The sequence below is a fragment of the Antrihabitans spumae genome, assembly GCF_043944905.1.
GTDB lineage: Bacteria > Actinomycetota > Actinomycetes > Mycobacteriales > Mycobacteriaceae > Antrihabitans > Antrihabitans spumae.
The window spans coordinates 56,185-102,854 of the sequence record NZ_JBIMSN010000003.1; the positions used below are offsets into that span (position 1 = coordinate 56,185).

The 46,670-nt window shown below is 64.1% G+C and carries 55 protein-coding genes and 4 tRNA genes (1 of these 59 running past the window's edge); 33 read left to right on the top strand and 26 right to left on the bottom strand.

All coding sequences use genetic code 11. The features are described 5' to 3' along the window. On the top strand, nt 1–822 hold the 3' portion of the coding sequence (locus tag ACHIRB_RS00920) for a lactate 2-monooxygenase (protein WP_395118365.1). Its footprint begins 345 nt before the window's first position; 822 of the gene's 1,167 nt are visible here — the last part of the coding sequence; its start codon lies beyond the left edge, outside the window; it ends in the stop codon at nt 820–822. Nucleotides 823–863: 41 nt separating this feature from the next. Here the strand turns inward: ACHIRB_RS00920 and ACHIRB_RS00925 are convergent, their stop codons facing one another. Together ACHIRB_RS00925 and ACHIRB_RS00930 are read right to left on the bottom strand one after the other, a co-directional pair. Beyond that, a complete protein-coding gene (locus ACHIRB_RS00925; RefSeq protein ID WP_199704514.1) occupies nt 864–1,067 on the bottom strand; it encodes a hypothetical protein in 204 nt (67 codons plus the stop codon). 76 nt (nt 1,068–1,143) lie between these two features. Beyond that, nucleotides 1,144–1,356 carry a BldC family transcriptional regulator gene (locus ACHIRB_RS00930; protein ID WP_199704515.1) on the bottom strand — a complete coding sequence of 71 codons (213 nt, stop codon included), beginning with the start codon at nt 1,354–1,356 and terminating at the stop codon, nt 1,144–1,146. Nucleotides 1,357–1,519: 163 nt separating this feature from the next. Between ACHIRB_RS00930 and ACHIRB_RS00935 the strand changes: the two genes are divergently transcribed. Together ACHIRB_RS00935 and cds1 are read left to right on the top strand one after the other, a co-directional pair. After that, a complete protein-coding gene (locus tag ACHIRB_RS00935; protein ID WP_395118368.1) occupies nt 1,520–1,864 on the top strand; it encodes a DUF4229 domain-containing protein in 345 nt (114 codons plus the stop codon). Beyond that, nucleotides 1,861–2,943: an L-cysteine desulfhydrase Cds1 gene (gene cds1, locus ACHIRB_RS00940; protein ID WP_395118369.1), complete on the top strand. Its 1,083-nt coding sequence runs from the start codon at nt 1,861–1,863 to the stop codon at nt 2,941–2,943. The genes ACHIRB_RS00935 and cds1 overlap by 4 nt, the downstream gene beginning before the upstream one ends. A 69-nt stretch (nt 2,944–3,012) precedes the next feature. Here cds1 and ACHIRB_RS00945 read toward each other — a convergent pair whose 3' ends face one another. After that, nucleotides 3,013–4,167, bottom strand: coding sequence for a fatty acid desaturase family protein (locus ACHIRB_RS00945; RefSeq protein WP_199703556.1), 1,155 nt, complete (start codon nt 4,165–4,167; stop codon nt 3,013–3,015). A gap of 45 nt (nt 4,168–4,212) precedes the next feature. Beyond that, entirely contained in the window at nt 4,213–5,331 is a 1,119-nt protein-coding gene (locus ACHIRB_RS00950; protein WP_395123228.1) for a ferredoxin reductase, read from the bottom strand. Nucleotides 5,332–5,468: 137 nt separating this feature from the next. Between ACHIRB_RS00950 and ACHIRB_RS00955 the strand changes: the two genes are divergently transcribed. The 3 genes from ACHIRB_RS00955 to ACHIRB_RS00965 all read left to right on the top strand — a co-directional run bounded on the left by ACHIRB_RS00955 (nt 5,469) and on the right by ACHIRB_RS00965 (nt 6,707). Continuing rightward, nucleotides 5,469–5,684 carry an HTH domain-containing protein gene (locus ACHIRB_RS00955; RefSeq protein WP_199703554.1) on the top strand — a complete coding sequence of 72 codons (216 nt, stop codon included), beginning with the start codon at nt 5,469–5,471 and terminating at the stop codon, nt 5,682–5,684. After that, nucleotides 5,684–6,256: a Clp protease N-terminal domain-containing protein gene (locus ACHIRB_RS00960; RefSeq protein WP_395118376.1), complete on the top strand. Its 573-nt coding sequence runs from the start codon at nt 5,684–5,686 to the stop codon at nt 6,254–6,256. Before ACHIRB_RS00955 ends, ACHIRB_RS00960 begins: the two co-directional genes overlap by 1 nt. A 67-nt stretch (nt 6,257–6,323) precedes the next feature. Continuing rightward, entirely contained in the window at nt 6,324–6,707 is a 384-nt protein-coding gene (locus tag ACHIRB_RS00965) for a phage holin family protein (protein WP_395118378.1), read from the top strand. Nucleotides 6,708–6,768: 61 nt separating this feature from the next. Here ACHIRB_RS00965 and ACHIRB_RS00970 read toward each other — a convergent pair whose 3' ends face one another. After that, nucleotides 6,769–7,635 (bottom strand): 1,4-dihydroxy-2-naphthoate polyprenyltransferase, encoded by an 867-nt coding sequence (locus ACHIRB_RS00970; RefSeq protein WP_395123229.1) that lies wholly within the window; start codon nt 7,633–7,635, stop codon nt 6,769–6,771. A 69-nt stretch (nt 7,636–7,704) separates the two neighbouring features. On the opposite strand from ACHIRB_RS00970, the gene ACHIRB_RS00975 reads away from it, so the two are divergent. After that, complete coding sequence (locus ACHIRB_RS00975) at nt 7,705–11,016, top strand: BTAD domain-containing putative transcriptional regulator (RefSeq protein ID WP_395123230.1); 3,312 nt, start codon at nt 7,705–7,707, stop codon at nt 11,014–11,016. Nucleotides 11,017–11,025: 9 nt separating this feature from the next. On the opposite strand, the gene ACHIRB_RS00980 is transcribed toward ACHIRB_RS00975, so the two are convergent. Both ACHIRB_RS00980 and ACHIRB_RS00985 read right to left on the bottom strand, forming a co-directional pair. Further along, nucleotides 11,026–11,868, bottom strand: a complete 843-nt coding sequence (locus ACHIRB_RS00980) for an ABC transporter permease (protein WP_395113545.1) — start codon at nt 11,866–11,868, stop codon at nt 11,026–11,028. Continuing rightward, nucleotides 11,865–12,839, bottom strand: a complete 975-nt coding sequence (locus ACHIRB_RS00985) for an ATP-binding cassette domain-containing protein (protein ID WP_395123231.1) — start codon at nt 12,837–12,839, stop codon at nt 11,865–11,867. Before ACHIRB_RS00985 ends, ACHIRB_RS00980 begins: the two co-directional genes overlap by 4 nt. 78 nt (nt 12,840–12,917) lie before the next feature. Here ACHIRB_RS00985 and ACHIRB_RS00990 point away from each other — a divergent pair, with 78 nt between their 5' ends. The 3 genes from ACHIRB_RS00990 (at nt 12,918) to ACHIRB_RS01000 (ending at nt 14,246) form a co-directional block, all read left to right on the top strand. Then, on the top strand, nt 12,918–13,208 hold the full coding sequence (locus ACHIRB_RS00990; protein ID WP_395123232.1) for a maleylpyruvate isomerase N-terminal domain-containing protein: 291 nt from the start codon (nt 12,918–12,920) through the stop codon (nt 13,206–13,208). 81 nt (nt 13,209–13,289) lie between these two features. Beyond that, the gene (locus tag ACHIRB_RS00995; protein ID WP_395123233.1) at nt 13,290–13,706 is read left to right on the top strand and encodes a hypothetical protein; all 417 of its coding nucleotides are present in this window, start codon (nt 13,290–13,292) and stop codon (nt 13,704–13,706) included. Nucleotides 13,707–13,838: 132 nt separating this feature from the next. Further along, entirely contained in the window at nt 13,839–14,246 is a 408-nt protein-coding gene (locus ACHIRB_RS01000) for a winged helix-turn-helix transcriptional regulator (protein ID WP_395113548.1), read from the top strand. A gap of 16 nt (nt 14,247–14,262) precedes the next feature. Here the strand turns inward: ACHIRB_RS01000 and ACHIRB_RS01005 are convergent, their stop codons facing one another. Then, nucleotides 14,263–15,786, bottom strand: coding sequence for a flavin-containing monooxygenase (locus tag ACHIRB_RS01005; RefSeq protein ID WP_395123291.1), 1,524 nt, complete (start codon nt 15,784–15,786; stop codon nt 14,263–14,265). A gap of 52 nt (nt 15,787–15,838) precedes the next feature. Continuing rightward, nucleotides 15,839–16,792: a class A beta-lactamase gene (bla, locus tag ACHIRB_RS01010; protein WP_395113549.1), complete on the bottom strand. Its 954-nt coding sequence runs from the start codon at nt 16,790–16,792 to the stop codon at nt 15,839–15,841. 137 nt (nt 16,793–16,929) lie between these two features. On the opposite strand from bla, the gene ACHIRB_RS01015 reads away from it, so the two are divergent. Beyond that, a complete protein-coding gene (locus tag ACHIRB_RS01015) occupies nt 16,930–17,823 on the top strand; it encodes a LysR family transcriptional regulator (RefSeq protein ID WP_395113550.1) in 894 nt (297 codons plus the stop codon). Between the two features lie 14 nt (nt 17,824–17,837). Beyond that, a complete protein-coding gene (locus tag ACHIRB_RS01020; RefSeq protein ID WP_395113592.1) occupies nt 17,838–18,740 on the top strand; it encodes a serine hydrolase in 903 nt (300 codons plus the stop codon). A gap of 68 nt (nt 18,741–18,808) precedes the next feature. Here ACHIRB_RS01020 and menE read toward each other — a convergent pair whose 3' ends face one another. From menE to ACHIRB_RS01060, 8 genes are all read right to left on the bottom strand, one after another. Further along, on the bottom strand, nt 18,809–19,957 hold the full coding sequence (gene menE / locus ACHIRB_RS01025; protein WP_395113551.1) for an o-succinylbenzoate--CoA ligase: 1,149 nt from the start codon (nt 19,955–19,957) through the stop codon (nt 18,809–18,811). Between the two features lie 53 nt (nt 19,958–20,010). Continuing rightward, on the bottom strand, nt 20,011–20,325 hold the full coding sequence (locus ACHIRB_RS01030) for a DUF3349 domain-containing protein (RefSeq protein ID WP_395123234.1): 315 nt from the start codon (nt 20,323–20,325) through the stop codon (nt 20,011–20,013). 10 nt (nt 20,326–20,335) lie between these two features. Then, complete coding sequence (locus ACHIRB_RS01035; protein ID WP_395113552.1) at nt 20,336–20,665, bottom strand: DUF3349 domain-containing protein; 330 nt, start codon at nt 20,663–20,665, stop codon at nt 20,336–20,338. A gap of 4 nt (nt 20,666–20,669) precedes the next feature. Continuing rightward, complete coding sequence (locus tag ACHIRB_RS01040) at nt 20,670–20,960, bottom strand: hypothetical protein (RefSeq protein WP_395113553.1); 291 nt, start codon at nt 20,958–20,960, stop codon at nt 20,670–20,672. An 18-nt stretch (nt 20,961–20,978) separates the two neighbouring features. Next, the gene (locus ACHIRB_RS01045) at nt 20,979–22,178 is read right to left on the bottom strand and encodes an inorganic phosphate transporter (protein WP_395113554.1); all 1,200 of its coding nucleotides are present in this window, start codon (nt 22,176–22,178) and stop codon (nt 20,979–20,981) included. 105 nt (nt 22,179–22,283) lie between these two features. Then, nucleotides 22,284–22,676 carry a VOC family protein gene (locus ACHIRB_RS01050; protein WP_395113555.1) on the bottom strand — a complete coding sequence of 131 codons (393 nt, stop codon included), beginning with the start codon at nt 22,674–22,676 and terminating at the stop codon, nt 22,284–22,286. 4 nt (nt 22,677–22,680) lie between these two features. Further along, nucleotides 22,681–23,124 carry a hypothetical protein gene (locus tag ACHIRB_RS01055; protein ID WP_395113556.1) on the bottom strand — a complete coding sequence of 148 codons (444 nt, stop codon included), beginning with the start codon at nt 23,122–23,124 and terminating at the stop codon, nt 22,681–22,683. A 15-nt stretch (nt 23,125–23,139) separates the two neighbouring features. After that, complete coding sequence (locus ACHIRB_RS01060; protein ID WP_199703534.1) at nt 23,140–24,033, bottom strand: 1,4-dihydroxy-2-naphthoyl-CoA synthase; 894 nt, start codon at nt 24,031–24,033, stop codon at nt 23,140–23,142. Between the two features lie 133 nt (nt 24,034–24,166). Here ACHIRB_RS01060 and ACHIRB_RS01065 point away from each other — a divergent pair, with 133 nt between their 5' ends. Together ACHIRB_RS01065 and ACHIRB_RS01070 are read left to right on the top strand one after the other, a co-directional pair. Then, nucleotides 24,167–24,814 (top strand): PaaI family thioesterase, encoded by a 648-nt coding sequence (locus ACHIRB_RS01065; RefSeq protein WP_395123235.1) that lies wholly within the window; start codon nt 24,167–24,169, stop codon nt 24,812–24,814. Between the two features lie 65 nt (nt 24,815–24,879). Next, entirely contained in the window at nt 24,880–25,104 is a 225-nt protein-coding gene (locus ACHIRB_RS01070; RefSeq protein WP_395123236.1) for a hypothetical protein, read from the top strand. On the opposite strand, the gene ACHIRB_RS01075 is transcribed toward ACHIRB_RS01070, so the two are convergent. After that, entirely contained in the window at nt 25,101–26,417 is a 1,317-nt protein-coding gene (locus ACHIRB_RS01075) for an alpha/beta hydrolase-fold protein (RefSeq protein WP_395123292.1), read from the bottom strand. The genes ACHIRB_RS01070 and ACHIRB_RS01075 overlap by 4 nt on opposite strands. A 184-nt stretch (nt 26,418–26,601) precedes the next feature. Here ACHIRB_RS01075 and fxlM point away from each other — a divergent pair, with 184 nt between their 5' ends. The 3 genes from fxlM to ACHIRB_RS01090 are packed head-to-tail and all read left to right on the top strand — an operon-like array spanning nt 26,602 to nt 29,380. Continuing rightward, complete coding sequence (gene fxlM, locus ACHIRB_RS01080; protein WP_395123237.1) at nt 26,602–27,831, top strand: methyltransferase, FxLD system; 1,230 nt, start codon at nt 26,602–26,604, stop codon at nt 27,829–27,831. Between the two features lie 58 nt (nt 27,832–27,889). Then, on the top strand, nt 27,890–28,882 hold the full coding sequence (locus ACHIRB_RS01085; protein WP_395123238.1) for an o-succinylbenzoate synthase: 993 nt from the start codon (nt 27,890–27,892) through the stop codon (nt 28,880–28,882). 51 nt (nt 28,883–28,933) lie between these two features. Beyond that, nucleotides 28,934–29,380 carry a DUF6918 family protein gene (locus tag ACHIRB_RS01090; RefSeq protein WP_199703529.1) on the top strand — a complete coding sequence of 149 codons (447 nt, stop codon included), beginning with the start codon at nt 28,934–28,936 and terminating at the stop codon, nt 29,378–29,380. 69 nt (nt 29,381–29,449) lie between these two features. Here ACHIRB_RS01090 and ACHIRB_RS01095 read toward each other — a convergent pair whose 3' ends face one another. Continuing rightward, on the bottom strand, nt 29,450–30,286 hold the full coding sequence (locus ACHIRB_RS01095) for a siderophore-interacting protein (protein WP_395123239.1): 837 nt from the start codon (nt 30,284–30,286) through the stop codon (nt 29,450–29,452). Between the two features lie 91 nt (nt 30,287–30,377). On the opposite strand from ACHIRB_RS01095, the gene menD reads away from it, so the two are divergent. Beyond that, entirely contained in the window at nt 30,378–31,988 is a 1,611-nt protein-coding gene (gene menD, locus ACHIRB_RS01100; protein WP_395123240.1) for a 2-succinyl-5-enolpyruvyl-6-hydroxy-3-cyclohexene-1-carboxylic-acid synthase, read from the top strand. A 1-nt stretch (nt 31,989) separates the two neighbouring features. On the opposite strand, the gene ACHIRB_RS01105 is transcribed toward menD, so the two are convergent. After that, entirely contained in the window at nt 31,990–32,487 is a 498-nt protein-coding gene (locus tag ACHIRB_RS01105; RefSeq protein WP_395113563.1) for a DUF2505 domain-containing protein, read from the bottom strand. A gap of 61 nt (nt 32,488–32,548) precedes the next feature. Here ACHIRB_RS01105 and ACHIRB_RS01110 point away from each other — a divergent pair, with 61 nt between their 5' ends. The 3 genes from ACHIRB_RS01110 (at nt 32,549) to ACHIRB_RS01120 (ending at nt 34,939) form a co-directional block, all read left to right on the top strand. Then, nucleotides 32,549–32,986 carry a DUF3592 domain-containing protein gene (locus ACHIRB_RS01110; RefSeq protein WP_395113564.1) on the top strand — a complete coding sequence of 146 codons (438 nt, stop codon included), beginning with the start codon at nt 32,549–32,551 and terminating at the stop codon, nt 32,984–32,986. 62 nt (nt 32,987–33,048) lie between these two features. Then, nucleotides 33,049–34,197, top strand: a complete 1,149-nt coding sequence (locus ACHIRB_RS01115; protein WP_395123241.1) for a glycosyltransferase family 4 protein — start codon at nt 33,049–33,051, stop codon at nt 34,195–34,197. A gap of 34 nt (nt 34,198–34,231) precedes the next feature. Then, the gene (locus tag ACHIRB_RS01120) at nt 34,232–34,939 is read left to right on the top strand and encodes a demethylmenaquinone methyltransferase (protein ID WP_199703524.1); all 708 of its coding nucleotides are present in this window, start codon (nt 34,232–34,234) and stop codon (nt 34,937–34,939) included. A 2-nt stretch (nt 34,940–34,941) separates the two neighbouring features. On the opposite strand, the gene ACHIRB_RS01125 is transcribed toward ACHIRB_RS01120, so the two are convergent. The 5 genes from ACHIRB_RS01125 to ACHIRB_RS01145 form a co-directional block, all read right to left on the bottom strand. Next, nucleotides 34,942–35,304: a YciI family protein gene (locus ACHIRB_RS01125; protein WP_199703523.1), complete on the bottom strand. Its 363-nt coding sequence runs from the start codon at nt 35,302–35,304 to the stop codon at nt 34,942–34,944. An 81-nt stretch (nt 35,305–35,385) separates the two neighbouring features. Next, the gene (locus tag ACHIRB_RS01130) at nt 35,386–35,823 is read right to left on the bottom strand and encodes a DoxX family protein (protein ID WP_395113566.1); all 438 of its coding nucleotides are present in this window, start codon (nt 35,821–35,823) and stop codon (nt 35,386–35,388) included. A gap of 144 nt (nt 35,824–35,967) precedes the next feature. Beyond that, complete coding sequence (locus ACHIRB_RS01135; RefSeq protein WP_395123242.1) at nt 35,968–36,414, bottom strand: VOC family protein; 447 nt, start codon at nt 36,412–36,414, stop codon at nt 35,968–35,970. Nucleotides 36,415–36,423: 9 nt separating this feature from the next. Then, complete coding sequence (locus ACHIRB_RS01140) at nt 36,424–36,900, bottom strand: helix-turn-helix transcriptional regulator (protein WP_395123243.1); 477 nt, start codon at nt 36,898–36,900, stop codon at nt 36,424–36,426. After that, nucleotides 36,900–38,147: a geranylgeranyl reductase family protein gene (locus tag ACHIRB_RS01145; protein WP_395123244.1), complete on the bottom strand. Its 1,248-nt coding sequence runs from the start codon at nt 38,145–38,147 to the stop codon at nt 36,900–36,902. The genes ACHIRB_RS01140 and ACHIRB_RS01145 overlap by 1 nt, the downstream gene beginning before the upstream one ends. 183 nt (nt 38,148–38,330) lie before the next feature. On the opposite strand from ACHIRB_RS01145, the gene ACHIRB_RS01150 reads away from it, so the two are divergent. Together ACHIRB_RS01150 and htpX are read left to right on the top strand one after the other, a co-directional pair. Further along, entirely contained in the window at nt 38,331–39,341 is a 1,011-nt protein-coding gene (locus ACHIRB_RS01150; protein ID WP_443623742.1) for a polyprenyl synthetase family protein, read from the top strand. Between the two features lie 91 nt (nt 39,342–39,432). Further along, nucleotides 39,433–40,299, top strand: coding sequence for a zinc metalloprotease HtpX (gene htpX / locus ACHIRB_RS01155; RefSeq protein WP_199703517.1), 867 nt, complete (start codon nt 39,433–39,435; stop codon nt 40,297–40,299). A 749-nt stretch (nt 40,300–41,048) separates the two neighbouring features. Here htpX and ACHIRB_RS01160 read toward each other — a convergent pair. Beyond that, nucleotides 41,049–41,540: a YajQ family cyclic di-GMP-binding protein gene (locus tag ACHIRB_RS01160; protein ID WP_199703516.1), complete on the bottom strand. Its 492-nt coding sequence runs from the start codon at nt 41,538–41,540 to the stop codon at nt 41,049–41,051. 154 nt (nt 41,541–41,694) lie between these two features. Between ACHIRB_RS01160 and ACHIRB_RS01165 the strand changes: the two genes are divergently transcribed. From ACHIRB_RS01165 to rplA, 10 genes are all read left to right on the top strand, one after another. Next, nucleotides 41,695–41,777, top strand: a tRNA-Tyr gene (locus tag ACHIRB_RS01165). A gap of 199 nt (nt 41,778–41,976) precedes the next feature. Next, nucleotides 41,977–42,049 (top strand) — tRNA-Thr (locus ACHIRB_RS01170). 46 nt (nt 42,050–42,095) lie between these two features. Beyond that, nucleotides 42,096–42,168: transfer RNA gene (locus ACHIRB_RS01175), tRNA-Met, on the top strand. Between the two features lie 78 nt (nt 42,169–42,246). Next, nucleotides 42,247–42,411 carry a 50S ribosomal protein L33 gene (gene rpmG, locus ACHIRB_RS01180; protein WP_199703515.1) on the top strand — a complete coding sequence of 55 codons (165 nt, stop codon included), beginning with the start codon at nt 42,247–42,249 and terminating at the stop codon, nt 42,409–42,411. A gap of 150 nt (nt 42,412–42,561) precedes the next feature. Continuing rightward, complete coding sequence (locus ACHIRB_RS01185) at nt 42,562–43,563, top strand: fused (3R)-hydroxyacyl-ACP dehydratase subunits HadA/HadB (RefSeq protein ID WP_395113594.1); 1,002 nt, start codon at nt 42,562–42,564, stop codon at nt 43,561–43,563. 189 nt (nt 43,564–43,752) lie between these two features. Continuing rightward, nucleotides 43,753–43,825 (top strand) — tRNA-Trp (locus ACHIRB_RS01190). A 31-nt stretch (nt 43,826–43,856) separates the two neighbouring features. Continuing rightward, nucleotides 43,857–44,300: a preprotein translocase subunit SecE gene (gene secE, locus ACHIRB_RS01195; protein WP_395113572.1), complete on the top strand. Its 444-nt coding sequence runs from the start codon at nt 43,857–43,859 to the stop codon at nt 44,298–44,300. A gap of 83 nt (nt 44,301–44,383) precedes the next feature. Continuing rightward, on the top strand, nt 44,384–45,193 hold the full coding sequence (gene nusG, locus ACHIRB_RS01200; protein ID WP_395123245.1) for a transcription termination/antitermination protein NusG: 810 nt from the start codon (nt 44,384–44,386) through the stop codon (nt 45,191–45,193). An 83-nt stretch (nt 45,194–45,276) separates the two neighbouring features. Next, complete coding sequence (rplK, locus tag ACHIRB_RS01205; protein ID WP_199703512.1) at nt 45,277–45,714, top strand: 50S ribosomal protein L11; 438 nt, start codon at nt 45,277–45,279, stop codon at nt 45,712–45,714. A gap of 216 nt (nt 45,715–45,930) precedes the next feature. Further along, nucleotides 45,931–46,644, top strand: coding sequence for a 50S ribosomal protein L1 (gene rplA / locus ACHIRB_RS01210; RefSeq protein WP_395123246.1), 714 nt, complete (start codon nt 45,931–45,933; stop codon nt 46,642–46,644). Nucleotides 46,645–46,670 lie beyond the last annotated feature (26 nt).

Below are 46,670 nucleotides of genomic sequence, written 5' to 3' on the forward strand. Positions count from 1 at the left end.
GCAACCGCTGGGGTCGGCGTGCCGATGGTGCTGAGTACCGCCGCGTCGAACAACATGGAGGACGTCGCCGCCAACAACGGCGAGGGTGGTCTGCGCTGGTATCAGCTGTACTGGCCGAAGGACCGTGAGCTCGCCGCGAGCTTCCTGCAACGCGCAAAGACCGCCGGCTACACAGCTCTTGTCGTCACCCTCGATACCGTCACCCTCGCCTGGCGGCCGCGCGACCTCGACGGCGCCTACCTGCCGTTCCTGCGCGGCATCGGCGTCGCGAACTACTTCAGCGATCCGGTCTTCCAGAAGTCGGTCGGTGGTCCGATCACCGACGAGAACCGGATGCAGGCGATCCTGCACTGGGTCGCAAACTTCAGCGACCCGACGATCACCTGGGACGACCTCGCGTTTCTGCGCGAGCACTGGGACGGTCCGATCGTGCTCAAAGGGATTCAGCATGCCGACGACGCGCGTCGGGCAGTCGACACCGGCATGGACGGCGTCATCGTCTCCAACCATGGTGGTCGCCAGGTCGATGGTGCGATCGGCGCAATCGAAGCATTGCCGGAGGTCGTCGACGCCGTCGGCGATCAGATCACCGTGCTGTTCGACAGCGGAATTCGGACCGGGGCCGACATCGCGAAGGCGCTCGCGATCGGCGCGAAGTCTGTGCTCGTCGCGCGCCCGTATGTGTACGGTCTAGCGCTCGGTGGGGAGGCAGGGGTCAGGCACGTAATTCGGTGCCTGCTGGCCGAGTTGGAACTGACGATGGCTCTTTCGGGCATCACGACGATCGACGAGTTGACGCCGGATGTCCTCCGCCACAAATGATCGTGTGCGGCCGGACTGATCAGCCGAACGAGGTCGGCTGATCACTCGACGGGTTCGCTAGGACCGTCCTTGTTGTCCGTACCGCCGGACCGCTTGGCGTCCCGATTGAGCCGCCAGAGAAATTCCGGATCGTCATCGGGTCCGACCGATCGCGGCTGGTCGCGAGAATTCAGATCGGGTCCGAACGCTTTCCAGAACAGCACCGCAACAGTAACCAGTCCGATGACGGCCAATAGATAGATCACAGCCCTCACCTCCTTGACTAGAGGGTAGCCGCGTGTGGGCCGTTCGGCATCTGTCGAGGTAAGGGTTCTTGAACGATCAGTGACGCGATGCCTCCGTTGTCAGTGAATCGAGGAGTTGCAGGACTTCGGATTCGCGGAATCGGCGATGACCACCCGGCGTGCGGAGTGAACCGAGACGTCCGGCGTGGGCCCACCGCGTCACAGTTTTGGGGTCAACATGAAACATCGCGGCGACCTGGCCGGGGGTCAAGAGGGAATCCTGAGTTCTGCTGACTGTGGGTGCGCTCATCTCGCATGCCTCCGTGCTCGGCTGTTCGGTCGGGACTTGGCCATGGTGTCACCGATACCCCTAGGTACTCGAACGATCTAATGTTGGTAAAGGGGAGGTAATAGACAAATCGGACCAGTCGGGCAAGCGTTCGACGCGGTTCGGGGGTCGGTACCCTGGGCTGGTGAGCGAGACAAAAGGTGACGATTCCACTCCATCGAAGCGGCCCGCTGCCGGCGGCAAGTTGGCCCGCGACCTTGCGCTCTACACCGTCGCGAGGCTGGGTCTGGTCGCAGTCATCGCTGCCGTCATCTACGGCGGCGGCAAGGTCGCCGGTATCGAGGTCCCGATCCTCGTCATCCTGATCTTCGCAATCCTGATCGCGCTGCCGTTGTCGCTTGTGCTGTTCGCGTCGTTGCGTAGGCGCGTGAACGAGAGCATCGCCGCCGTCGACGAACGACGTCGTCGAGACAAGGCGGAACTGCGATCCAAACTGCGCGGCGATCGCCCGGCGGGCTCACGAGAGTGACGATCTGTGACCGCAGCGCCCCACGCGAGTGGGTGGACAACGCAGTCAGATTGATCGATGCGGATGCACAACGCAGCGCCGACACGCACTTGATTCGCTATCCGCTCCCCAACGCGTGGGGTGTTTCGCTCTATCTCAAAGACGAATCGACCCACATCACCGGCAGCCTCAAGCATCGCCTCGCGCGGTCGCTGTTTCTGTACGCAATCTGCAACGGGTGGGTGGTCGAGGGAACGACGGTCGTCGAGGCGTCCTCCGGCTCGACGGCGGTCAGCGAGGCCTATTTCGCGAAGTTGCTCGGTCTGCCGTTCGTTGCGGTGATGCCGGCAAGCACAAGCCCGGAGAAGATCAGGCTGATCGAATCGCACGGCGGGCGTTGCCATTTCGTTCAGCAGTCGTCGGAGATCTACACCGAGGCAGCGCGTCTTGCAGCCGAGGTCGACGGGCACTACATGGATCAGTTCACCCACGCCGAACGCGCAACCGATTGGCGTGGCAACAACAACATCGCAGAGTCGATCTTTGTGCAGATGTCGATGGAACGGCACCCGATACCGGATTGGGTCGTCGTGGGCGCAGGGACGGGCGGCACGAGCGCGACCATCGGCCGCTACATCCGCTACCGGCGTCATCACACTCGTCTGGCAGTCGTCGACCCCGAGAACTCGGCGTTCTACGGTGGCTACGAATCGGGTTCCGCCGACTTCGAGACCGGGATGGCGTCGCGCATCGAAGGGATCGGTCGGCCGCGAGTCGAGCCGTCGTTCGTCGGGCAGGTCGTCGATCGGATGATCGCGGTGCCGGACGCAGCGTCGGTTGCGACCGCGCGCCACGCGAGCGAGATGCTCGGTCGACGGGTCGGCGGCTCCACCGGTACGAACCTATGGGGAGCGTTCGGAATCATCGCGCAGATGCTCGCGGCAGGCCGTGGCGGCAGCGTCGTCACGCTGCTCTGCGACGGTGGAGATCGTTATACCGGAACGTATTTCGATGACGACTGGGTCCGCGGTCAGGGCATGGATCTTGCCGGTCCGACGGCGGTGCTGCACGAATTCGAGACGAGCGGAATCTGGCGGTAGGCCGCAAGCGGCTCGTGAGTCCTTTCGGAGGGCGGGCCCACCGAAAGGACTCACGACCGACGTAGTCGCCTAGACGCTCGCGAGGCTGCGATCGTCGACGGTCACCTTCGGCTGATCCTCGTCGACGACAACACTCTCGACCTGCTCGGCCGGCTTGGACTTCCCCGGAAGTGCGAGCTTGAAGATCTTCTTCCAGACGCTGCCGAGCTGCTTGTACATGGCCTGGTTGTGGTACGGCACGCCGTAGCGCTCGCAGATCTCCTTGACCTCGACCGACATCTCCTCGTAGCGATGAGCGGGCAGGTCGGGGAAGAGGTGGTGCTCGATCTGGAAGCTCAGGTTGCCCGACAGAATCTGCAGCCAGCGGCCACCGGTGAAGTTGGCCGAACCACACACCTGGCGGTAGTACCAGCCTGCCTTGCTCTCGTCCTGGGTCTCTTCGATCGAGAACGTCTGCACGCCCTCGGGGAAGTGGCCACAGAAGATCACCGACGATGCCCACCAGTTGCGGACGAAGTTGGCGGTCGCGTTGCCCGCGAAGGTGATGGGCGCGAACGGACCGGACAGCGCCGGGAAGATCACGTAGTCCTTGAGTGCCTGCGGGCCGGCTTTGCGGAGGAATCGACCGAAGGCTTCCTGAGCTTCCGCCCAGGTCTTCTCGCCGCGGATCATCTTTTCCGATTCGAGTTCCTGCAGCGCGGTGCCCCACTGGAACAGCGACTGCAGCAGGAATGCGTAGACCGGGTTGCCCAGCCACACCGGGTGCCACGGGGTCTCCTCGGTGAGGCGCATGACGCCGTAACCGGTGGCGTCGTGGTCCTTGCCGATGATGTTGGTGAACGTGTGGTGCACGTAGTTGTGGGTGTAGCGCCAGCTGTCGCCTGCGATCGTGTTGTCCCACTCGAAGCTGCCGGAGGTCAGCGCCGGGTCCTGCATCCAGTCGTACTGGCCGTGCATGACGTTGTGGCCGATCTCCATGTTGTCGATGATCTTCGACAGCGACAGAGCGGTTACGCCCGCAATCCATGCCGGGGGGAGGACACCGAAGAACAGCAGGCCGCGGCCGGCGACTTCGAGGCGACGCTGCACCGAGATGATGTTGCGGATGTATTCGGCATCGCGCTCGCCTAGGTCGTCGACGACGCGCTTGCGAAGAGCATCCATTTCTTTGCCGAACGCTTCGATCTGGTCCGACGTGAGCTTGGTGTGTGCGGTGGTAGTCATGGCGTTCCTCCTAAGTTTTGGTTGTTGCTCAGAGATTTTGGGTGCTCAGAGATCTACGGATACGTCGCCGACGGGCACAGAGACGCAGAGCTTGATGGACGTTTCGTTGTCGCTGCACAGGTCGCCGGTCATGACGTTCCGTGTCACACCGGTGTCCTTGCGACGGACGCAGGAGAAGCAGATGCCCATGCGGCAGCCGTACTCCGGGGTGAGCCCGGCGTCCTCGGCTTGCTCCAGCAAGGTGCGACCCGAGTTCGCGACCGTGGTTCCGGTCGCCGAGAAACTGATTTCGCCGTCGGCGTCGTCGCTGCTGACGGTTCGTACCGGTGCCGTGAACTGTTCGACGGTCAGTTGGTCGTCGAGCCCTTCCTCGGTCCACAGTGCGCGCACCGAGTCCATCAGCGGAAGGGGTCCGCAGACGTAGGTGTCTGCCTCGGCGTAGTGCTTGTCTGCGGCGAGCAGATGGTCACGGCTGAAGAAGCCGTGCAGGTCGCCACCTAGTTCCTGGTCGGTGTACGCGCGAACGATTTTGATCGACTCGTACTTCTCTGCGATCGCGTCGAGTTCCTTGCGGTAGATCACGTCGTCTTCGGTGAAGGCGTAGTGCAGGAAGGTGATGCGGCCGTTGTAGGCCTTGTCGCACAGGGTCCGCAGGATCGACATCACGGGGGTGATGCCCGAGCCGCCACTGATCAGGAGGATCCGGCGCGGATGCGGCAGGGGCAGGACGAACTCGCCCTGGGCCTGCGATAGGTGAACAACTGTACCGGGGGTGGCATTGGCACGCAGATGCCGCGACACCAAGCCTTTCGGATCTGTCTTGATCGTCAGTTCGATGCGGCCGTCGCGACGAAATTCGGAGTTCGCGGGTGAGTAGCAGCGCGTGCGACGAACTCCGTCGATTTCGACGGAAACGCGGACGAACTGACCGGCCCGGAAGCCTTTCCAGTTCGCGTTGGGGCGCAACGTCAATGTCACGCTGTCGTCGGTCTTACGTGCGACATCGGTGATCTCGGCCCGAACGTCGGTCTCGGCCCACAGTGGATCGATCATTTCGAGGTACCGGTCGACGCCGTGTGGCGTGAAGGCTGCCTTCACAGCTGACGAGCCAAGGGCGCGGCGAGCCAGTCGTGAAGAGGTCAACACTTGGGTGCTCACAGACATGATCGGTCTCCTTTCAGTGAACGGGTGTACACCCAATGTAACGGCATTGCGGTGTGGCGGCAATTCGAAGCGACGTGCGTCACTATTGGTGTCAATTTTGGTTGACAGCCCGATGTGTGTCAACGTAGATTGACGTCATGACCGAAGCAACCACTCTGGCTGCCGCAGCCGGAAGCCCCGATCCCAAGGTCGGACTGCGGGCCGTGCTTGCCCTACGCCGGCTACTCGAACGGCTAGAGGCGATCCAGGTCGCCAACGCCCGCGAGCAAGGCTGGTCGTGGCAGGCGATCGCCCAGGCTCTCGAAGTCAGTAGGCAAGCGGTACATCAGAAACACAACAGGAGGACCCGCTGATGTTCGAACGATTCACGAAGACGGCACGGATCGCGATCGTCACGGCGCAGGAAGAGGCGCGGATGGCGAACTCGGACCACATCGACGTCGAACACGTCCTGCTCGGCGTCATCGACTCCGCGGACAGCGCACTGGCAGCAGTGCTCGCCAAGAACGGACTAACCGCCGATACCGTCGGCACCGCGGTCGCCGAGTTGGGCAAGCAGTCGCCGCTCGGTCCGGAAGACGCGGAAGCCCTGCGTTCGATCGGGATCGATCTCGATGCCATCCGCGAGAGCCTGGACGCCAACTTCGGCGAGGATGCGCTGAATCGTGCTGTGCCTGCGGAACGACGCGGCTTCTTCAACCCACGCAGGTTCGGGCACATCCCCTTCACCGCAGGTGCGAAGAAGGTAGTCGAACTGTCGTTGCGGGAGGCGTTGGCGCACAAAGACGATCACATCGGATCCGAACATGTGCTGCTCGGGGTCCTCCGTGCCCCGAGTCCAGCGGCGCGGGCGATCATCGAGGCCAACGTCGGCATCGACGAACTGCGACGACAGGTAATCGAGCTACTCGATCGAGCGGCGTGATCCGACGCATACAACGGCTGTCCGAAGGGTCGCGTAAAAGGTTCGATGTTGTGTCAACATTGACCTCATGATCACCGCGATTCGTCTCGCTATCACCGCATTTGCAATCTGGCTCGCCGCGTATCTGCTGGACGGCATCAACATCGAAGTGCCGACGGGCAAGGGAACCGGCTGGGAAATCGTCGTCGTCGTCGGCATTGCGATCGTCTTCACGTTGGTGAATGCGGTCGTCAAACCGGTGCTGAAGTTCCTGTCACTGCCGCTGATCGTCTTGAGTCTCGGCCTGTTTCTGCTCGTGATCAACGCGTTGATGTTGCTGCTCACGGCATGGATCACCGAGGCCACCGATTACGGCCTGCGAGTCGACGGATTCTGGACCGCGCTCTGGGGTGCTCTCGTCATCGCGATCGTGAACTGGCTACTCGGAGTGTTGGTTCCGGACGAGGACTAGGCGGCTACGCCGCTCGTGAGTCCTTTTGGTGGTCGGGCCCTCCGAAAGGACTCACGAGCAGCTAGCTGGCCAACGTTATTGCCGTTGCCACCGACCACACCAGCATCGCCAGACCCGAGTCGCGCAGCGCGGGAACAAGATCGAGACCCTTGTTACCGCTGCGGACCGGACCGTTCGCCTTGATGGCCAACGGCAGGGCCAGCAACCCGGCGAGCACCCACAGCGTGCGGAACGTAAGAGCAAGGGTCGCAACGAACGGCACGAGCAGGAGCGCGAGATGCAGTGTGCGAGTGCGGGCATCGCCGAGTCGCACCGCGAGAGTCTGTTTGCCCGACTCGGTGTCGGTCGGAATATCGCGCAGGTTGTTGGCGACGAGGACCGCGGACGAGAAACATCCGACAGCCACCGCGCATACCAGTCCGACCCAATCGACACGTTCGGCCTGCACGAACTGCGTGCCACACACCGCGATCAAACCGAAGAACACGAAGACGGCGATCTCACCGAAACCGCTGTAGCCGTACGGATTGCGGCCGCCGGTATAGAACCAGGCGCCCGCGATGCAGACCGCCCCGACCAGCAGCAGCCACCACGCGGACGTCAACGAGACCACAATCCCAGCGACGGCAGCGATGGCCAAGCTCACCATCGCGGCGTTGCGAACGGCCGTCGGTGTTGCAAGCTTGGAGCCGACCAGCCGTAGTGGACCGACCCGGTCGTCGTCGGTACCGCGAATGCCGTCGGAGTAGTCGTTCGCGTAGTTCACCCCGACGATCAGTGCCAGCGCTACGACGAGTGCGAGCAGGGCCTTCCACCACACCGTGCCATCGATCGATGCAGCCGCGCCGGTGCCGGCGACAACGGGCGCGATCGCGTTCGGCAGGGTCCGTGGGCGAGCGCCTTCCAACCATTGAGCAGCTGATGCCATGGGCTGATCTTCGCAGCCGGACGAAATGAACTGGCCGGGTGCCCCCGGCTCAAATACGATTGGACATCGGTGCATCCAGACTCGAGCGTCCCACTTACGCCGCCGGTATCGGCAACTGAGCCCGCAGGCGTCGTCGTGGCCCTGCTGGGTGAGGTATCGACGCGCCGCGACGGTTGTCTGGTTCCGCTTCCGGGTGCCCGGGCGCGCTGTTTGCTCGTGGCGCTGGCCGCTCGGCCCGGCAGAAGTCGCAGCGCCCAGGCCCTGATCGACGAGGTCTGGGCTGATCAGCCACCGCGCTCGCCCATGAATGCGCTGCACACCCAGGTATCGCGGTTACGCGCGGCGTTGCCCGACGGTGCCGTCGAAATGGGTCCCGCCGGCTACCGGTTGGCCCTTGGCAAGACGCAGGTGGACATCACCCTTGCGCGCCAACTCGAACAGCGCGCCCAGCACCGCCACGCCGAGGGAGATCATCGCGGCGCAGTCGAATCGGTAGGGGTGGCGCGGGCCCTGTGGCGGGGCGAGCCAGGCGCGGACCTGCCGGACGGTCAGCTTGCGTCCGACCTCGGCATCGAGGCTGCCGCTCGGCTGGCCGCGCTGGACGCGGTCGAGATCGCTGCACGCGTCGCGATGGGTGACCTGTCCGGCGCGTTGACGGGGGCGAAGGAACGCGCGGAACGCCACCCGTTGGACGAGGCCGCACACGCCGAACTGATGCAGATTCTGGTCGGCCTCGGCCGCGACAGTGACGCACTCGATATCTTCGCCGCACTGAAATCGCAATTGGCAGACCAACTGGGCGCTGACCCGAGCGCGGCGCTCGTCGAACTCAACACTGCGATCCTGCGCGGCGAAGTTTCTACGCCCATCGCGTCACCACAGACTCGGCAGCCGCCACGGACGGAGCTGCCGACCTCGATCGGCCTACGTGCGGCACCCAATACCCTGCTGGGACGCGCAGACGACATCGCCGCGATCGAAGCATTGCTGCAGACGTCGAGGGTTACCACCGTTCTCGGTCCCGGCGGCACCGGCAAGACGCGGGTCGTGAACGAAATCGGTTCACGCGCTGCAGCAGAGCTGCCCGTCGTCCTGGTGGAACTCGCGTCGGTGCGCAGCGGTGACGACGTGATCGGCGCGATCAGCGGCACCCTCGGGGTCAGCGAAGTTGTGATCGAGCCGGGCGCGTTGACGCGAACCCGACTGGATTCGGCGCGCGCCCGACTGCGGCAAGCGGTGTCGGTGCGAAAGCTGCTGCTCATCCTCGACAACTGCGAGCACGTGATAGACGACGTGTCGGACATCGTTGCCGAACTCGTCTCCGCAACTGCACATTTGACCGTGCTGGCGACCAGCCGTGCGCCGATGATGCTCACGGCCGAAACCGTCTACCCGTTGCCGCCTTTGACTATCGATGCTGCGGGATCGCCTGCAACGGAACTGTTTTCGGCCCGAGCAAAGGCGGTGCGCCCTGCCGTTCGCCTCGACGCGGACGAGGTCGCCAGGCTGTGCAGCACGTTGGACGGGCTCCCTCTTGCAATCGAGCTCGCCGCCGCGCGGACTCGAACGATGACCGTCGAGCAGATCAACACCCGCCTCCGCCATCGATTCGAGTTGCTACGCAGCGCCGATCGGACCCCGCCGGAACGACACCGGACGCTGCATGCCGTCATCGAATGGAGCTGGAACCTCCTCGACCTCTCGCAGCAGGCCGCGCTCCGCCGACTGTGCCGCTTCCCAGGAGGTTTCACGATCGCAGCTGCGGAAAAAGTTGCCGAATGGGGCGATTCGGGAACAAGCGGTGTCACGGACATCGCGGATGCGCTCGACGGTCTGGTCAACCAGTCGATGCTCACGGTGATCGAGGACGACGGTCCGAGCGGACTGCGTTACCAGATGCTGGAGACCGTCCGCGAATTCGGTGAGGAGCAGTTGGCTGCAGCGGGGGAGGCCGACGAGACCGAGCGTCGAATGGCATTGTGGGCGTGCGATATCGCGGTACAGATGCTCGACGGCGCGCGCTTCGGAAGTCAGGTCGCGACAGCGGATCTGATGACCGCGGAGCACGAAAACCTGCTTGCCGTCCTGCGCAGTGCCATCTCCCGACGCGACGGGCTGGTCGTGTACACCGTGTTCGCCGTGCTCGGCATGGGGAGGGCCGTCCGGGGCTCGCATTCGGAGATATTCGCCTGGGGACCAAGGATTCTCGACATCGATGCACGACCCGTCGACGACGAAATCCCTGCCGACCTCCTGGTGATGTCGTACCTACTTGCCGGTCTGCACATGTTCATCAGCGGTGATGTCCGCCCGATTGCGTTGGCTCGGTTACGTGTTCGTGCAGTGTTGAAGGCGGACCGACACCTCGATCCGGCGGTGCGACTGTACGCGTCGCTGGTGGTTTCGCCGGTGAGTGGCAAAGGCACTGCTCGTATGTTGGCCGAAGCCGCGCACTCGGATGACGAATGGTCACGCTCGGCGGCACTCGGCATCAGCGCGAACATCAGAGAGAACAACGGTGATATCTACGGATCGCTCCGAGACGGAACCGAGGCGCTCGTGCTCGCGACCGAACGGGGCGACGTCTACATGGAATCCATGGTCTGCCAGCATCTCGGCAGCCTTGCTGGGCAATCGGCCCGCTACGAGGATTCCGTCGACTACTACCGGCAAGCGATCGATGCCCTGCTGCAGTTGCATGCCTACGACGAGAGCGTCCAGGTCCGCGGGTTTCTCGGGGCCTCTCTCGTCGGTGCCGGGCGACCCGAGGAATGCCGTCGCGAACTCGAAGCCCTGTTCACCGATCCGGGTGCTGACGGCACCGGAATGCCGGGGCCGTCGGACGAGGCGAAACAGCGATACGCCGCTATGACGGCAAGCCTCGCGGAAGCCGATCTCGCAGAAGGCAACATCGACGCAGGGCTGAAACGCTACGACTCTGCACTCGCGCATGCAGGCTGGCCGCACGCGGGCCCGGCTCCGGGTCCGTACGACACGCTGCTTGCCTGCGCGGTGATCTGTGCGAATGTTCTGCATGGGCGGGCCGGCGAGATCGAAGCAATTGTGGCGCAGACGATCACGCTGGCCGCCGCGCGTCTCGGCCGGTTTCTGGATCTGCCGCAGATCGGCGGCGTCGCCGCCGCCGTCGGCAGCTATGCCATCGCAAGTGGTCGCGATCCGGCCGTCGGGTTGCGCCTGCTCGCTCTTGCCGATCCGGCGAAAGCACGTCAGGACTATCCGTCGATGGCGCTTGCCCGACACAACGAAGCCGCCCGGTCGGTCCTGGGCGACGAGATCGTCGATGCAGAACTGAACCGGGCGGCTGGGGTGAAGCGGGCAGTCGCGGCACGAGAGATCATGGTGCTGATCGCTCGCATCTAACTTAGGGCACTAGGCCTTTCGCATGTACATCCGGACGGTGAGTGGTGCCATGATCGCGACCAGGACCGCCGCGCCGAGCAGCGACCACACGACGTGGATACCGAAGTGGCCGTCGTTCATCAGCTCACGAATCGCGCTGACGACCTGGCTGATCGGATTGACCTTCACGAAGGCTTGCAACCAACCCGGCATTGTTTCGACGTTGACGTAGGCGTTGGACAGGAATGTGAGCGGGAACAGTACGAGCAGTGAAATGCCCTGCACGGAAGAGGCTTTGCTCATCATGACGCCCATAAACGCGAAGATCCAGCTGACCGAGAACGAGCAGACGATCACCAGGATGCCTGCGGCCGCGACGCCGACGATGCCGCCGCCCGGGCGGAAGCCCATCGACAGACCGACCACGATGGTGATGACCGTCGCAATCGCGTAGCGAATTACGTCGGCGAGCAGTGCACCGGAGAGCGGTGAGATACGAGCGATGGGAAGGGATTTGAATCTGTCGAAGACACCTTTGTTCATGTCCTCGCGCAGTTGCACACCGGTGACGACCGACGTCGTGATGACGGTCTGGACCAGGATGCCGGGAATGATGATCGGGAGGTAGCTCTTCACATCACCGGAGATCGCGCCGCCGAAAATGTAGCTGAACATCAACGTGAAGATGACCGGCTGGATGACGACGTCGAACAGCTGCTCGGGGTTGTGCTTGATCTTCAGCACGCCGCGGTAGGCCATCGTGAACGAGTTCTCGATCGTCTGCGTGATGCTGATGCTGCGTGCTGTCGGTACGGGACGGATGGGTGGTTCGGGGGATTTGGTGTCGCGTTCTGCGACGGCTGTGGTTGTCACGCGACGCTCTTCTCTTCTGCGGTGTGTCCGGTGATGGTGAGGAAGACCTCGTCGAGGCTCGGTTTGGAGACTGTGATTTCGTCGACGACAATTCCGCTGTCGCGCAGGCGAATCAGAAGTTCCGGCGTCACACTCGAGTCGGTCATGGGGGCGGTGAGGCGGCCCGCCTCGGGGGTGATCGCAACGTCGACGCCGAGGTAGGAGGCAACGATCGAGCGAGCGTCCGCCGTATGGGAACGGTCGGTGAGGGTCAACTGAAATGACGACACTCCGACCGATGCTTTGAGTTCGTCGGCGGTACCGTCGGCGATCACCTTGCCGCGGTCGATGACGGCGATCCGATCGGCAAGTTGGTCTGCTTCGTCGAGGTACTGCGTTGTGAGAAGCACCGTCGCGCCCTCGCGGACGAGCCGTCGGATCGTTTCCCACATCTGTGCTCGAGTTCGTGGGTCGAGGCCGGTGGTCGGCTCGTCGAGAAACAGCAGCGGAGGGGCCGAGATGAGGCTGGCGGCGAGGTCGAGCCTGCGTCGCATACCGCCGGAGAAGTTCTTGAGCGGCTTTGTCGCGGCTTCGGTGAGGTCGAACTCTTCGAGCAGTTCCGTCGACTTGCGGCGGGCATCGGCGCGGCTGAGGCCGAGCAACCTGGAGAAGATGATCAGGTTTTCGGTCGCCGACAGATCCTCGTCGACGGATGCGTACTGGCCGGTGACGCCGACCAGTGAGCGGACCGCTGTCGAATCCTTGACGACGTCGTAGCCGAAGATCCGGGCGCTCCCTGCGTCCGGGCGTAGGAGGGTCGCCAACATACGAAGGGCGGTGGTCTTGCCGGCACCGTTCGGGCCGAGAATGCCGTAGACCGCACCCTGGGGGACGGTCAGGCTGACACCGTCGACCGCGCGCTGCTGGCCGAATTTCTTGACGAGTCCGTCCGCCTCGACGGCGGGGACTGCTGAGGTTGCGGAGAAGTTCATGATGCAACCTTCACTGCCCGTTCTTGCACGCCACTTGCGCGGCGATTGCGTCCGCTTTCGGCGGGTAGATTGCGACGCATGCGTGCAGACAGGATCGCGGCCTTGCAAGCCGAGCGGACGACGGTACTGGACTATTGCAACGCTCTCACCGACGCGGAGTGGTCGGCCCCGAGTGCCGCGTCGGGCTGGACAGTCCAGGACGTTGTGGCGCATCTCGGAGCGACCGCACGAGCGCCGTTCACGCCGGAGCTCATCACGTTGTTGCGGACCAAGGAGATCGAGCGGACCAACGACGTCGGCGTGGCGAGCGGGACGACAAGACTGCGGCCGAAGCGTTGGCCGAGTTCGAGACCTGGAGTTCCTGGGTAATCAGGGCAGCGCGACCCATGCTGGCGCCACTGATCCGTCGAGCTCGGTTTCCGATCGGTGAGCTGGGGACCTACCCGCTCGGTGTGTTCACCTCCCGTGTACGTCTACGAGTGGCATCTACATCTGCGGCACGACATCGCGTCCGCGCTGGATCGTCCGGTCCCGCCGACCGACGACAACCGGATGGCAGCGGTCGTCGAGTGGCTCCTCGCCGGCGTCGAGCAGATGAACAAAGACGAGATGCGGTGGCTGGACGCCGGGGTGTCGCTGAAATTGCTTGGGAACGGTGGCGGTGTCTGGCGCATCGATCCGGCAGGCAAGGGACGGTTGCGTGTCACCGAAGGTGAGGGTCCGGGGACGGTTGCCAAGATCGTCGCGCAGGCGGAAGAGTTCCCGGTGTGGTCGACGACGAGGCGGCCGTGGCGCGAATCGGACGTCACGGTCACCGGCGACACCGAGGTCGGTACCCGGTTCTTGGATGCGCTGAATATCGTGTAGGCCGCAAGCGGCTCGTGAGTCTTTTCGGCGCGCCCGACCACCGAAAAGACTCACGAGCGGCGGAGGCGCCTATGGTGTAGCTACCCGTTGGGTAGTAGGTACCTGGCGGTGTCTTAGCTGGTGGAGGTAGGCGTGGCGACAAGAACTGCAGCACAGCGGCGTGAGGAAGCGAAGCTCGAGTACGACGCATTTATGGCCGCTTGCCCGTCCCGGCAGCTGCTCGATCGGATCAGTGACAAGTGGGTCGGGCTGGTCCTCGCTGCCATGGCGGACCGTCCTCGGCGCTACGGGGAATTGTCCAAGGATGTCGCAGGGGTGAGCCCGAAGATGCTGACCCAGACCCTGCGTTCACTCGAACGCGACGGCCTGGTCGCGCGGTACGTCACGGCCGAGGTCCCTGTTCGGGTCGACTACGAACTCACCGATCTAGGGCACAGCCTCATGCCGCTCATGCGGGCCATAAAGTCGTGGGCCGAAGCGCATATGGACGATGTGCACGTTGCGCGTAGCGAGTACGACCGGACTGCAGCGTCGGCCTGAGGGTCGAACGGGGCTGTCATACAACGTCATCCGTGCCGAACGGAGCTGCCTTCGCCGTGACTCGAAGGTCGTAGTCTGCCGCGACCGGTTGGGCTTCGAGCACCTCACGATGGCGGTCCGGCGACCACGGCCACAGCTCCGGCAACCCGTCCTTGCCGAGATACCAACTGGTGCAACCGGTTGCCCACACGGTATTCGGCAGTGCGGCACGTAGCTCCGCATTGAATTGCTCTGTCGCTCGAGCTTTGGGTGCGACGGAGTCGAATTCACCTTTGCGCCAACGGCTTATCCATGCGGTGATGTGGTCGGCCTGGGTCTCGGCGATGGCGGTGAGCGAGTAGTTGCCGACCGGACTGTGCGGCCCCATCAACATGAAGAAATTCGGAAAGCCAGGTAGCGCAACGGTCAGGTGCGCCCTGGGTCCTTCGGCCCACAACTCGTCGATCGTGCTGCCGTCGCGTCCGACGAGGTTCATCGGGCGCATAAATGCGTGCGCGTCGAAACCCGTTGCCAGGACGATTACGTCGCACTCGTGCAGCCGGCCGTCGGTCGTGACGATCCCGCGCTCCTCGACGTGGTCGATGGCCTCGGTGACCAGCTCGACATCGGGTCGTTGCATCGCTCGATAGAAACCTGCCGAGATGACGAGCCGCCGGCACATCGGCTGATAGTCGGGTGTCAGCTTGCGACGCAGATCGGGGTCGCGCACGGTGCGGAGATTGGCGCGACACGCCTGCGAGATTGCGCGGCGTCGCCAGCCCGGCGCCACCAACGCCTTCGAAAACCATTCGAAAACACCGCGATAGCCGCGGTACCCCAGACGGTCCAGTACCGGCAACCGACGATGGACCGGCGCGGCAAGCGCTGTGTAGGACGGATTGGGTAGCGGAAGAATCCACTGGGCGCTGCGCTGAAACAGCGCGAGACGACCGACCTCACCCGACAATCCGCACACGATCTGCACCCCGGTCGACCCGGTACCGATGACGGCGACACGTCGACCCGCCATCTCGACGGTGTGATCCCAGCGAGCAGAGTGCATGATTGCGCCACCGAAGTCGTTCAATCCCTTGATATTCGGATAGCGGGGCTCACGCAGGATGCCGGTGGCCGAGATCAGAAAATCGACGACCGAATCCTCTCCGGCCGCGGTCCGCAGCTGCCACCGATCGTCTGCGAATCGGGCATCGACGATCTCCGTGCCGAAGCGAATCCTGCCGCGTAGCTGGTGGCTGTCGACGACCCCCGCGAAGTACGACTGGATTTCAGCGCCAGGGGAGAACAGATGCGTCCAGCCGGGGTTCGTCGCGAACGTGTACTGGTAGAAACGCGACGGCACATCGCAACTGAGTCCGGGATAGGTGTTGTCGCGCCAGGTCCCGCCGATCTCGTCGGCCTTCTCGTAGATCGTGACGTCGGTGATGCCCGCATCGAGAAGTGTTATGGCCATGCAGATTCCGGACATTCCCGCACCGACGATCGCGACCGTCGGCATGCGCAACGCGGTCGTTTCACCGAGCGCAGCGTCGGGTGACTTCATCGTCATGGTAGCCACGGTAGGCGGTGTGCGGCCGTTGCGGAATCGCCGAGGGTCAGCCCAACTGTGCGAGGACTGCCGCGGTGGCGTCTGCGATCACCTGATTGTTGCCCGCGGCGTCCGCCTGATCGGTCAGGCTGTCGGTCAGAACCACTAGGACAACGGGTGTGCCATCGGGTCGCCAGACGACACCGGCGTCGGTGACGGTCCCGTAATCGCCCGCACCGGTTTTGTCGGCAGCGGTCCAGCCGGCAGGCAGGCCTGCGCGCATCCGCTTGTCCGAGGTTTGGCTCGCCCGCATCCAGTTGACCAGTTGCTCACGTTCGGCCGATCCGAGTGCGTCTTCGAGCAGCACCGCGTTGTAGCCCGCCGCGAGACCGTCCGAGGTCGACGTGTCTCGTGGGTCGCCACGCAGAGCTTCGTTGAGTTCGGGTTCGCGGCGGTCGAGGCGAGTGGCGTCGTCGCCGACGGATCTGGCGTACGACGTAATCGCGGCTGGTCCACCGATCGTGTCGAGCAGGTAGTTCCCCGCGGTGTTGTCACTGCGGGTCAATGCTGCGTCGGCGAGTTGTGCCAGCGTCAGCTGCGTGCCGACTGCTTCCGATGTGACCGGCGAATTCACGACGACCGTGCCGGGCTCTATCGTCCTCTTGTCGTCGAGCGACACAGTGCCAGCTGCGACGGCGCGAAGGAGCGCGGCAACGGCATAGGTTTTGAAGGTCGAACACATGGCCAGGCGTTCGTCCGCGCGATGTCGGTAGCTTCGACCGTCGGTCGGATCGATCGCGGTTACGGCGATTCGGGTCGAGTATCGAGATTCGAGGGCGGACATATCGGCGTCGAGCTTCTGGCTGTCCAACGGCGCTGCCGTTGTACTGGAAGTGGTTGTGCTGTTGGACCTTTCGGTCGTCTCGGTGCACGCGCCGAGTAGCGCGGGCAACGTGAATACGACGGCACACAGGGCGAGTTTCGGACTGCGGCGCACAGGCTTCGACAGGGTTCGGCTCATAAATTCACTATCGTGTCCCGCGAAAGGCGATGCAAAGACGATCCCGCGTCCGCCGCGAGTCGATTTCGATATCGGTGCTGCTGGGGGGCGGATTCGAGCACCGAAGAAATCCTGGTCGGTTTCCGAAGGCTGGTTGAATGGTGAGCATGGACCTGCTCCGCCATCTGAAATTTTTCGTCGCGGTCGCTGAGGAGGGCCATTTCGGGAACGCGGCGGCCCGCCTCGGCATGACGCAACCGCCGCTGTCACAGGGCGTTCGGCGGCTCGAGAATCGGCTCGGCTCGGTCCTCGTCGATCGTGGTGGGCGTCGCGTCGGACTGACCGACGCCGGACGCCAACTGCTGCCGCGCGCTCGGCTGCTCGTCGCCGATGCGGCGCGATTCGAGGACGAAGCGCTGCGCATCGCAGGAGGCCGTCACGCAGTTGTTCGTTGGGGCACAACGTCATCCGTCACCGATGAGGTCGTGCTCGAATGCATAGGCGCGCTCGTCGCCGTCGACTCCGAGGGAGACCCGAAGGTCGAAACGACCACAGCCGCAACGGCAGACCTCGTGGAGAGCGTCACCAGCGGACTGCTCGACGTCGCCGTGATCGAACACCCGGCGCTGCTGACCGATGTTGCAAGCGGCCCTGTGCTGCAACTCAGGCGGTGGGTCATCGTTCCGTCCAGCCATCCTGTCGCATCGGCAAAACGGCCGCAGGCGCGCATGTTTCGCGGTCTGGCGCTGTCGACGGGTCAGCGCTCGGACAATCCGGCTGCGTACGATCTGTTCGTCGACGGCTGGCGTGCGCGAGGTCTCGACCCGGAGCTCATCGTCTCCAACGGGTCGCGAGAACTGCTCGCGCAGGTGGCGGCCGGACGCTGTTTCGGCGTCACGGCCTCCCCACCCGCGTCGATGCCCGGCGTGACGTGGGTCGAGTTTGCCCCGGACGCTCTTGCCTTGCGCGTGCGAACGATCTGCCGCCGAGGTACCGACGCGGCGTTGCTCGCAAGGACGCTCGATCGCGCGATCGGCGGAGCCCGGCCGTGAGCAGGTCGGCGGCGATGTCTCGGTTCGAGTTCACCGAGAAGCGGATCCGCGACGTGTTCGCTGACGCGGGGTGCGTCGGTTGGTTGCATGCGCGCAGGATCGGACCCGATTCGGCAGCGCCGACGGAATGCGTCGACGTCGACTCCGACGATCTCGTCGTCACCGCATCGGTCTACAAGCTGCCTCTGATGGTGGCGCTGTGCAGGGCTTTCGACTGCGGCGAACTGTCGCCGACCGACACGGTGCGGGTCGATCCCGCGACCTGCACGCTCGGGCCGACGGGCCTGTCGATCTTCCAGGACCCAGTGGAACTGAGCGTGCGCGACCTCGCGAGGTCGATGATGACGGTGTCCGACAACGGTGCCGCGGACATCATCCTGCGTATGGTCGGGCTCGAGTCCGTGGCGAAAGTTCTTGCCGAGCTTGGCTTGTCGCGAACTCGAATCGTCGGCGGCACAGACGACGCGCACCGAATGCTGCGCGCCGACATGGACGTGCACACGACGAGGGAGGCATTCGAATCGCTCGCCGACAGTTTCGACGAGCGGACCTCGACTGTGTACGACCCTGCCTTCACGAGTGCGACGACTCCGCGTGAGATGACGACGCTGCTGAACGCGATCTGGATGGGAAATGCGGTGTCGGATATCTCCACACAGTTGGTCAAAAGGGTGATGTCGGAACAGATTTGGCCGCATCGAATTCGATCGGGGTTTCCCTACAGCGGAGTTGTCGTATCCGGCAAGACCGGAACGATCGGCGCAATCCGCAATGAGGTTGCGGTGGTGGAGTTTCCAGGTGAGACAGCCGTCGCGGTCGCGGTGTTCACGCGGGCGGCCCGGGCCGACCCGCTGCTTCCCGTCGTCGACCAGGCGATCGGCCGGGCCGCGCATCTGGCTGTGACGGAACTTCGCTAGGGCCTTCGGCCTCGTGAGTTCTTTCGGAGGGCCGGCGCGCCGAAAAGACGCACGAGCGGTGGAGCCGCCTACTGCCCGAAAAGGGCTCGCACGGCCGCTCGATCGACCTTGCCCGGCCCGCGCAGGGGTAGTGCTTCGACCACGAGCAGCTCGCGCGGCGCGGCCGTCGAATCAAGCTCTTGCGCAACGTGATCGCGAATATTTCCCAACGTCGGCGTCGCACCGGGTGCGGCGACGACCGCAACGACGACACGTTCACCCAAGCGTCGATCGGCGACACCGACGATCGCACATTCGCGGACGTCGGGATGGCTGAGAATCGCGGCTTCGACAACCTGCGGGACGACCGTGAGACCGCCCGTCGAGATGGCTTCGTCCAACCGTCCCGTGACGGTCAGGATGCCGTCGCTCACCGTGCCCGCATCGTCGGTTCGGAACCAGCCTTGCCGCGCGAACGATGGGTGCTCGGGTAGTCCGCGATACCCGGTAGCAACCATCGGGCCGCCGAGCACGACGCGGCCGTCCTCGATCTCGACCAGGGCACCGTCGAGGGCAACCCCGTTGTAGACACAACCGCCGCACGTCTCGCTCATTCCGTAGGTCCGGAACAGCGTGATACCTGCGTCGGTTGCCTTCTCGCGCAACCAGACCGGAGTCGCCGCCCCGCCGAGCAGCACTGCATCGAGACGCGTCAATGCAGCAACGCCCGCCGCGTCGTCGAGCGCTTTGACGAGCTGCGTCGGGACCAGTGAGGTGTAGCGGCGGGGACCCGGCATCGCATCGATCGCAGGTGCCAGTGCCGCTGGATCGAAACCGTCGGAGACATCGAGAACCACCGGCGGAAGGCCTGCAAGTATGCCCCGAAACAGGACTTGCAGACCGGCGATGTGGTGGGTCGGCAGTGCAAGCAACCAGCTGCCTGCTCCGCCGAGTCGCTCGTGTGTCGCGGAACCGCTCGCACGCAACGCGGCTGCCGACAACATCGCGCCCTTGGGGGTTCCCGTGGTACCGGACGTCGCGACGACAAGTGCGACGCCGTCTTCTATCCGCTCACCCGACGCAAGCGCCCTCTCGAGCCGAGCCGTCTCGCGGAGGTCACCTGCAGGGACCGGCAGGACCGCTGAGGTGTTGCCCGCCAATACTTCTCGCAAGACAGGAAGTATTTCGGCAACGGCATCGCCGGACGGCACAGCCAGCGTACGAAGTGTGTTGCTCACTCTTCGATGGTGTCACGCATCGCCGTCGGGAACGGTCGGGGTGCCTGACACCACTAGGGCGATTCGAGATCCGTCGTCGGATCGGCAGTCGGCCAGCCGCCCGCCGCGAGTCTGGAGCTGACCCGATCCACATCGGAGGACAGCGGCATCTCGTCAGTGATCTTGGTGATCATCACTTGGATGTCGGTCTTGTCGATGGGAAGGTCGCCCGCGGTGACTAGCGCTGTTGTGATCTGTTCGACCTCGTCGTCGGACAGCTTGCGAGTCAGTAATGCCAAGAGTGGAACGTAGTCCCTTTCGGGCACGCCCTCGGGATAGCCGGCACGGAGCCAGCCGAGGACGTTGGCGAGAAATGGCGGAAGTGCCAAGGTGGTCAGCTCAGTTGTCCGACGGATTGGCCAGTGGCCATCCGCCCGCTGCCAGACGCGACGCTACGCGTGCGACATCGTCGTCGCCGGGCTGCTCCAACGCGACTTTCGCAATTGCATCCTCGATCTCACTGCGTTCGATAACACCGTCTTCGGCGACGGCGTTGGCAATCAACTGATCGGCGATCTTGCGGACTTCGAATTCGGTCAACCGACGGTGCAGCACGGCGAAGAGTGCGATGTAGTCCTCGCGGGGCACACCCTGCGGGTATCCGGCGCGCAGCCAACCGATGACGGTCTGGAGTATCGACTGATTTTCCGCGTTCGTTTCTGCAGTCACGTGATTATCCTTTCGCCTTTGCCCCGAAGAGGGAGATGTCGAAGCTGGTAAGGATGAAGTCCTTGGCAATGAAGAGAACTCCCGCGATAACGGAGAGCAAGACCAATGCGAGCAGAGCAGATCCGGCGAATGCCATCACCGGATTACGGCGACCGACCGTACCGTCTGCATTGATCTCGTTGACCGCGAGGAACTTGATTCCGTAGGCGAATACGACGGGCAGCCCGGCGCCGAATACGAGGCCGATGGCGACGACGCGCCACAGCGAGTCGACGGTTTTGAGGAAAGTATCCATGTTCTACGTTCGCCCTTCTCAGACGTTCGCCGGGTCGGCGGGGGTGCTCGTCTTGACTTTTTCCGAAGGAGGCGTGAGTCCGCCGTCCCAGTCTTCGTTGACGTTCGAGGTGTCGACCGGGTTTTTCTTCGAGCGCAGGTACATGTAGCCCGACAGCGCGACGAGGATTCCGAACACAACGAGCACGCCACCGAGTCCACCGATCGCGTGAGCGAGGGCCCAGCAGATTGCGCCGACGATGCCGGCGGCAGGCAGGGTGAGCAGCCACGCGGCGGCCATCCGACCCGCGACGCCCCACCGGACCTCCGCGCCCTTCTTGCCGACGCCGGTTCCGAGGATCGAGCCGGTTGCCGTCTGTGTGGTCGACAAGGGAAGGCCGAAGTGGCTGGACGTCAAAATGATTGCTGCAGATGAAGATTCAGCCGCGAATCCCTGCGGCGACGCGATCTCGACAAGCCCCTTGCCGAGCGTGCGAATGATTCGCCAGCCGCCGAGGTAGGTACCGAGCGCAATGGCCAATGCACAGGAGAGTTTGACCCAGAAGGGCATCTCCGAATCACCGTTGATCGTGCCATGGGCAACGAGGGCCAGGAAGATGATTCCCATCGTCTTCTGCGCGTCGTTGGTGCCGTGTGCGAGCGAAACGAGTGACGCCGACCCGATCTGGCCCCAGCGGAAGCCTTCTTCCTTGTTCTTCTCGTTGACGCGATCGGTGATCTTGTAGACCGCGAACGTGCCGATCGCGGCGACGAGGCCGGCGACCACGGGAGCGAGCAGTGCGGGAACGAGGATCTTGTTGACGACGCCGTCGGACCCCTTTGCCCAGATGACACCGCTGGTTCCCAGCGCGGCAATCGTCGCTCCGATGAGTCCACCGAAGAGAGCGTGCGACGAACTCGATGGAATGCCGAAGAGCCACGTTGCGAGGTTCCAGAGAATGCCGCCGACGAGTCCGGCGAAGACGATCACGAGAAGGTCTTGGCCTTGCACGGTTTTGAGGTCGACTATTCCTTTGGCAACGGTTGCGGCCACTTCCACGGAAAGGAAGGCGCCGACAAGGTTGAGAACAGCGGAGAGGCCGACTGCCACCTTCGGTTTGAGTGCACCGGTAGCGATCGATGTCGCCATCGCATTCGCGGTGTCGTGAAAACCGTTGGTGAAGTCGAAGGCCAGAGCCGTTACGACGACGATTAGGAGGACGAGGAGTTCAGCGCTCACGCGATTAGTGTGCGTACTCGATCCACGGAAAGCCAGCCAGGGTCGCGGGTGTTCATCTGCCGTCCACCAAGTGACCGATATGCCCGGATATGCAGGAGGTTTACGTCACGTTGTAGTCGACCGTGTGTCGCGTCGCAAAGGATGATCGTCGGGTATCTGGACGACGACGATGCTTACTCCGTCGGGGTCGGTGATCCACATTTCACGCAGTCCCCACGGCTCCTTCTTGGCTTCGCGATCGATGGGGACCCCCTTGGCCGCCAACTCGCTCTGCGCCTTTGCCAGGTCCTTCACCTGAAGCCAAATCGCGCCGTCGAAGGAGCTCGACGCTCCGGTTCCGCTGTACGACGTCACCTCGATCAAGCCCTGACCGGCGAAGAACACAGTGCCGCCCGGGTACTCGCGGGCGATGGCAAGGCCGATCACATCGCGGTAGAAGGTGAGCGTGCGTGCGTGATCGGCAGGACGCAAGATGATTCTGCTGCTGAGTACCTGCATCGCTTCAAGCTCCCTGGATCGGCCGTGCCTCGTGGTGTCGACGCCCGTGTGTGCGTCGTGATTCCTTCATCTCGGCCTCGAATAGATGCCGCTTTCCACCCTGCAGTTCGTCGCGAATCCGCTTGTCCGCCTCGCGAAATGCCGACCAGTAGCCGTCGTCGAACTCCTCGACCAACTGAAAGGTCCAGCGACCCTCGACGACGTTTCGGCCGACGAGTTCGTCGCGTAGCTGCTGCGCTGTCGCCGCGTGTCCGGCCTCCTCGAGCGCATCGGCTGCCTCGCCGAGCAGTAGGTCGGCGTGGCCGGTCAGCTGATGGAAATCGTAGAGATGTCCGCGTGCGCGTTCGATGGTCTCCAGCGCTTCGGACACTTTGCCGACCGCTGCGACCGTCTCGTCGGTGACGCCGTCGGGTCGGACGTGTTTCTCGTGCGGTTTCTGCGGGTCCACAACTTCAGTCTTACCTCAGAAGTACCAGGGGTAGGGGGACCAGTCGGGTTTGCGCTTCTCCAGGAACGAATCCCGACCCTCGACGGCTTCGTCGGTCATGTACGCCATCCGTGTCGCTTCGCCGGCGAACAGTTGCTGGCCGACCAGACCGTCGTCGGCAAGGTTGAACGCGTACTTGAGCATGCGCTGGGCCTGCGGCGACTTGCCGTTGATGTCGGCCCCCCATTCGAGGGCGACGTCTTCCAGGTCGGCATGGTCGACAACTTTGTTCACAGCGCCCATGTTGTGCATCTCGTCGGCTGTGTAGGTGTGGCCGAGGAAGAAGATCTCGCGGGCGAACTTCTGTCCGACCAACTTCGCGAGATAGGCGCTGCCGTAGCCACCGTCGAAGCTGCCGACGTCGGCGTCGGTCTGCTTGAAGCGCGCGTGCTCGCGGCTGGCGAGAGTGAGGTCGCAGACGACATGCAGCGAATGGCCGCCGCCGGCGGCCCAACCGTTGACGAGGGCGATGACCACTTTCGGCATGAACCGGATCAGCCGCTGCACTTCGAGAATGTGCAACCTGCCTGCGCGCGCCTTGTCGACGGTGTCGGCGGTGTCCCCGCTCGCGTACTGGTAGCCGCTGCGCCCGCGAATACGTTGGTCGCCGCCGGAGCAGAACGACCAGACGCCGTCCTTGCTGCTCGGCCCGTTGCCGGTCAGTAGTACGACGCCGACGTCGGACGCCATCCGCGCATGGTCGAGTGCCTGGTAGAGCTCGTCGACGGTATGCGGTCGGAACGCGTTCCGAATGTCGGGCCGATCGAACGCAATTCTGACCGTGCCCTGCTCGACGTGCCGGTGGTAGGTGATGTCGGTGAGATTTTCGAATCCCGGAACGGGTCGCCACAGCTGCGGATTGAAGGTCACCTGCCCAGCCTAGGTAATGCCTCTGGTTGTCACGGTCATCACGTGCACGAAGCAATGTCGAGTGCGTCGCAGTTCGGTGAAAACCTGCCGGGCAAATCTGACACCGTATAACTGCATCGGCTAACGTGACCGTATGAGTGAACAGGCAGCGAACGGCCAAACCTCCGTGGACGAAGAGTACGAACACCACGGCGGATTTCCGAAGTTCACCGCTGCAACGCCCGGACCCAATTTCGGGCCGTTCATCCAGGTCATGCGCACACTCCAGGACCTCGCCGTGTCGATCGATGCGCCGGACGACGTGCTCGCCGAGGCCCGCACGCAAGCCGAAGCACTCGCAGCGCTGTTGGCCCCCTACGAAGCGAGAGAGGGTGAAGCCACAGGCGGGCGCGTGATCGGACTTCCCGGCCGCGGCAGTCTGCTTATGCTGCCGTGGATGATCGAGAAGTTCGACGCCGAAGGTGTCCGCAGCCGTGGAGTGTTCCGGCGCTATCACCTCGGTGGCAACGCAGCCGCACACGGCGGCGTCCTGCCCTTGCTTTTCGACGATATTTTCGGCATGACCGTCCACGCCGCCGGCCGACCGATCAGCCGAACCGCGTACCTGCACATCAACTACCGCAAGGTCACGCCGCTCAACGTGCCGCTCGTCATCGAAGGTCGGGTCGATCGCGTCGAAGGCCGCAAGGCATTCGTCAGTGCCCGTCTCTCCGACGAAGCGGGAACGCTGCTCGCGGACTCCGATGCATTGATGGTCCAACTTCTTCCCGGCCAGCAGTAAGGCGTTCGCGCACGCTTCGGCCTAGACTCGGCGCGAGGCGCAGTGTGCAGGGTCCGGAGGCGTATATGGGCATCATGGTCGGCTTTGTCGGGATTCTGCTTGTCGTCGCGGTCGTTGTGGAGGTACAGCGCAATCCCTTGCTCGGCGGTCGGTCGCTGGAGCCCTTCGTCGATCTCGCAGATCCCCTCGATCCCGACGCTGTGCCGCCCGAAGACATGCCGCCCGAGATCGCTTACACCCTGCTGCCGCACCATCCAGGGGGCATCGACCCCAACGCGTCGGCGGTCTAGCTGTCGGTTCCGATGTGGTCTGCCAGCCACGGCAGCGCGTCCGTGAAGGCCTGCGTCGCGAACTGCCACGTGTGACCACTCGAGACCGTATGGACGTCGCACGAAATCTGTTGCGCAGCTGCTTCTTTGCACAGGGTGTCGGCGGCGCCGAGTTCGCCGGTGTCGTGTATGTCGTCGTGTCCGCCGTAGCCACTCGGGGTCGACGTCGTCCTCGGTGGTGGATGGTAATTGCCGTTCTGTGGCCGCTTACCTCCGTTCGGAGGCGCACCGGTGTCCTCGAACCATCCCGAAACTCCAACGTAAGGGCCATGTTTCACCATGACGGTTGCGGGATCGTAGGCGTCCCACTGCGTGGCGTCGCCGTCGAAGAGTCGATCGATCGTCTGGTCCTTCGTCCCTGCCGTCGGTCCCGCATCGCCTGCGATGTCTTCGAACGTGGTGAACAGGTCCGGGTGCATGACCGTCAGATCGACCGCGCAGGTGCCGCCCATCGACCATCCGACGACACCCCAGTTCTCGGGTTTCGCGGAGGCGCCGAAGGTCGAGACGAGGTACTGCCGCACGTCGTCGGTGAGGTGGTCGGCGGCGTTCCCGCGAGGCCCGTCGACGCATTCGGTGTCGTTGTTGAAACTGCCGCCGGAGTCGACGAACACCAGGATCGGCGCCTGGCCGTTGTGGCTGCCTGCGTAGTCGTCGACAGTCTCGATCGCACCACCACTGCGCAACCAGTCTGCCGGAGTGTTGAATTCACCCGCAATCATCATCAACGCAGGCAAAGCGGGTGGTGTTGTGCCGGCGAACCAGGCGGGCGGCAGGTAGACGTACTCGGATCGGTGGGCGAAACCGCTTGCGTCGTCCGGTATGTCGACCTGCACGACCTTGCCGGTGTCCTGCACCGTGCCGCGTAGGCCCGCGAGATCGGCGACGTCGATTTCGTCGGGCAGCGGACCGGCCGTGAGCGCGCCCCATGCAGCCGACACGGTCGGGTAATAGCCGACCCATTCGTTGAGAACGACCAGGGCAGCGGCAAAACTCAAGGGCACCAACAGAATCGACAACGCTCGACGCCACCACCGCGTACCGCGCCAACCGAGAATCGCGACCGCTACTGCCGCGACGAAGCACCCTGTCCACAACCACAACTGCGGTGGAGCTGGGTCGGAGGCAAGGCCTTCGGAATCGACATACGTCCGCGCGGCAAGTGCCCCCGCGACGCCGATCGCGATGGCGATCGGCACCCACACATACCGCCATCGTCGAGTCCGCCAACCCACAGCCGCGACGGCGAGCACGACGGTCAGCAGCTTCACCATCGACGGGAACCAGCCGCCGAGCAACGAAATCCCCTGATGCACGCCGCGAGTCTCGTGGCTGACCCTGCGAACTGCCTGTGAAGCCCCTGCGGATCCGTCGTGTGTCGGGTTGGGGCCAAAATGGTTGCGGTCCGGGGATCGGGGGAACGTCGGAGTGAAGCAATCGAGGGCGGGGGAGCACAGCGTGGCAGAGCAGGGCGTGGCAGAAGAAAATGTGCCGATGTCGTCCGCACAGGCGCGGCAGCTGCTGGTCGACCGGATTCGAAGCGTCCGGTACGCCGGCACGGATGCTGTGGAGCAGGCGATGCGGAAGGTCGAACGACACGTGTTCGTGCCGGCGGTGTCGATTGCCGCGGCCTATGCCGACGACGTCGTGATCACCAAGCGCGATCGCGACGGTGCCGTCTCGAGTTCTGCGTCGATGCCGAGCCTGATGGCGCTGATGCTCGACCAGCTCGACATCCGTCCAGGGATGAAGGTCCTCGAGGTCGGCACGGGAACCGGATACAACGCAGCGCTGCTGGCATCCGTCGTCGGCGACCACGGCGCTGTGACGAGCATCGACATCGACGAAGAAGTCGTAAGCGGTGCGCGAGTTGCGTTGGACAACAATGGATTTGCAAGTGTCCGGACGGTGGTAGCCGATGGCGGGATCGGAGAGCCCGATGGTGCCCCGTACGACAGAATTATCGCGACAGTCGGCGCGTGGGACATTCCGCGCTCGTGGTACTCCCAGCTGGCCGACGGCGGCAAGCTCGTCGTCCCGCTGCGCTGGCGCGGACAATCGTGGAGTGTGGGGTTCGACTACCTCGGCGGACAGCTGCGCTCGTATTCGGCCGTGTCGTGCGGGTTCGTGCCGATGATCGGGCAGGAGGACGGCGAGCGCACCGAAATCATCTCCTCCGACGGTTTTGTTCAGCTCGTGGTCGATGCGGACCAGGCGATTACATCGGAGTCGCTTGTCGGGGTGCTGGATCAGGAAGGCGTCGAGCGGTGGTCCAAAGCCACGATCGGTGGAGGCGACAGCTTCGACGGGATTTGGCTTCGTATGAGTGCGACGGATCCGGGATGTTGTCGGCTGAGCGCTGCGCCGGAAGCGATCCAGCAGGGTCTGTGCCGGCCCGTTATTGCGCACCGCGATCCTGCTCTGGCCGACGCCACGTCGGTGGCCTACCTGACGGTTCGACCGCGGGGGTCGGGCCCCGAAGGTCCGCGGTTCGAACTCGGCGCCATCGGGCACGGTCCATCCGGCGCCGATCTGGCGCAGCGCCTGTGCTCGGCGATTTCCGACTGGGATCTGGACCGGACTGCGATACCGACAGTGGTCGCAGGTCCGGCGGGGTCTGCCTCCGGTGAGCGAGCGAGCGGCATGCGTATCGAGAAGACGTCGTCGTGGCTGGAGTTGTTCGTCTGACGGTGCGGACCGGCCCTGCGGATCCGTCGTGTGAGGGGTTGAGGCAAGAATGGGCAGCATGCCGATATTGCCCGCGCTCGACGACTTGCTTGCCGAGGTGCACGTCGTCACCCTCCCGATGCGGGTCCGGTTTCGTGGGATTACCCACCGCGAGGTCGTGCTGCTGCACGGACCTGCGGGCTGGGGTGAGTTCGCCCCGTTTCCCGAATACGACGACGACGAATCCGCCGCCTGGCTGCACTCCGCGATAGAGGCTGCGTGGACCGGTTTTCCCGAGCAGGTCCGCACGCGGGTTGCCGTCAATGCGACCGTCCCCGCAGTCGCGCCGAGCCAGGTGTCGTCCGTGCTCGCCCGCTTCCCGGGCGCGCGGACGGCAAAGGTCAAAGTCGCAGAGAAGGGGCAGTCCCTCGTCGACGATGTCCGTCGCGTCGCGGCGGTTCGCGAATACATCCCGAACGTGCGGATCGATGCCAACGGCGGCTGGACGGTCGAGGAGGCGGTCCGAGCGCTGTGCGTGCTGAGTGCGGACGTACCGCTCGAATACGCCGAACAACCGTGCGCGAGCGTCGAAGAACTCGTCGAGGTCAGGCGGCGGTTGCCCGAGGTGCGTATCGCCGCCGACGAGAGCATTCGCCGCGCCGACGATCCGTTGCGCGTCGCGCGTATGGGCGGTCTCGATGTCGCGGTAGTGAAGGTCGCCCCTCTCGGCGGCGTGCAGGCGCTGCTGTCGCTGGCAGCAGACCTCGAGTCGTTCGGGGTTCCGCTCGTCGTGTCGAGCGCCCTCGACTCGGCGGTCGGGATGAGTGCTGGGCTCGCGGCCGCAGCCAGTTTGCCGAATCTGGAGCTTGCGTGTGGGCTCGGGACAGGTGGCTTCTTCGAAACCGACGTCGCGCCGACGCCGGACTTTGTCGACGGCACCTTGGCTGTAGGTCGGATCGCTCCGGATTTGCTGCGGTTGCGTCGTCTCGCCGCTCGCGACGACCGCACTCGGTGGTGGATCGAGCGGTTGCGCAGGTGCTACGCAGTGCTGACCAGCGACGCCGCGACGTAGCCGTATAGTGTCGGGCGCCGGTAGTCGAAGATTGTTACGGAGGGCTTGAAAGTGGTTGCAGCACTGAAAGAAACGTTGCTCGACTCGTCGCGTCGCGACACCGTGATCGCAGAGGTGCGCGCACTGATCGACCTGGAGGTTTCGGAGAAGAAGGGTGCATCGGGTCTTGCCGTTCGAGGCGGCTATGCAGCCGTCAAGAAGGTCAGCCCGTCGATCGTCACCGAGGCGCTCGAGAAGCTGCTGCCCGAGTTCTTCGGTCGCCTCGAGCCGTTCTGGCAGGACTTCGGTGCAGCCGGCGGCGGCGAGTTCGGTGACTTCCTCGCAGCACGCGGTGACGAGGTGGCCGACGCGCTGCTGAGCGTCACCGACGAGCGGATCGAGGCGTCGAGCCGTCAGGCCGCCAAGAAGGTCTACAAGTCCATGCGGCCGTCGGCCAAGAAGAACGTGATCGAAGCACTGCCCCGATTGGGTGCGTTGGTCCAGCGTCACGCGGAGTAGGCCGCAAGCGGCTCGTGAGTCCTTTCGGAGGGCCCAACCTCCGAAAGGACTCACGACCGGCGAAGCCGCCTAGCCCGGCGCTGCCTTGCCGAGGCGCCAGTAACCGGTGAAAGTCACGTTGGCCTTCGGGACGTGGCGCTCGTTGACGAGGTGCCTGCGAAGGCCTGTCGCCAATTCCCTTTCCCCTGCCAAGAATGCGTAGCACGGTCCGTCTGGCAGCGTCGCCTTCTTCACCGCCTCGACGACCTCCACTCCCGGACGACCGTGCGCGTCTTTGCGGACGATCCAGTGGACGTTCGCGCCATCGGGTCCGGCAATCTCTTGGGCATCGTCGGCATGTGCAATCTCGATGAACGCTTCGATCCGCGCATCCTTCGGCGCTGAGTTCAGGATTCCCACGATCGCAGGCAGCGCGCTCTCGTCGCCCGCAAGCAGGTGCCAATCCACGTTGTCCACCGGGTTGTAGATCAGACCCTCGTCCAGCAGCGCGACCTCGTTGCCTGCCTCGACGCTGCTCGCCCACGCGGACGCGATACCTAGATCGCCGTGTGCCGCGTCGCCGTGAGTGACGAAGTCGATGTCGATCTCGGCGGTGTCGCCGAACTGGCCTTCACCTGCAGCCCGGAAGCTGCGGACCGTGTAGTTACGCACACCGGGCCGACTGTCCTTGCTCATCAGCAAGAACTGCGCGTACCAGAGGTTGCTCGCCTTGGTGGGGAGTCGGAGTTCGTCCTGGCCCTCGCGGGCGAAGAAGAAGCGGAACCACTGGTCGAAGCCCATCGGCGCGAACTGTGCGAGGCCTTCGCCGCCGACCGTGACGCGAACGAAGTTCGGACTGATCTGCTTCGATGCGAGGACCTTGGCCGTGAGAATGTGCCGTTCCTGCGGCTTGACGTACTTTGACATGGGCTTAGGTTAGCCTAAGCAGTGCAGCTCGGCGAGTCGCCGTGATCGAGCCGACAGAGCTGGACCGCGCACCGTCTGACAATCTGGACAGGTGAACCCGTCCACCGCTCAGGCCACCGTTGTCGTCGACGAACTCGTCCGCGGCGGCGTCGAGGACGTCGTTCTGTGCCCGGGTTCGCGCAATGCTCCGCTGGCTTTTGCGCTGCAGGCAGCCGACGCTGCCGGGCGGGTCCGGTTGCACATGCGCATCGACGAACGGACCGCAGGTTTCCTCGCAGTCGGACTCGCAATCTCGAGCGGTCGACCCGTGCCGATCGTGATGACCTCAGGAACCGCGGTCGCCAACCTCGGTCCTGCCGTCCTCGAAGCGAACTACGCACGTGTGCCGCTGGTGGTCCTCAGCGCCAACCGGCCCTACGAAATGCTCGGCACGGGTGCCAACCAGACCATCGAGCAACTCGGACTGTTCGGCAGTCAGGTTCGCGCCACGGTCAGCCTCGGGCTCGCCGAGGACGGTCTGGCCCAGAACAGTCAGTGGCGGTCGGCGGTCTGTCGGGTACTCGCAGCAGCGCGCGGAACGCGGTCGGGCAACGCAGGACCCGTGCACTTCGACATCCCACTGCGCGAACCACTGGTCCCCGGTCGCCATCCGGACGAGCTCACACCTGCAGGTCGGCCGAACGGTGCGGCGTGGACGACGACACAGAACGCGACGCTCGACGTACCGATCGACATCGACCTCTCGATCGACACCGTCGTCATCTCCGGCCACGGGTCGGGGCATCGGCCGGAACTTGCGGGCGTGCCGACCGTCGCCGAACCGACGGCACCTTTGCACGGTCCGCCGCTGCATCCGCTCGCGTTGCCGCTGCTGGAGCCACGCCAAGCCATCATCACGGGCCGCCCGACGCTGCATCGGCCGGTGGCGAAGTTGCTCGCCAACCCAGCTGTCGCAGTCTTTGCCCTGACCACCGGTCCACGCTGGCCAGACGTCTCCGGCAACGTCGTCGGCACCGGAACGCGCGCGGTTGTCACCGGATCGCCACGTGCAGCCTGGCTTGCGCGTTGTCAGAAGCTTGCGTCGCATGCCGATATTGCAGTCCGAGAACAACTTTCGCTGCACCCGAAGCCGACGGGCCTGCATGTGGCCGCTGTCGTCACCGACGCGATGGAACCGGGCGACCAACTTCTCCTCGGTGCGTCGAACCCGGTACGAGACGCGGCGCTCGTCAGCTACCCGAAGCCCGGCGTACGGGTGCTGTCGAACCGCGGCGTCGCGGGCATCGATGGCACGGTGTCGACCGCGGTCGGCGCGGCCCTCAAACACCCGGGGCGGACCGTCGCACTGATCGGCGACCTGACGTTCCTGCACGACGCGGCGGGGCTGCTCATGGGCATCGGCGAACCACGCCCGGACGACCTCACGATCGTCGTCGCCAACGACGACGGCGGCGGCATCTTCGAACTGCTCGAGCAGGGTGATCCGCAGTACGCGGGAGTGTTCGAGCGGGTCTTCGGCACGCCGCACGGAATGGACCTCGCCGCACTCTGCAGCGCGTATCGGGTCCCGCATCGGCTGGTCGATCCCGACCAATTGACCGAAGCGCTCGGCGTCGCCAACCACGGGGTTCGGGTGCTCGAAGTGACCACCGAACGGTCGGGTCTGCGCGAATTGCACGCGGCGGTGCGGGCAAGGCTGTGAACTAAGCCCGCTCCGCCAACCACTTCTCGACGTACTTGCGCTGACCGTCGAACATGTTGCCCATCATCTGCTCGACGAGTCGCTCGATCGCGCCTCCGACGATGCGAACCTTGACCTCGGCAGCTCCTTTGGCATGGATGACGGTGCCGTCGCCGTCGGCGTGCAGGACGAACGTTCCGTCGATTCCGCCCATGCCCTTGCTCGAGCGGCCCGAGAAGGTGCCGTTCGCGCGCTGGCCGTCGAACGTGGTCCAGGTATCGGTGTTGACCAACACGAGGTCGCCTTTGACCACCTTCCTGACCAGACCGGGCAAGGCGTCGCCGCCGACTTTGTTCGTCATCGTCGCGCTGATCGTCCCGGGAGCATCGGAGCGTGTTTCGACGGAGCCGTGCTCGGAATCCTTGAAAACCCAGTGCCAGAATTCGCTGTTGGTGAGAACACCGTGAACGACGGCAGGCGGCGCGGCGTAAGTGATCTTCGCCTCGAACGTGCGTGACATGGACGACGACGCTACCCCCAGCGGTGAGCTGCGGTGGCGTCGCCAACGGTAATCTGCGTCGGTGACCGCCTCGAGCCCCAACCTCCTACGACGGGTGCGGCTCGGTGTCTATGTCGTCTCGATCGCCCTTTCCGTGCTTGCCGTCGTGCTCGTTCTCGCAGCGTGGCGCGACGATCACACGATCGAGTCCGATCGGGGAGTTGCGACGGCCGAAGTGCTGTCCGCAGGCAGGCTGCGCTCTGCGGTGGCCTTCGTGACACCGGACGGTGTGACGCACAACCCACGTCTGGGTGTCCTGTATCCCACCAACCTGACCGTTGGCCAGCGGATCGACGTCGAATATTCGAAGGCCGACCCCGACCTGGTCCGCGTCGCAGGTCGCAATGCGAGCGTGGCGATCATTCCGGCAGCGTCGGTGATCGTCGTCGTGTGGGTGATTGCGCTGCCGACGCTGTACTACCTGCGTCGCCGCGCCCGCCGATCCGAAGCGTTCTCCTGAACTTCGCCTCGCGGCAACGTCACGGTGGCTACCCTGCGCAATCGCTGCGACAGGATCGAACCATGCGGATAGCCATAGTCGCAGAATCGTTCCTGCCGAATATGAACGGTGTAACCAACTCGGTGCTCCGAGTTCTCGAGCACCTCAAAAGGCAAGGTCACCAGGGGTTCGTCGTCGCGCCGGACACCGTCCGGTCGCTACCTCCCGCGCCGACTGAACACGATGGATTCCCCATCTACCGAGTGCCGGCGGTCATGGTCCCCAAGGTCAGTTCGCTCCCGGTCGGTCTGCCGCAACCGGGTATGACGGCGGCCTTGCGCGCGTTCGATCCGGACGTCGTTCACCTCGCGTCGCCGTTCCTGCTCGGTGCTGGTGGCCTCGGCGCCGCATTGCGCCTCGACGTCCCCGCGGTCGCGATCTATCAGACCGATGTCGCGGGCTTCGCCGAAAGCTACGGCCTCGGCCTGACCAGCCGCGCAGCATGGGGGTGGACCGCACGCATCCACCGGCGTGCTGCCCGTACGCTCGCTCCCTCGACGGCCGCGGTCGATGCCCTCGAACAGCACCGCATCCCGCGTGTGCACCGCTGGGGTCGGGGGGTCGACATCGATCGATTCAGCCCGACCGCACGCCGCGAGAGTCTGCGGGCGCAGTGGCTCGGCGCAGATCGGGACAAGTTGGTCGTCGGGTTCGTCGGCAGACTCGCGCCGGAGAAACACGTCGAACGACTGGCACCCCTTGCCCGTGATCCGCGCATCCAGCTTGTCGTCGTCGGCGACGGACCCGACCGTCCGTCGTTGGAACGGCTCTTGCCGGGAGCGGTGTTCATGGGCCAGCTCGGTGGTGCCGAGCTGGCACAGGCCTATGCGAGTCTCGACGTCTTCGTCCATCCGGGCGAGCACGAAACGTTCTGCCAGGCCGTTCAGGAAGCACTGTCCAGCGGCGTTCCTGTCATCGGACCCGACGCGGGTGGTCCGCGAGATCTCGTGTCGCACTGCCGAAACGGCTACCTGCTCCCCGTCGATCGGTTCACCGAACTGCTACCGAGCGCTGTGTCGGCACTCGCAGATCCCGATGGCCGCTCCAAATTCGGTGACGCTGCACGACGATCGGTCCTGCACCGGACGTGGCCCGCGGTCTGCGGCGAACTGATCGAGCACTACCGCGACGTGATCGGCGGAACCGCGGCGCAGTGGTCCCACACCGCGTAGTCGCCAAGCTTTCGGCGAAAGGTAGCTTTGAGGCGTGGCAAAGACTCAAGGCTCCCGGGCATCGCTCGAGAAGGATCCGACCGACGTAGCGGCAATGTTCGACGGCGTCGCGAAGCGCTACGACCTCACCAATACGGTGATCTCGCTCGGGCAGGACAAGTTGTGGCGACGTGCGACGCGCAAGGCGATCGCGCCGAAGACCGGTGAGCGGGTCCTCGATCTGGCCGCAGGTACAGGCGTGTCGACGGTCGAGATCGGGAAGTCCGGAGCCTGGTGCGTCGCAACGGATTTCTCGAAAGGAATGTTGAAAGCCGGACTGTCGCGCAACGTTCCGATGGTCGCGGGTGACGCCATGCACCTGCCGTTCGCCGACTCCGTATTCGACGTCGCAACAATCTCTTTCGGGCTACGCAACGTGTCCGATTTCGACGCCGGACTACGCGAGCTCGCTCGAGTGACCAAGCCGGGTGGGCGTTTGGTGATCTGCGAGTTCTCCACGCCAGTCTTCGCGCCGTTTCGCATCGCCTACCTCGAATATCTGATGAAAGCGCTGCCACAGGTCGCCCGGCGTGTCAGTAGCAACCCCGATGCCTACGTCTACCTCGCCGAATCGATCCGAGCCTGGCCGGATCAGGCGAAGCTGGCAGAGCACATCCAGGACGCAGGCTGGGGCGAAGTGCGGTGGCGCAACCTTTCCGGAGGCATCGTCGCGCTGCATGCCGCGACACTGCCGACGACGTAGGGCTAAGAGCTTTCGCCGTCGACGTACATCTGCCTGACCTCGACGTCGCCCTCCCACTCGGGCCAGTACTCCTTGTGCAGGTCGAGTAGCCAGCGGGCGTTGTCGAGAGCCTCCTCGTGCGAACTCAGGTTCTGGATCGCATAACCGCCGACGAGTTCTTTGGTCTCCGCATACGGTCCGTCCGTGATTTTGCCGTTCGTCAGCGTCAGCTTCGCGCCTCCGTCGCGAATGGTGCCCAACCCGCCGGCCTCGAGGATGACACCAGCCTTCATCTGCTCCTCGATAGCTGCGTTCATCGCGTCCTGCAGCGCCTGCGGCGGTTCGCCTTGCTCGCGTGCACTACGTATCCAGGTGAGGTATCGCATCGCATTTCTCCTCGAGGTGAAGTGTCGGCGAAAGCCCGATCTGCGGAAGGCAGATCGGGCCTTCTGGGGTGTAGGGGGTACTCAGCGTCCGATGATCGAGGCAACGATGGCGCGCACCCGGCCGTCACGCAGCCACAGTCCCAGCCAGACGAACACTCCCACGTAGGCGGCGGAGAGCACGGTGCTGAACAGCGGCTTCTCGTTCATCATGTTCAGCATCACCGCGCCACCGAAGTAGCTCGTCAGAAAGACCGCACCGAGGATCGAGGTGCGCGGCACGACGTAGAGCGCGATGCAGGCGAGCAGGATGGCACCGATCACCGGTACCTGACCGGTCGGAATACCGAGCGCAACACTGGCGTCCACGACTTCCTGGACCTGGGCGAGCTTGGACAGCGAGTCCAGCAGCAGAAGCGCGACCACGACGCCGCTGACGATGCGGCCTGCGAGGCGAGCCTTCGGCGACACCGTGTGTGCGGCGGCGGAAGCGGGGATGGCGGTTGCGATGGTGGCGGTCATGTCGATCTCCTTCGAGTGAACGTATCGGTGGTTTGGCTCCGGCTTTCGCCTGGCCTCACCAACACGTCGATCGACTCGACGCGATATCGACAGGGATCGCGAAAAACTTTCGGAACTGATTTTGCCGCGCCTTCGCCCGGACGGTCAGGCGAATTCGGCCGCGGTGTAGGTGTGGTCGCCAGGGACGTACTTGCGCTCGACGAGCACAAGCCAGTTGCCCGAGTTGTCGCGGATGATCGCCTCGACGCCGTAGGGCCGCTCCGCAGGCTCGGCGACCAACTCGACGCCCTTGGCCGCGAGTTCCTCACAGGTTTTACGGCAGTCCTTCGTGCTGAGCCCGAGGCCACCCGCCGAGCCGTTCGCAAGCGCGCGCCGGATCGCGTCGGCCATCCCGTCGTCGAGCGGGGGCCCCGGAATCATCAGTGTCACTTCGAGTTCCGGATGGTCCGGATGGGCGACCGTCACCCAACGGAACCCATCACCCATCGATACATCGGCGGTTTCGACGAAGCCGAGCTTGTCTGTGTAGAACTTCTTGGACTCGTCCTGGTCGGTGACATAGACGGTGACGAGGGAGACGTTGGTAATCATTGGATCAACTTATTCCGAAGACTCCTCCGCAGGCTTCTCCGGAATTGCTGGCTTGGTCCGCGCGGTCGGTGGACCGCCTGCCCTGTCGCTGAGGCCGTGCATGAACACGAAACAGCCCGGGATGTGGGGGACACCTGCTCCTGCAAACTTCGCTTGATAGGCAGACGGCGACACCCCGACGAGCGCACGGAACTTGCTGCTGAACGATCCGAGACTGCTGTACCCGACGAGGTCGCACACCTCGGTGACCGTCAAGTTCGTCGCGCGCAGCAAGTCCTGGGCCCGCTCGATTCTGCGTTCGGCCAGATACAGCGCCGGAGTCTTGCCGTAGGTCGCCGCGAAGCACCGCAGAAAGTGGTATTTCGATACGCCCGCGGCACGGGCGAGTTCGTCGAGATCGAGTTGCTCGCTGTAGCGCCTGTCGGCGAGATCGCGTGCGCGTCGCAAGTGCACCAGCAGGTCGTGTGCGACGGGTTGTGCCGTCATCAGCTGAACGGTGGGCGGCGATCGATTCGAAGTGATGCGCGACCCGAAGCTCGCCACGCGCGTGCGGTCGCGTCGACGTCCTCGTCCGTCACCAGATTGCCCATCACGCGAATTGCGATGCGCATCAGCGCTTTCGAACGCAAGACTGGGGGTCCGCCAGCGCGGACCGCACCGGGAACCGTCGCCAGACCGGCGAGTCGCCGCGCGATCGAAAAGGCCTTGCCGTAGCGCTGCCGCAGCAGCTCCGGCCAGATGTCGGTGAGGTCGGGTTCGTCGAGTAGGTCGACGATCAGCCTGCCACCTTCGAGCCCGTAGTCGATGCCCTCGCCGTTGAGTGGATTGACACATCCCGCCGCATCACCGATGAGCGCCCAGTTCTTGCCAGCGACGCCGGATACGGACCCACCCATCGGCAACAGCGCCGAGGACACCGCACGAATCGGTCCCTCGAATTGCCACTCCTCGCGACGCTTCTCGACATACAACTCGAGGAGCGGTTTGAGCGCGACGTTCGCAGGACGCTTGACGGTCGCCAGCGATCCGACCCCGATGTTCACCTCACCGGTCGCGAGCGGGAAAACCCAGCCGTAACCGGGTTGCAGTGCCCCGTCGCCGTCACGTAACTCGAGGTGTGACGTGATCCACTGATCGTCACTGCGCCCGGAGGTGACGTAGGCCCGAGCCGCGACGCCGTACGCGGTCTCGCGGTGCCAGGTGCGGCCGAGCTTCTTACCGAGCGGCGAGCGAACACCGTCGGCGACGATCAGCGAACGGCACGTAATGGTCCGGGTACCCGATGCCGTGGTGAATGTCACTGCACGCACCGAATCGCCGTCGCGTTCGACGTCGACCGCTTTGGCGCCCTCCACCATCCTGGCACCGGATTCCACGGCCGTTCGGCGCAGCCTATCGTCGAGTTCGGTTCTGGGAACGGCACTTCCGATGGTGGGCAGGGATCCGCCGGGCCATTCGAGCTCGACCTCACGGCCGAACCCCGCCAAACGCAGCCCACGGTTGGTCGCACGCTCGCGAACCCACTCGCCGAGACCGACATGATCGAGCTCGGCAATCGCACGCGGCGTCAGCCCGTCGCCGCACGTCTTGTCGCGTGGAAAGGTGGCCGCATCAGCAAGAACGACGTCACGGCCTGCCCGCGCAGCCCACGCAGCAGCGGCCGAACCGGCAGGTCCCGCACCGACGACGAGAACGTCGGTACCGATCGGAAACTCCTGCTGCTCCGAATCCACTACAGGCTCCACTTGGCTACATAGGACGTCATGGCTCCATCTTGACAGCCCGAGCGGGTGGACGCGTTTTCAGCCGCTGTGAGGGGTGCTCAGCAGGCATCGAGCGGACCGACGTCGGGGCCAACCGCTAGGTTCAATACCGTGAACCTCGATGCGTCACCGACAGAAGGAACGAGCACCGGGATAGTGAGCGAAGAGAGCACGGTCGTCGCAGGGGTCGATCTGATCGACCCCACGCTGGCCGCGAAGGTCCGCGATGGCCTCGAGAGGGTCGAGAAGCTGCTCGTCAGCGAACTGTCCGACGGTGAGGATTTCCTGACCGAGGCAGCGCTGCACCTCGCCAAGGCGGGCGGCAAGAGGTTCCGGCCACTCTTCACGATCCTGACCGCTCAACTCGGACCCAAGCCGTACGACCCAGGGATCATCACGGCCGCGACGGTCGTCGAGTTGGTCCACCTCGCGACCCTGTATCACGACGACGTCATGGACGAAGCGACGATGCGACGGGGAGCGCCGAGCGCGAACGCTCGCTGGGGCAACAATGTCGCGATCCTCGCGGGCGACTACCTGTTCGCCCACGCGTCGCGACTGGTGTCCACACTCGGACCCGAAGCGGTCCGCATCATCGCCGAGACCTTCGCGGAACTCGTCACCGGCCAGATGCGCGAAACCATCGGCGTCAAAGAGATGCAGGATCCGGTCGAGCACTACCTACGGGTCGTGTGGGAGAAGACCGGTTCGCTGATCGCAGCATCCGGCAGATTCGGTGGCACCTTCTCCGGCGCGACGGCAGATCATGTCGCCCGTCTCGAACGACTCGGCGACGCTGTCGGAACCGCATTCCAGATTTCCGACGACATCATCGACATCGCGTCGGTCTCCGAGCAGTCCGGTAAAACGCCCGGCACCGATCTACGCGAAGGCGTCCACACGCTGCCGGTGCTGTTCGCGCTGCGCGAAGAAGGCCCCGCGGGCGACCGCCTTCGGCAGTTGCTCTCCGGACCTGTCGATTCCGACGACGACGTTGCCGAAGCACTCACGCTGCTCCGCGGGTCTCAGGGCATGCAGCTGGCCAAGGAGAAGCTCGCAGGCTACGCCGACCTCGCACGCGCCGAGCTTGCGCAACTGCCGCAGGGAATCGGGAACGAGGCGCTCAAACGACTCGTGGATTACACGATCGAGCGCGTCGGCTGAGCCGTCGCGAGTAACGTCTCCTACGCGCCGGGAACTGTGTCACCCGGCGGCTTCGTTGGCTGTATGACGGTGACGAAGAAATGGGGCACGAGTGCACGGCTACGCAAACGGCTTGAAGACGTTCGGGCTGCTGGTCGGCATGTCCGCGTTGATCGTGTTTGCGGGCGCGATGTTCCGCAACAGCACAATTCTGATCATCGCGATCGTTCTCGCTGTCGCGATGAACGGCTACGCGTACTTTGCCAGCGACAAGCTCGCGCTGCGAGCGATGCATGCCCAACCCATCACCGAGGTCGAGGCGCCGGTGATCTACCGCATCGTGCGCGAACTGGCGACCACAGCTCACCAGCCGATGCCGCGGCTCTACATCAGCCCGACCAACGCGCCCAACGCGTTTGCGACCGGACGTAGCCCACGGCACGCGGCCGTGTGCTGCACCAGCGGAATTCTGCAGATCCTCGACGAACGCGAACTACGCGCGGTGCTCGGCCACGAACTGTCCCATGTCTACAACCGCGACATTCTCATCTCATCCGTAGCGGGGGCGATGGCAGCGGTGATCTCCGGCCTCGCCAACCTCGCAATCTTCGCCTCGATGTTCGGCGGCCGCGGCAACGGAGGCGGACCGAACATGCTCGGTGTGTTGCTCGTCTCGCTGCTGGGTCCGATCGCCGCAACGGTCGTCAAACTCGCGGTCTCCAGATCGCGTGAGTACCAAGCTGATCAATCCGGTGCCGAGCTGACAGGTGATCCCCTCGCCCTCGCATCCGCGCTGCGCAAACTCGAACTGGGAGTCAGCGCGGCACCACTGCCGCCGGAGCCGCGCCTGGCGGCGCAGTCGCACATGATGATCGCCAACCCATTCCGCGGCGGCGAGCGCATCGGGAAGATGTTCGCTACCCACCCGCCGATGGCCGACCGCATCGCCAGGCTGGAAGCGATGGCACGGGGGGAGTAGGGATGGCTGTGACACTGGACCTCGTGTGCGCTCGGTCGGGTTCGGCGCGCCCCTAGATGCCGTCTTCCCTCGTCGGCTCGCGCTGCGCGCATCGCTCCTCAGTCCAGACGACGCCGGCGCGCCGAACGGCGGCGGTCTCTGTAGGGCTGCGCGATTCGGTGGAGCGAATGTGGCACTGGTCCCGCGGGGCGGTACGGGTGTCGCATTGGCTCCGCGATATTGCGGCGTGAGGGTGGCGCTGACGTCGTCCAGCAGGGTGAGGGGCGCCCCGACCCCGCCTGAATGGTTGCGGCGATCCGGGTTTGTGCGGAGTGAGGGTGGCGCTGACGCTGCTGGGTGGAGTGAGGGGCGCCCTGGCTCCGTGTGGGGTTGCGGCGATTCGGTGGAGCGAATGTGGCACTGGTCCCGCTGAGCGGTACGAATGTCGCATTGGTTCCAGGTTTGTGCGGAGTGGGGTGGCGCTGATGTCGTCCAGCAGGGTGAGGGGCGCCCCGACCCCGCCTGAATGGTTGCGGGGCCGGCGCAGCCTGGACTGAGGAGCGATGCGCGAAGCGCGAGCCGACGAGGGAAGGCTGCGCCTAGAGGCCCAGCAACCCCTGCCCGAGCGCAGGCGAGGGCCAGTGTCACCTGAATGGTTGTGGGGCCGGCGCAGCCTGGACTGAGGAGCGATGCGCGAAGCGCGAGCCGACGAGGGAAGGCTGCGCCTAGAGGCCCAGCAACCCCCGCCCGAGCGCAGGCGAGGGCCAAACTTACCGATAGTTCACAAACTGCAGCGCGATGCCGAAGTCTTCGTTGCGTAGCAGTGCCTGCACGGCTTGCAGGTCGTCGCGCTTCTTGCTGCTGACGCGGAGCTCTTCGCCCTGGATCTGGGCTTTCACGCCCTTGGGGCCTTCGTCGCGGATCTTCTTGGTGATCTTCTTCGCGTTCTCGGTCGTGATGCCCTGTACCAGGGTGCCGGTGATCTTGTAGATCTTGCCGGATTGGACGGGCTCGCCCGCGTCGAAGGCCTTGAGCGAGATGTCGCGGCGGATCAGCTTCTCCTTGAAGACGTCGAGTGCGGCTTTGACGCGCTCTTCGGCTTCGGCGGTGAGGACGATCGCCTCCTCGCCGGACCAGTCGATGCCTGCGCCGGTGCCTCGGAAGTCGTAGCGCGTCGTCAGCTCTTTGGCTGCCTGGTGCAATGCGTTGTCGACCTCTTGACGATCGACCTTGCTGACGACGTCGAAGGATGAATCGGCCACTAAGTGCTCCTCGATGAGTTGTTTGGTCCCGACGTTATCGTTGCGCGCACGGCGCTGGCCACCCGGTTTGGTATTCGGGTGCGGGTTCGTTGTATTCTGCTCTGCGCGAGGAAGCAATACTTCGAACCTGGGTTCGAGAACGCTGAACGCGAATGGCAGATTGCCCGAGCGGCCAATGGGAGCGGACTGTAAATCCGTCGGCTTATGCCTACGTAGGTTCGAATCCTACATCTGCCACACCGAAGAAAATGCCCCGTGATCTGCCGCTGCGCAGGTTCGCGGGGCGTTTTCGTTGGTGCGAACGAGGGCTGCGCCGGTGTGCGTCGCACCACCCCTGACCTAACGGTTTGGCGTGTGGCCGCCACACTGTGTAACCTCTTGAAGGCTTCAAGCGCACCATGAAATGCTGGATAATTCTTGGTGCGGGCGTTGCCATGCCCCCTTAGCTCAGTCGGTAGAGCGTTTCCATGGTAAGGAAAAGGTCAACGGTTCGATTCCGTTAGGGGGCTCGCTGGATTGCGGTGCTGCATCGGTTAGGTGCAGTGTCAGATACCTGGCGGTGTAGCTCAGTCGGTAGAGCAAACGACTCATAATCGTTGTGTCGCCGGTTCAAGTCCGGCCATCGCTACAACATGAACGAAACCTGATCGAACCAGATCAGCCCTGATCGAACCAGATCAGAGACTTACTCGAAAGAAGGCGTCCCGTGGCCTCGACCGACGTTCGGCCCAAGATCACCTTGGCGTGCGTGGAATGCAAGCACCGTAACTACATCACCAAGAAGAACCGGCGTAACGATCCGGATCGTCTGGAACTGAAGAAGTTCTGCCCGAACTGCGGCACCCACAGGGCGCACCGCGAGTCTCGCTAACTCCCTTCGTTCCGGTAGACGGTTGCACGTGGGGATGCCGACACGCCGGACCCGCGCGACGCGGCGTCCAACGTAGATAGGTAGATTTCCCACGTGACAAACAACGTTGTTTCGGACACAGTCGAAGACGTTTACGCCCAGACCGAAGCTATGGTCGGGCACCACTATCGCGTCGACGACTACTACGAGGTCGGGCGCGAGAAGGTTCGTGAATACGCCCGCGCCGTTCAGGACTACCACCCGGTGCACTGGGACGAGAACACCGCTCAGGAATTCGGCTACGACGGCCTGCTTGCGCCGTTGACCTTCATTTCTCTGGTCGGAATTCTGGCGCAGAAGCGACTTTTCGACACGGTCGTGACCGGTTACGACGCGAGCCAGATCATGCAGACCGACCAGGTGCTGGAGTTTCACAAGCCCATCAAGGTCGGCGATCAGCTGACCTGCGAGGTGTACCTCGATTCGTTCCGTCGCGCGCCCCAGGGTGCAGGGATCATCGTGACCAAGAACATCGTCACCGATCAGAACGACGAACTCGTGCAGACGACGTACACGACTCTTGTTGGCCGCGCCGGTGAGGCGATCGACGAGAACCTCGAGCACGCGGTCAAGGACGTCATGATGCACGGCGTCGGCTCCGACGCCCCATCCCATCTGCCGAAGCCGAAGTTGGCGAAGGGCGAGCCCGCGACCGCTGCTGTAGCGCCGATCGATGCTCCGGCAAGCAAGCACGCACGCGACTTCGACACGGTGTCGGTCGGCGACGAACTCCCACCGCGCACTGTTCGGTTGACGCGTGGCGACCTCGTCAACTACGCCGGTGTTTCCGGTGACGCCAATCCCATTCACTGGAGCGACACGGTCACCAAGCTCGTCGACCTGGACAACGTTGTCGCACACGGAATGCTGACGATGGGCCTCGGCGCGGGCTTCGTGACGTCGTGGCTCGGTGATCCCGGTGCGGTTCGCGAATACAACGTGCGTTTCACAAGTCCGGTGTACGTGGATCCGCAGAAGGCTGCGGAGATCGAGTACACGGGCAAGGTGAAGTCTGTCGATGCGGAGTCGAAGACCGCCGTCGTCGCTATCACTGCCAAGTTCGAGGGCAGGCGAATTTTCGGCCGGGCGACGGCGACCGTCAAGCTGGCTTAGCCGCGATTTCGGTCGGGCGCGGGCAGTAACGTACACTAAGTTTTCTGGGTTTTCTCAGCGCTGCGCGCTGCCCTGTAGTGCTGGTTCAGGCTACCGAGGGTGGCGCGCATCGTATGTGAACCCAGAGCGGACGGTTCGAAAGTTCGATTTCACCGCAGCGCGGTGGGGCCAGCAATTCGATCCGACCGAAGGGGCGTAGCTCAACTGGCAGAGCAGCGGTCTCCAAAACCGCAGGTTGCAGGTTCAAGTCCTGTCGCCCCTGCCCTGGATGTCAGCGACTGAGAGGATCGACGGTGAGCGACGAGCGCGACACGCGCGACGGCGGCGACGCGGAGGACAAGGTCTCCGGCAACGCCGACCCGACTGCAGATGACGCGACCGAGCAGGCCGAAGCCTCGGTGAGTCGGCCGAGCGGCAAGCGGTCGAGTCGCAGGACGCGAACAGCGGAGTCTTCGGACTCGGCAGCGTCGTCCGCAGTGGCAACGGTCCGCAGGCCTCGGCCTGCAGGTGCGAGATCGTCCGCGACCGCGAGCAGGACCAAGCAGGAGAACGTCTTCAAGCGGTTGCGCCGGTTCCTGCGCGAAGTGATTGCCGAACTGCGCAAGGTGATCTGGCCGAACCGCAAGCAGATGGTCACCTACACAAGTGTTGTGCTGGTGTTCGTGGTCTTCATGGTTGCCTACATCAGCGGATTGGACCTGGCGTTCATCAAGGGCGTCAGCTGGCTGTTCGGATAGACAGGAGCGGAGCCTGCGGGAGCGACCACCACAACTGCCGGCGCCCCACAGACCTACGTGACGACTAAGGAAGCGATTGCCAAGTGAGCACCCCGGAGAACGGCTCGACCCCGCAGGTTACCGACGAGGCCTCGGCCGATGAGCAGATCGTCCTCGACGAGGTGGCCTCCGATGACGCTGTCGCGGATGCGCCCGACGACGATGTGACGGCTGCCGAGGTCGTTGTCGACGAGGTGACGGGCGAAGAGGTCGAAGCCGAACCCGAAGAGCCTGTCGATCCCGTTGCGGAGATGAAGGCGGCGCTCAAGCGAGCCCACGGTGATTGGTACGTCATTCACTCCTACGCCGGTTACGAGAACAAGGTCAAAGCCAACCTCGAGACCCGCGTTCAGAACCTCGACGTCGGCGACTACATCTTCCAGGTCGAAGTTCCGACCGAAGAGGTAACCGAAATCAAGAACGGCCAGCGTAAGCAGGTCAACCGCAAGGTGCTGCCCGGTTACATCCTGGTTCGTATGGAACTCAACGACGAATCGTGGGGCGCGGTGCGTAACACTCCCGGCGTAACCGGGTTCGTCGGAGCAACGTCACGACCGTCACCGCTGTCGATCGACGACGTCGTGAAGTTCCTGCTTCCGCAGGGAACTCAGAAGAAGGCCGCTGCCGGCACCGCCGGCGGGACGGAATCCACGTCCGCCGCGTCGACGAAGTCGGTCATCGAGGTCGATTTCGAGGTCGGCGAGTCCGTCACGGTCATGGACGGTCCGTTCGCGACCTTGCCCGCCAGCATCAGCGAGGTCAACGCCGAGCAGCAGAAGCTCAAGGTGCTCGTGTCGATCTTCGGTCGCGAGACGCCCGTCGAGCTCGGCTTCACCCAGGTCGCGAAGATCTGACCCGCGGAATAGTCGGCCACTCAAAAGACTTGCACTGCTAGCGCAAGAAACCCGAGCAATACACAAACAAGGAAACACGAGAGATGCCCCCCAAGAAGAAGAAGAAGCTCGCCGGGATCATCAAGCTTCAGATCCAGGCCGGTATGGCGAACCCAGCTCCTCCAGTGGGTCCCGCGCTCGGCCAGCACGGCGTCAACATCATGGAATTCTGCAAGGCGTACAACGCGGCGACCGAGTCGCAGCGTGGCAACGTCGTGCCTGTCGAGATCTCGGTGTACGAGGATCGGACCTTCGACTTCAAGTTGAAGACTCCGCCTGCTGCCCGCCTGCTGCTCAAGGCTGCCGGTGTGCAGAAGGGTTCCGGCGAACCGCACAAGACCAAGGTCGCCAAGGTGACCATGGATCAGGTTCGTGAGATCGCGAAGACGAAGCAGGAAGACCTGAACTCGAACGACATCGAAGCGGCCGCGAAGATCATTGCGGGCACAGCGCGTTCGATGGGTATCACGGTCGAGGGATAGCACTACCTGGGGTGGCGAGCCCCAAGCGAAGCGAGCCGGCCGAGTCTGGACTGAGGAGCGAAACGCGCGAAGCGCGAAGCGACGAGGGAAGACGAGGCCGATAGGCGAGCGGAGCACGTTCTGAGCCGAAGGCGAAGGACAAATCGAACACAGTGGGAGAGCCGGCCAGGCTCGTAAACCACAACTGCCGAATACAAGAGCGTAAGGACAGAGAACATGGCAAAAAGAAGTAAGGCGTATCTCGAAGCCGCAGCGAAGGTGGATCAGAGCGTTCTGTACAGCCCGCTGCAGGCAGCGAAGCTTGCGAAGGACACCGCGACGAAGAACACGGACGCAACCGTCGAGGTTGCCGTTCGGCTCGGCGTGGATCCACGCAAGGCGGATCAGATGGTTCGCGGCACGGTCAACCTTCCCCACGGCACGGGCAAGACCGCTCGGGTGATCGTGTTCGCCGCAGGCGAGAAGGCTGTCGAAGCTGAGGCCGCTGGTGCGGACGCAGTCGGCGCCGAGGATCTGATCGAGCGTATTCAGGGTGGCTGGCTCGATTTCGACGCCGCTATCGCGACGCCGGATCAGATGGCCAAGGTCGGCCGTATCGCGCGTGTCCTCGGACCGCGTGGTTTGATGCCGAACCCGAAGACCGGCACGGTCACGATGGACGTCACGAAGGCTGTCAACGACATCAAGGGCGGCAAGATCAACTTCCGCGTCGACAAGCAGGCAAACCTGCACTTCGTCATCGGCAAGGCGTCGTTCGACGACACCCAGCTGGTTGCGAATTACGGTGCGGCACTGGAGGAGATCCTCCGTGCGAAGCCGTCGTCGGCCAAGGGTCGCTACGTGAAGAAGGTTACGGTTTCGACCACCACCGGTCCGGGCATCCCGGTGGATCCGAACCGTACCCGCAACCTCCTCGAGGATGCCGAGTAGCAAGTCCTTCCACAGAATCGACGGCC

Coding starts and splice junctions, on each gene's coding strand:
- ACHIRB_RS01065 (WP_395123235.1), top strand. CDS start 24,167: ATGAGTGAACAGGCAGCGAACGGCCAAACCTCCGTGGACGAAGAGTAC.
- ACHIRB_RS01135 (WP_395123242.1), bottom strand. CDS start 36,414: ATGATTACCAACGTCTCCCTCGTCACCGTCTATGTCACCGACCAGGAC.
- ACHIRB_RS00965 (WP_395118378.1), top strand. CDS start 6,324: ATGATCACCGCGATTCGTCTCGCTATCACCGCATTTGCAATCTGGCTC.
- ACHIRB_RS01095 (WP_395123239.1), bottom strand. CDS start 30,286: ATGTCAAAGTACGTCAAGCCGCAGGAACGGCACATTCTCACGGCCAAG.
- ACHIRB_RS00945 (WP_199703556.1), bottom strand. CDS start 4,167: ATGACTACCACCGCACACACCAAGCTCACGTCGGACCAGATCGAAGCG.
- ACHIRB_RS01130 (WP_395113566.1), bottom strand. CDS start 35,823: ATGACCGCCACCATCGCAACCGCCATCCCCGCTTCCGCCGCCGCACAC.
- ACHIRB_RS00985 (WP_395123231.1), bottom strand. CDS start 12,839: ATGAACTTCTCCGCAACCTCAGCAGTCCCCGCCGTCGAGGCGGACGGA.
- rplA (WP_395123246.1), top strand. CDS start 45,931: ATGGCAAAAAGAAGTAAGGCGTATCTCGAAGCCGCAGCGAAGGTGGAT.
- ACHIRB_RS00930 (WP_199704515.1), bottom strand. CDS start 1,356: ATGAGCGCACCCACAGTCAGCAGAACTCAGGATTCCCTCTTGACCCCC.
- ACHIRB_RS01070 (WP_395123236.1), top strand. CDS start 24,880: ATGGGCATCATGGTCGGCTTTGTCGGGATTCTGCTTGTCGTCGCGGTC.
- ACHIRB_RS01185 (WP_395113594.1), top strand. CDS start 42,562: ATGGTCGGGCACCACTATCGCGTCGACGACTACTACGAGGTCGGGCGC.
- ACHIRB_RS01125 (WP_199703523.1), bottom strand. CDS start 35,304: ATGCGATACCTCACCTGGATACGTAGTGCACGCGAGCAAGGCGAACCG.
- ACHIRB_RS01040 (WP_395113553.1), bottom strand. CDS start 20,960: ATGGATACTTTCCTCAAAACCGTCGACTCGCTGTGGCGCGTCGTCGCC.
- ACHIRB_RS01075 (WP_395123292.1), bottom strand. CDS start 26,417: ATGGTGAAGCTGCTGACCGTCGTGCTCGCCGTCGCGGCTGTGGGTTGG.
- ACHIRB_RS01020 (WP_395113592.1), top strand. CDS start 17,838: ATGTCTCGGTTCGAGTTCACCGAGAAGCGGATCCGCGACGTGTTCGCT.
- ACHIRB_RS01115 (WP_395123241.1), top strand. CDS start 33,049: ATGCGGATAGCCATAGTCGCAGAATCGTTCCTGCCGAATATGAACGGT.
- ACHIRB_RS01085 (WP_395123238.1), top strand. CDS start 27,890: ATGCCGATATTGCCCGCGCTCGACGACTTGCTTGCCGAGGTGCACGTC.
- ACHIRB_RS01140 (WP_395123243.1), bottom strand. CDS start 36,900: ATGACGGCACAACCCGTCGCACACGACCTGCTGGTGCACTTGCGACGC.
- ACHIRB_RS00970 (WP_395123229.1), bottom strand. CDS start 7,635: ATGGCATCAGCTGCTCAATGGTTGGAAGGCGCTCGCCCACGGACCCTG.
- ACHIRB_RS01015 (WP_395113550.1), top strand. CDS start 16,930: ATGGTGAGCATGGACCTGCTCCGCCATCTGAAATTTTTCGTCGCGGTC.
- ACHIRB_RS00990 (WP_395123232.1), top strand. CDS start 12,918: ATGCGTGCAGACAGGATCGCGGCCTTGCAAGCCGAGCGGACGACGGTA.
- rplK (WP_199703512.1), top strand. CDS start 45,277: ATGCCCCCCAAGAAGAAGAAGAAGCTCGCCGGGATCATCAAGCTTCAG.
- ACHIRB_RS00960 (WP_395118376.1), top strand. CDS start 5,684: ATGTTCGAACGATTCACGAAGACGGCACGGATCGCGATCGTCACGGCG.
- ACHIRB_RS00950 (WP_395123228.1), bottom strand. CDS start 5,331: ATGTCTGTGAGCACCCAAGTGTTGACCTCTTCACGACTGGCTCGCCGC.
- ACHIRB_RS01105 (WP_395113563.1), bottom strand. CDS start 32,487: ATGTCACGCACGTTCGAGGCGAAGATCACTTACGCCGCGCCGCCTGCC.
- ACHIRB_RS01005 (WP_395123291.1), bottom strand. CDS start 15,786: ATGAAGTCACCCGACGCTGCGCTCGGTGAAACGACCGCGTTGCGCATG.
- bla (WP_395113549.1), bottom strand. CDS start 16,792: ATGAGCCGAACCCTGTCGAAGCCTGTGCGCCGCAGTCCGAAACTCGCC.
- ACHIRB_RS01050 (WP_395113555.1), bottom strand. CDS start 22,676: ATGCAGGTACTCAGCAGCAGAATCATCTTGCGTCCTGCCGATCACGCA.
- ACHIRB_RS00955 (WP_199703554.1), top strand. CDS start 5,469: ATGACCGAAGCAACCACTCTGGCTGCCGCAGCCGGAAGCCCCGATCCC.